General features: G+C 47.3%; 59 protein-coding genes and 1 riboswitch (2 of these 60 running past the window's edge). Of the genes, 44 read left to right on the top strand and 15 right to left on the bottom strand.

Going from position 1 to position 56,967, the window contains the following annotated elements; all coding sequences use genetic code 11:
* On the top strand, window positions 1-522 hold the final stretch of the coding sequence (aspA, locus tag ASG16_RS22580; RefSeq protein WP_056486337.1) for an aspartate ammonia-lyase. Its footprint begins 903 nt before the window's first position; 522 of the gene's 1,425 nt are visible here — the last part of the coding sequence; its start codon lies off the left edge, out of view; it ends in the stop codon at window positions 520-522.
* A 70-nt stretch (window positions 523-592) separates the two neighbouring features.
* Here the strand turns inward: aspA and pdaA are convergent, their stop codons facing one another.
* Entirely contained in the window at window positions 593-1,378 is a 786-nt protein-coding gene (gene pdaA, locus ASG16_RS22585; protein WP_056486340.1) for a delta-lactam-biosynthetic de-N-acetylase, read from the bottom strand.
* Window positions 1,379-1,659: 281 nt separating this feature from the next.
* On the opposite strand from pdaA, the gene ASG16_RS31015 reads away from it, so the two are divergent.
* From ASG16_RS31015 to ASG16_RS22600, 4 genes are all read left to right on the top strand, one after another.
* Window positions 1,660-1,917, top strand: coding sequence for a hypothetical protein (locus ASG16_RS31015; RefSeq protein ID WP_056486343.1), 258 nt, complete (start codon window positions 1,660-1,662; stop codon window positions 1,915-1,917).
* 100 nt (window positions 1,918-2,017) lie between these two features.
* Entirely contained in the window at window positions 2,018-5,290 is a 3,273-nt protein-coding gene (locus tag ASG16_RS22590) for a DEAD/DEAH box helicase (RefSeq protein WP_056486346.1), read from the top strand.
* Between the two features lie 185 nt (window positions 5,291-5,475).
* The gene (locus ASG16_RS22595; RefSeq protein WP_056486349.1) at window positions 5,476-7,332 is read left to right on the top strand and encodes a CotS family spore coat protein; all 1,857 of its coding nucleotides are present in this window, start codon (window positions 5,476-5,478) and stop codon (window positions 7,330-7,332) included.
* 33 nt (window positions 7,333-7,365) lie between these two features.
* Window positions 7,366-8,514, top strand: a complete 1,149-nt coding sequence (locus ASG16_RS22600; RefSeq protein ID WP_056486353.1) for a glycosyltransferase family 4 protein — start codon at window positions 7,366-7,368, stop codon at window positions 8,512-8,514.
* A 240-nt stretch (window positions 8,515-8,754) separates the two neighbouring features.
* Here ASG16_RS22600 and ASG16_RS22605 read toward each other — a convergent pair whose 3' ends face one another.
* Window positions 8,755-9,354, bottom strand: a complete 600-nt coding sequence (locus ASG16_RS22605; protein ID WP_241970812.1) for a hypothetical protein — start codon at window positions 9,352-9,354, stop codon at window positions 8,755-8,757.
* Between the two features lie 175 nt (window positions 9,355-9,529).
* Here ASG16_RS22605 and ASG16_RS22610 point away from each other — a divergent pair, with 175 nt between their 5' ends.
* Genes ASG16_RS22610 through ASG16_RS22630 form a run of 5 tightly spaced genes read left to right on the top strand, consistent with a single transcriptional unit; the run spans window position 9,530 to window position 14,553 of the window.
* On the top strand, window positions 9,530-10,567 hold the full coding sequence (locus ASG16_RS22610) for a DUF7847 domain-containing protein (RefSeq protein ID WP_056486358.1): 1,038 nt from the start codon (window positions 9,530-9,532) through the stop codon (window positions 10,565-10,567).
* Window positions 10,560-11,186, top strand: a complete 627-nt coding sequence (locus ASG16_RS22615; RefSeq protein ID WP_056486360.1) for a DUF4129 domain-containing protein — start codon at window positions 10,560-10,562, stop codon at window positions 11,184-11,186. Before ASG16_RS22610 ends, ASG16_RS22615 begins: the two co-directional genes overlap by 8 nt.
* Window positions 11,179-12,303, top strand: a complete 1,125-nt coding sequence (locus ASG16_RS22620) for a DUF4350 domain-containing protein (protein WP_056486363.1) — start codon at window positions 11,179-11,181, stop codon at window positions 12,301-12,303. Before ASG16_RS22615 ends, ASG16_RS22620 begins: the two co-directional genes overlap by 8 nt.
* An 8-nt stretch (window positions 12,304-12,311) precedes the next feature.
* A complete protein-coding gene (locus ASG16_RS22625; protein ID WP_048033614.1) occupies window positions 12,312-13,232 on the top strand; it encodes an AAA family ATPase in 921 nt (306 codons plus the stop codon).
* Window positions 13,183-14,553, top strand: a complete 1,371-nt coding sequence (locus ASG16_RS22630; protein ID WP_056486366.1) for a DUF58 domain-containing protein — start codon at window positions 13,183-13,185, stop codon at window positions 14,551-14,553. The genes ASG16_RS22625 and ASG16_RS22630 overlap by 50 nt, the downstream gene beginning before the upstream one ends.
* Here ASG16_RS22630 and ASG16_RS22635 read toward each other — a convergent pair.
* Window positions 14,520-15,500: a stage II sporulation protein M gene (locus ASG16_RS22635; RefSeq protein WP_056486369.1), complete on the bottom strand. Its 981-nt coding sequence runs from the start codon at window positions 15,498-15,500 to the stop codon at window positions 14,520-14,522. The genes ASG16_RS22630 and ASG16_RS22635 overlap by 34 nt on opposite strands.
* 78 nt (window positions 15,501-15,578) lie before the next feature.
* Here ASG16_RS22635 and ASG16_RS22640 point away from each other — a divergent pair, with 78 nt between their 5' ends.
* The 6 genes from ASG16_RS22640 (at window position 15,579) to ASG16_RS22665 (ending at window position 22,133) form a co-directional block, all read left to right on the top strand.
* A complete protein-coding gene (locus tag ASG16_RS22640; protein ID WP_056486372.1) occupies window positions 15,579-16,403 on the top strand; it encodes an RDD family protein in 825 nt (274 codons plus the stop codon).
* A 139-nt stretch (window positions 16,404-16,542) separates the two neighbouring features.
* Complete coding sequence (locus ASG16_RS22645) at window positions 16,543-17,049, top strand: coiled-coil domain-containing protein (protein ID WP_056486375.1); 507 nt, start codon at window positions 16,543-16,545, stop codon at window positions 17,047-17,049.
* The gene (locus ASG16_RS22650; RefSeq protein WP_082517153.1) at window positions 17,030-18,109 is read left to right on the top strand and encodes a phosphodiester glycosidase family protein; all 1,080 of its coding nucleotides are present in this window, start codon (window positions 17,030-17,032) and stop codon (window positions 18,107-18,109) included. Before ASG16_RS22645 ends, ASG16_RS22650 begins: the two co-directional genes overlap by 20 nt.
* A 167-nt stretch (window positions 18,110-18,276) precedes the next feature.
* Window positions 18,277-20,310: a gamma-glutamyltransferase gene (ggt, locus tag ASG16_RS22655; protein ID WP_056486381.1), complete on the top strand. Its 2,034-nt coding sequence runs from the start codon at window positions 18,277-18,279 to the stop codon at window positions 20,308-20,310.
* A 28-nt stretch (window positions 20,311-20,338) separates the two neighbouring features.
* Complete coding sequence (locus tag ASG16_RS22660; RefSeq protein WP_056486383.1) at window positions 20,339-21,229, top strand: NAD-dependent epimerase/dehydratase family protein; 891 nt, start codon at window positions 20,339-20,341, stop codon at window positions 21,227-21,229.
* Window positions 21,230-21,311: 82 nt separating this feature from the next.
* Window positions 21,312-22,133: a M15 family metallopeptidase gene (locus ASG16_RS22665; RefSeq protein WP_056486386.1), complete on the top strand. Its 822-nt coding sequence runs from the start codon at window positions 21,312-21,314 to the stop codon at window positions 22,131-22,133.
* 61 nt (window positions 22,134-22,194) lie between these two features.
* On the opposite strand, the gene lepB is transcribed toward ASG16_RS22665, so the two are convergent.
* Window positions 22,195-22,755, bottom strand: coding sequence for a signal peptidase I (gene lepB / locus ASG16_RS22670; RefSeq protein WP_048033605.1), 561 nt, complete (start codon window positions 22,753-22,755; stop codon window positions 22,195-22,197).
* 387 nt (window positions 22,756-23,142) lie between these two features.
* Here lepB and ASG16_RS22675 point away from each other — a divergent pair, with 387 nt between their 5' ends.
* The 4 genes from ASG16_RS22675 to ASG16_RS22690 all read left to right on the top strand — a co-directional run bounded on the left by ASG16_RS22675 (window position 23,143) and on the right by ASG16_RS22690 (window position 25,691).
* Window positions 23,143-23,568, top strand: coding sequence for a MarR family winged helix-turn-helix transcriptional regulator (locus tag ASG16_RS22675; protein ID WP_048033604.1), 426 nt, complete (start codon window positions 23,143-23,145; stop codon window positions 23,566-23,568).
* A gap of 77 nt (window positions 23,569-23,645) precedes the next feature.
* Complete coding sequence (locus ASG16_RS22680) at window positions 23,646-24,128, top strand: hypothetical protein (RefSeq protein WP_056486389.1); 483 nt, start codon at window positions 23,646-23,648, stop codon at window positions 24,126-24,128.
* Window positions 24,129-24,246: 118 nt separating this feature from the next.
* Window positions 24,247-24,429, top strand: coding sequence for a DUF4025 domain-containing protein (locus ASG16_RS22685; RefSeq protein WP_056486392.1), 183 nt, complete (start codon window positions 24,247-24,249; stop codon window positions 24,427-24,429).
* Window positions 24,430-24,575: 146 nt separating this feature from the next.
* Window positions 24,576-25,691: an aminopeptidase gene (locus tag ASG16_RS22690; protein WP_047068072.1), complete on the top strand. Its 1,116-nt coding sequence runs from the start codon at window positions 24,576-24,578 to the stop codon at window positions 25,689-25,691.
* Between the two features lie 17 nt (window positions 25,692-25,708).
* Here the strand turns inward: ASG16_RS22690 and ASG16_RS22695 are convergent, their stop codons facing one another.
* The 3 genes from ASG16_RS22695 to ASG16_RS22705 are packed head-to-tail and all read right to left on the bottom strand — an operon-like array spanning window position 25,709 to window position 27,745.
* Window positions 25,709-26,170 carry a hypothetical protein gene (locus ASG16_RS22695; protein WP_241970813.1) on the bottom strand — a complete coding sequence of 154 codons (462 nt, stop codon included), beginning with the start codon at window positions 26,168-26,170 and terminating at the stop codon, window positions 25,709-25,711.
* Window positions 26,151-26,678, bottom strand: coding sequence for an isoprenylcysteine carboxyl methyltransferase family protein (locus ASG16_RS22700; RefSeq protein ID WP_056486395.1), 528 nt, complete (start codon window positions 26,676-26,678; stop codon window positions 26,151-26,153). The genes ASG16_RS22695 and ASG16_RS22700 overlap by 20 nt, the downstream gene beginning before the upstream one ends.
* 2 nt (window positions 26,679-26,680) lie before the next feature.
* Window positions 26,681-27,745 (bottom strand): type III polyketide synthase, encoded by a 1,065-nt coding sequence (locus tag ASG16_RS22705; RefSeq protein ID WP_056486398.1) that lies wholly within the window; start codon window positions 27,743-27,745, stop codon window positions 26,681-26,683.
* 284 nt (window positions 27,746-28,029) lie between these two features.
* On the opposite strand from ASG16_RS22705, the gene ASG16_RS22710 reads away from it, so the two are divergent.
* The 3 genes from ASG16_RS22710 (at window position 28,030) to ASG16_RS22720 (ending at window position 30,505) form a co-directional block, all read left to right on the top strand.
* Window positions 28,030-28,716: a GGDEF domain-containing protein gene (locus ASG16_RS22710; RefSeq protein WP_056486400.1), complete on the top strand. Its 687-nt coding sequence runs from the start codon at window positions 28,030-28,032 to the stop codon at window positions 28,714-28,716.
* 159 nt (window positions 28,717-28,875) lie between these two features.
* A complete protein-coding gene (locus ASG16_RS22715) occupies window positions 28,876-29,493 on the top strand; it encodes a DUF47 domain-containing protein (protein WP_007728239.1) in 618 nt (205 codons plus the stop codon).
* Complete coding sequence (locus ASG16_RS22720; RefSeq protein ID WP_056486401.1) at window positions 29,486-30,505, top strand: inorganic phosphate transporter; 1,020 nt, start codon at window positions 29,486-29,488, stop codon at window positions 30,503-30,505. Before ASG16_RS22715 ends, ASG16_RS22720 begins: the two co-directional genes overlap by 8 nt.
* A 69-nt stretch (window positions 30,506-30,574) precedes the next feature.
* On the opposite strand, the gene ASG16_RS22725 is transcribed toward ASG16_RS22720, so the two are convergent.
* The 3 genes from ASG16_RS22725 to ligD form a co-directional block, all read right to left on the bottom strand.
* Window positions 30,575-30,814 (bottom strand): hypothetical protein, encoded by a 240-nt coding sequence (locus ASG16_RS22725; protein ID WP_056486402.1) that lies wholly within the window; start codon window positions 30,812-30,814, stop codon window positions 30,575-30,577.
* 124 nt (window positions 30,815-30,938) lie between these two features.
* Entirely contained in the window at window positions 30,939-31,736 is a 798-nt protein-coding gene (gene lgt, locus ASG16_RS22730) for a prolipoprotein diacylglyceryl transferase (RefSeq protein ID WP_048033596.1), read from the bottom strand.
* A gap of 73 nt (window positions 31,737-31,809) precedes the next feature.
* Window positions 31,810-32,712, bottom strand: a complete 903-nt coding sequence (gene ligD, locus ASG16_RS22735; RefSeq protein WP_056486403.1) for a non-homologous end-joining DNA ligase — start codon at window positions 32,710-32,712, stop codon at window positions 31,810-31,812.
* A 169-nt stretch (window positions 32,713-32,881) separates the two neighbouring features.
* Here ligD and ASG16_RS22740 point away from each other — a divergent pair, with 169 nt between their 5' ends.
* Genes ASG16_RS22740 through ASG16_RS22755 form a run of 4 tightly spaced genes read left to right on the top strand, consistent with a single transcriptional unit; the run spans window position 32,882 to window position 37,225 of the window.
* Entirely contained in the window at window positions 32,882-34,462 is a 1,581-nt protein-coding gene (locus ASG16_RS22740) for a spore germination protein (protein WP_370444412.1), read from the top strand.
* A complete protein-coding gene (locus ASG16_RS22745; RefSeq protein ID WP_056486405.1) occupies window positions 34,459-35,625 on the top strand; it encodes a Ger(x)C family spore germination protein in 1,167 nt (388 codons plus the stop codon). Before ASG16_RS22740 ends, ASG16_RS22745 begins: the two co-directional genes overlap by 4 nt.
* Window positions 35,618-35,854 (top strand): hypothetical protein, encoded by a 237-nt coding sequence (locus ASG16_RS22750; protein WP_056486407.1) that lies wholly within the window; start codon window positions 35,618-35,620, stop codon window positions 35,852-35,854. Before ASG16_RS22745 ends, ASG16_RS22750 begins: the two co-directional genes overlap by 8 nt.
* 12 nt (window positions 35,855-35,866) lie before the next feature.
* Window positions 35,867-37,225 carry a GerAB/ArcD/ProY family transporter gene (locus ASG16_RS22755; RefSeq protein ID WP_056486410.1) on the top strand — a complete coding sequence of 453 codons (1,359 nt, stop codon included), beginning with the start codon at window positions 35,867-35,869 and terminating at the stop codon, window positions 37,223-37,225.
* Window positions 37,226-37,246: 21 nt separating this feature from the next.
* On the opposite strand, the gene ASG16_RS22760 is transcribed toward ASG16_RS22755, so the two are convergent.
* Window positions 37,247-38,188, bottom strand: coding sequence for an ATP-dependent DNA ligase (locus ASG16_RS22760; protein WP_056486412.1), 942 nt, complete (start codon window positions 38,186-38,188; stop codon window positions 37,247-37,249).
* Between the two features lie 399 nt (window positions 38,189-38,587).
* Between ASG16_RS22760 and ASG16_RS22765 the strand changes: the two genes are divergently transcribed.
* The gene (locus ASG16_RS22765) at window positions 38,588-38,917 is read left to right on the top strand and encodes a DUF1904 family protein (protein ID WP_056486416.1); all 330 of its coding nucleotides are present in this window, start codon (window positions 38,588-38,590) and stop codon (window positions 38,915-38,917) included.
* A 234-nt stretch (window positions 38,918-39,151) separates the two neighbouring features.
* Here the strand turns inward: ASG16_RS22765 and thiC are convergent, their stop codons facing one another.
* Window positions 39,152-40,906 carry a phosphomethylpyrimidine synthase ThiC gene (thiC, locus tag ASG16_RS22770; RefSeq protein WP_056486420.1) on the bottom strand — a complete coding sequence of 585 codons (1,755 nt, stop codon included), beginning with the start codon at window positions 40,904-40,906 and terminating at the stop codon, window positions 39,152-39,154.
* A gap of 149 nt (window positions 40,907-41,055) precedes the next feature.
* A riboswitch (TPP riboswitch) is annotated at window positions 41,056-41,168 on the bottom strand.
* A 247-nt stretch (window positions 41,169-41,415) separates the two neighbouring features.
* Between thiC and ASG16_RS22775 the strand changes: the two genes are divergently transcribed.
* Complete coding sequence (locus ASG16_RS22775; protein ID WP_048033588.1) at window positions 41,416-42,297, top strand: cation diffusion facilitator family transporter; 882 nt, start codon at window positions 41,416-41,418, stop codon at window positions 42,295-42,297.
* 59 nt (window positions 42,298-42,356) lie between these two features.
* Here ASG16_RS22775 and ku read toward each other — a convergent pair whose 3' ends face one another.
* Together ku and ASG16_RS31020 are read right to left on the bottom strand one after the other, a co-directional pair.
* A complete protein-coding gene (ku, locus tag ASG16_RS22780; RefSeq protein WP_056486422.1) occupies window positions 42,357-43,307 on the bottom strand; it encodes a non-homologous end joining protein Ku in 951 nt (316 codons plus the stop codon).
* Window positions 43,308-43,431: 124 nt separating this feature from the next.
* Window positions 43,432-43,575, bottom strand: coding sequence for a hypothetical protein (locus ASG16_RS31020; RefSeq protein WP_016743266.1), 144 nt, complete (start codon window positions 43,573-43,575; stop codon window positions 43,432-43,434).
* Between the two features lie 465 nt (window positions 43,576-44,040).
* Here ASG16_RS31020 and rsmD point away from each other — a divergent pair, with 465 nt between their 5' ends.
* A complete protein-coding gene (gene rsmD, locus ASG16_RS22790) occupies window positions 44,041-44,607 on the top strand; it encodes a 16S rRNA (guanine(966)-N(2))-methyltransferase RsmD (RefSeq protein WP_048033586.1) in 567 nt (188 codons plus the stop codon).
* Between the two features lie 46 nt (window positions 44,608-44,653).
* Window positions 44,654-45,133, top strand: coding sequence for a pantetheine-phosphate adenylyltransferase (gene coaD, locus ASG16_RS22795; RefSeq protein ID WP_056486425.1), 480 nt, complete (start codon window positions 44,654-44,656; stop codon window positions 45,131-45,133).
* A 1-nt stretch (window position 45,134) separates the two neighbouring features.
* Here coaD and spoVV read toward each other — a convergent pair whose 3' ends face one another.
* Window positions 45,135-46,367 (bottom strand): dipicolinic acid transporter SpoVV, encoded by a 1,233-nt coding sequence (gene spoVV / locus ASG16_RS22800; protein WP_056486428.1) that lies wholly within the window; start codon window positions 46,365-46,367, stop codon window positions 45,135-45,137.
* A 148-nt stretch (window positions 46,368-46,515) separates the two neighbouring features.
* On the opposite strand from spoVV, the gene ASG16_RS22805 reads away from it, so the two are divergent.
* From ASG16_RS22805 to fabG, 13 genes are all read left to right on the top strand, one after another.
* The gene (locus ASG16_RS22805; protein WP_056486434.1) at window positions 46,516-47,310 is read left to right on the top strand and encodes a patatin-like phospholipase family protein; all 795 of its coding nucleotides are present in this window, start codon (window positions 46,516-46,518) and stop codon (window positions 47,308-47,310) included.
* Window positions 47,307-48,374, top strand: coding sequence for a SepM family pheromone-processing serine protease (locus ASG16_RS22810; RefSeq protein ID WP_056486437.1), 1,068 nt, complete (start codon window positions 47,307-47,309; stop codon window positions 48,372-48,374). Before ASG16_RS22805 ends, ASG16_RS22810 begins: the two co-directional genes overlap by 4 nt.
* A gap of 84 nt (window positions 48,375-48,458) precedes the next feature.
* A complete protein-coding gene (locus tag ASG16_RS22815) occupies window positions 48,459-48,977 on the top strand; it encodes a YceD family protein (RefSeq protein ID WP_056486440.1) in 519 nt (172 codons plus the stop codon).
* Window positions 48,978-49,117: 140 nt separating this feature from the next.
* Complete coding sequence (rpmF, locus tag ASG16_RS22820) at window positions 49,118-49,288, top strand: 50S ribosomal protein L32 (RefSeq protein ID WP_005834357.1); 171 nt, start codon at window positions 49,118-49,120, stop codon at window positions 49,286-49,288.
* A 151-nt stretch (window positions 49,289-49,439) separates the two neighbouring features.
* A complete protein-coding gene (locus ASG16_RS22825) occupies window positions 49,440-50,201 on the top strand; it encodes a DeoR/GlpR family DNA-binding transcription regulator (RefSeq protein WP_056486443.1) in 762 nt (253 codons plus the stop codon).
* 183 nt (window positions 50,202-50,384) lie between these two features.
* On the top strand, window positions 50,385-51,164 hold the full coding sequence (locus ASG16_RS22830) for an ABC transporter permease (protein ID WP_056486446.1): 780 nt from the start codon (window positions 50,385-50,387) through the stop codon (window positions 51,162-51,164).
* Window positions 51,165-51,168: 4 nt separating this feature from the next.
* Window positions 51,169-51,957 (top strand): ABC transporter permease, encoded by a 789-nt coding sequence (locus ASG16_RS22835; protein WP_056486449.1) that lies wholly within the window; start codon window positions 51,169-51,171, stop codon window positions 51,955-51,957.
* 11 nt (window positions 51,958-51,968) lie between these two features.
* Complete coding sequence (locus ASG16_RS22840; protein ID WP_056486451.1) at window positions 51,969-52,937, top strand: ABC transporter ATP-binding protein; 969 nt, start codon at window positions 51,969-51,971, stop codon at window positions 52,935-52,937.
* A gap of 127 nt (window positions 52,938-53,064) precedes the next feature.
* Window positions 53,065-53,655 carry a transcription factor FapR gene (gene fapR, locus ASG16_RS22845; protein ID WP_048033577.1) on the top strand — a complete coding sequence of 197 codons (591 nt, stop codon included), beginning with the start codon at window positions 53,065-53,067 and terminating at the stop codon, window positions 53,653-53,655.
* 13 nt (window positions 53,656-53,668) lie between these two features.
* A complete protein-coding gene (gene plsX / locus ASG16_RS22850; RefSeq protein WP_017249375.1) occupies window positions 53,669-54,676 on the top strand; it encodes a phosphate acyltransferase PlsX in 1,008 nt (335 codons plus the stop codon).
* 5 nt (window positions 54,677-54,681) lie between these two features.
* The gene (locus ASG16_RS22855; RefSeq protein WP_056486677.1) at window positions 54,682-55,698 is read left to right on the top strand and encodes a beta-ketoacyl-ACP synthase III; all 1,017 of its coding nucleotides are present in this window, start codon (window positions 54,682-54,684) and stop codon (window positions 55,696-55,698) included.
* A gap of 2 nt (window positions 55,699-55,700) precedes the next feature.
* A complete protein-coding gene (gene fabD / locus ASG16_RS22860) occupies window positions 55,701-56,651 on the top strand; it encodes an ACP S-malonyltransferase (RefSeq protein ID WP_056486454.1) in 951 nt (316 codons plus the stop codon).
* On the top strand, window positions 56,645-56,967 hold the 5' portion of the coding sequence (gene fabG / locus ASG16_RS22865) for a 3-oxoacyl-[acyl-carrier-protein] reductase (protein WP_047068008.1). 418 nt of this gene lie beyond the right edge of the window; the window shows 323 of its 741 coding nt (coding positions 1-323); the start codon lies at window positions 56,645-56,647; its stop codon lies beyond the right edge, outside the window. Before fabD ends, fabG begins: the two co-directional genes overlap by 7 nt.

Raw genomic sequence — 56,967 nt, forward strand, 5'->3', positions numbered from 1 at the left:
GGACCTCGAGCTGGACTGGGTGAAATCTCCTTGCCAGCACGTCAGCCAGGCTCCTCGATCATGCCAGGAAAAGTCAATCCTGTTATGGCAGAGCTCATCAACCAAGTAGCGTTTCAAGTCATCGGAAATGACCATACGATTTGTTTGGCATCCGAGGCAGGTCAGCTAGAACTGAACGTTATGGAGCCAGTGCTTGTCTTCAACTTGCTGCAATCGATCAGCATTATGGACAATGCATTCGATGTCTTTACGCGTCACTGCCTGGAAGGAATCGAAGCAAACCGCGAGCGCATGAAAGAATACGTGGAAAAAAGTGTTGGCGTCATCACTGCGGTGAATCCTCACCTCGGGTATGAGACTGCTGCACGTATTGCCCGCGAAGCCATTTTGACAGGAAAGTCTGTACGTGAGCTGTGCTTGCAACACAATGTACTGACAGAAGAAGAACTGGATCTGATTCTCGATCCATTTGAAATGACTCATCCAGGTATTGCTGGAGCATCCTTGCTGGATCGCAACTAAACCAAAAAACTCCCGCGCTTTGCACATGCGAAGCAGCGGGAGTTTTTGCTTGCAAAAGGAAGAGTTTGTACTACTTTTTCGGAAGCTGATCCAAGTTCTTGAATTCATAACCTTGCTTGCGTGCTTCATCGATTATCGTCCCGAGAGCCTCTGCATTGTCTTTGGAGACAGAATGGAGCAGAATAACAGCACCGGGATGCAATTGGGCCATCACGTTATCATAAGCGTATTTTGCCCCACGCTGGACTTTGGTATCCCAATCCTTATAGGCAACCGACCAAAAGACATTGGTATAGCCCAATTCTTTCGTCACAGCAAGAGTGCGATCGCTGAAAATTCCTCTAGGAGGTCGCAAATAGCGCATGGTAGCTTGTCCGGTCACTTGCTGGACGGCATCACTTACTTTCGTCAATTCATCTCTGATTTTCTGATTCGGTACGGTTGTCATATCAGGATGGCTCCACGAATGGTTGCCGATCAGATGCCCCTCTTTTGCCATTCGCTTTAATAACTCCGGCTGTTCCTTCACAAAATGTCCTGTCACAAAGAAAATAGCGGGGACTTTTTTCGCGAGAAGGGTATCTAAAATCTTTGGTGTAAAGCCATTTTCATAACCGTTATCAAACGTTAAGTAAAGCTCTTTTTTTGTGGTATCTCCTAAAAAAACCGCACCGTGTCGATCCACAATGCCTTTAAAACCTTCTTCATTGATAGAGGGTAATTGTCCATTCTTGCTCTTTTTAAACCCAAAATGGTACGGGTGATCTGGTGAGGCCATAATCAAGTCAACTAGCAAGGCATTTGTAAGCAACAAGCTAATCCCGATCAACAAGCTTTTGATCCATCGTCTTTTCAATAATGAGCTCTCCCTTCTGTAGCGAAGTCATGATGTATTGGAGTCGATTCCCTCAAAAGTTTGTCCAGTCTACTTCCAAATATGTAATCGTTACGTATGCAACAGTAGCTTGTTTGGTGCATGCGTTACTTACAAGGGCAAGTTGTGCAAAAGTCTACTGTGTGGTAGGGGACAACTGTCCATACATGAAAAAGGAACGTTTCATATAGTATCAATGTCGACAGTAAAGCTGTTGGCAAATGCTGCCAAGAGAACATATATACCCAGGAGGTGTGGTTAACATGAACGAATGGTTGGAGCAATTGCGTGAGGCACTTGGTGAAGGTGCAGAAGAAATGGAAGTAAAGATCGAATACGAAGATGGTACTACGAAAAAATTATACTTTGGTACTAATGACGACGATGACGATGACGAAGACGAAGATGAAGAAAATGAAGAAAATGAAGACTATGCTGAAGAAGAATCTGATGCCGAAGATTCCGATGACGAAGATTCTGAAGACGAAGATTCCGAAGACGAAGATTCCGATGACGCCTAATTGATTTTTATAGGTGGGAAAAGATACGCTTTCATGCGTATCTTTTTTCAGTTGCATTCTGTAATATTAAACATATTTCAAGATGAGGATGGAACAGAAAATGAGCTTTCAAGTGAGCCATCAAATAATAAAAGAATGGTGTGGTCGTCTTTCTTATGAGAGAGGAAAGGCTTTTTACCGTTCTGGGAACGTGCTCGTGGAGCATTTTCAACCGGAACCTGCTTGGATCAGAACGACAGTGAACGCAGGAAAAAATAACTATCAAGTCACGATTGAACTGGACGAGTCTGGTATGGCAGCAGTGTGTAGTTGCCCTACTTTGGCGTCGTACGATCACTACTGCCAACATATCGCAGCCTCGTTGTTAACCTTGCGTGATCTGCAAGCAGACGAGCATCCTGGCAGCTATTCCACTTCCTTTACCACGAGACAAGCAGGCGTGACAACACAGCCTGATTCGCAACTAACAGAGGGACTGTTCGGCTTGTTCGTGGACCGGCCGATTCGGACAAGCCATAATCGTGTGTTGCTAGATTCACGAGCAACACTTGGCTTGGAAATCATATGTAAAATCGTACCGTACGGCTTTCGAAAGAGCATGATCGGAATAGAGTTGAAGCTAGGGCCAAAAAGGTTGTACATCGTAAAGGATATTCGTGCGTTTTTAGACCGGATGGATAAGCAGCAAGTGTATCGATTCTCTAGCCAATTTACCTATGATCCGAATTTGCATCGCTTTTTGCCAGAGCACGAAGCCATCCTCCGCGAACTCTTGCAGATTTATCGCACGGAAAAAATATATCGAGAAACTGCAAGCTACCATTATCAAGAACAGAAGCATGTGGGTGGGGAACGGGTTCTTCTTGTTCCACCATTTACCTGGGAGCGGTTATTTGCATTGCTACTTGCCGCACCTTCTGTTCACATTCAGCATCATGACCACATGTATCCAACGTTTGCATGTATAGATGAGCCGCCGCCACTCCACTTCGAATTTGACCAGACAAAAACCGATCAATATCAACTGGAAGTGCAAGGGTTCAGGCAAATCACTGTCTTGGAAGCTTACGGATTGTTGCTCGTAGATGGTATATGGCACAGACTGCCGAAGGAACAATGCCACAGTTTGGCAGAGCTGAAGCACTTGTTAGAATCTCATAGCAGTGAGCGGATTCACATTCCCGCGGAAAAAATCGAACCATTCATGGTGCAGATTGTCCCGGCCCTGATGAAACTGGGGAAGGTGCAAATTGCAAAAGCTGTCTCCGAACGGGTCGTGCAATTCCAGTTAAAAGCCAAGCTTTATCTGGATCGGGTAAGGGACCGACTCCTGGCGGGACTGGAGTTTCAATACGGTGATATCATCATCAATCCGCTGGAAGGACAGGAAGGGGGAGGACAACGTGGCAGTGAGCTGATTTTGATGCGTGACGGGGAGAAGGAGCGGCAGATTTTAGAGCTGATGGAGGAGGGTGCCTTTACCCGCACGGAAGGAGGGTATTTTCTAGATGACGAGGAAGCTGAGTATGACTTCCTTTATCACGTCGTCCCAAAGCTGGAAAGGCTGTTAAAGGTATACGCGACAACTTCCGTAAAAATCAGGATTCAGCCTCTTCACATCCCCCCTAAAGTCAAAGTGGATGTTGATGAGCGAACAAATTGGCTCGATTTTCGCTTTGATATGGATGGGATACCAGAGTCCGAGATCCGAAGTGTTATCCAATCGGTAGAAGAAAAGCGCAGATATCATCGGCTGTCGAATGGAGCGCTTCTGCCGCTTGAGACAAAGGAATTTGAGCAAATCAATCGTTTCCTGGACGAAATGGGCATGCAATATGCTGAGCAAATGGGAAGTGGTTTTCAACTGCCTGTTTTTCGCGGGCTGCGCTTGCTTGATTTACCCATGCAGGGACAGTCTGTTCAGCTAGGGAAATCATTGCGCCAGTTTTTGGAGAATATGCGTAACCCTGATAATCTGGACTTTCCCGTACCCGAATCTTTGCGGGGGACACTTCGCGATTATCAGAAGTATGGCTATCAATGGATGAAAACATTGGCACACTACGGCTTTGGGGGAATTCTCGCTGACGATATGGGCTTGGGGAAGACATTGCAAAGTATTACCTTTCTGCTCTCTGTTCTGCCCGAAATCCGAGATCAAAAGCTCCCAGCGATTATCGTGGCTCCTGCCTCTCTTTTATACAATTGGCATAATGAAATCAAAAAGTTCGCGCCAAATATCCGTAGCGTGATTGTGGATGGCACGAAGGAAGAGCGGAATCAAATCGTAAACGAGCTGTCGCAAATCGATGTGCTCATTACCTCGTATCCGCTCTTGCGTCGTGATCATGCCCAGTTCGAGGAGCATTCCTTCCACACCTTGATCTTGGATGAAGCGCAAACCTTTAAAAACTATGTCACGCAAACAGCTCAGACCGTTAAACGAATAAAAGCCAAACATCGCTTTGCCCTGACAGGAACACCTGTGGAAAACAGGGTAGAGGAGCTGTGGTCCATCTACGATGCTGTTTTCCCTGAGCTATTTCCGGCACGAAAGGAATTCCTTGACTTGCCGCGAGATACGATTGCGAAGCGGACGCGTCCCTTTTTATTACGCAGGCTCAAGACTGAGGTACTGAAGGAATTGCCGGCCAAAATTGAAACACTGCAAAGCGCGAGACTGTTGCCAGAACAGAAAAAGCTGTATGTCGCCTATTTGGCGCAGCTCCAACAGGAAACAGTGAAGCATTTGTACAATAAAGGCTTTCAAAAAAATCGGATCAGAATTCTCGCAGGCTTGACGAGACTGCGCCAAATTTGTTGTCATCCAGCGCTGTTCGTCAAAGAGTATGATGGAGGGTCAGCCAAGCTCGAACAGCTATTCGAGATTATCGGTGAATGCAAAAACGCTGGGAAGCGCGTTTTACTCTTTTCTCAATTTACGGAGATGCTAGGGATAATCGGACGCGAGCTGGGGTATCACGGTGTCCCGTTTTTCTATCTGGATGGACAGACGCCAGTGGCAGAGAGACTAGATTTGTGCAACCGATTTAACGAGGGAGAGCGGGGTTTGTTTCTCATGTCATTGAAAGCTGGGGGAACAGGATTGAATGTGACGGGTGCGGACACCGTAATCTTGTATGATCTGTGGTGGAATCCCGCCGTCGAACAACAGGCGGCTGATCGTGCCCATCGTATCGGACAAAAGAACGTCGTTCAAGTGATCAGGCTTGTTGCGGAGGGAACGGTCGAAGAGAAGATGTACGAGCTGCAACAAAAAAAGAAAAACTTGATCGAGGAAATCATTACACCGGGACAAGAGGCAATCTCTTCTTTAACCGAGCAAGAAATACGTGAATTACTGATGATTTAATATGAACAGCTTGACAGTCGCTACCATGCGAGGGGTCAAGCTGCTTTTTTTTGCGAGACTATATCCCTGTGCGAATAACGATTTGGCTGACTCCCAATGATATTTGTCCGGTTCGAGAAAAGGACAGAGCGAATAGCTTATGGAGAAGGACGAAGGCATCACCACAGAAGTGTGGGGGGAATGGAATGGAACAATATGTGATTAAGCCATGGGATACCCGAGAAGGGAATGTGGAAACGCCGGCTAACTGGGATTTGACAGTGCCACCGGAAGTAGATGCGATCGCAGATCAAGTGATCAAAGAGTATGACATGTCAGTGAAGAGTCGTACGCTCATTACTTCCAAGCCAGACAAAGGCGGGGCGATTTGGCGCATCGAGACAGATAAAGGTCCGCGCAGCCTAAAGGTACTGCACCGTACGCCTGAACGCAGTCTCTATAGTGTGGCTTTCCAAGAATACGTCGTCAAACAGGGGGCAAGGGTACCAGCACTGATTCCTGCCCGAAATGGTAGTCTTTATGTGGAAAAGGGTGGGAAACTCTGGATTGTTACCGATTGGATTGCCTTGCAACCGGCAACAAAAGTAGATTTGGTAGGCGCGCAAGAGCTTTGCTACGGTCTTGGTGAATTCCATCGTCATTCGAAAGGCTATGTTCCGCCCGCAGGAGCCAAAAACTCTTCCCGTTTATATCGCTGGCCCAATCATTATCAAAAGATTGCCAAAAAAATCGGATGGATGCGGGAAGTAGCGAAAGCCTACAGTGAAGCTCCAGCAAGTAAATCCATTTTGGCGGTCGTCGATCACTATGAACAGCAAGCATGGGCAGCCTTAGAGAAATTAAAATCATCTGCCTATCCGAAAATGATCAAAATGGGAGAGGCGCACTGGGGATTGGTGCACCAAGATTACGGCTGGTCAAATGGTCAAAATGGTCCCGGAGGGCTTTGGGTCATTGACCTGGATGGCGTGTCGTACGATTTGCCGTTTCGGGATTTGCGCAAGCTCATCACAAGTACGATGGATGATATGGGCGTCTGGGATGTTACCTGGATGCGCGGCATGATCGAAGCCTATCATAAGGCAAATCCACTGGATCGCGAATCGTTTGAGGTGCTCTTAAATGATATGGCAGTGCCAAACGAATTTTACAAGCACCTCAAAGAGATGTTTTATGATCCCGAAATCTTTCTGTCTACGGAAGCGGAAGGCATTCTGCAACGAGTTTTGACGGGGGATAAAACGAAAGATGCGGCATTGGCAGAACTCGCAAAAGACATCAGCAAATACCAACCGGGCAATTATGACCAAATAACGGAAGTAGTTGAACCGCAAAGGTTGGCCTCAGGTATCCAGGAATTCATACCTGTCGCGGTATCCACTCCAACAACGGAGTCTGTTGTCGAGGAACCGAAAGTCAAAAAGTCTACTAAGATCAAGGTGTCTAAAGATAAAGAGTCTAAGAACAAAGAGACTAAGGATAAAGAGTCTAAGAACAAAGAATCTAAGAACAAAGAGACTAAGGATAAAGAGTCTAAGGTGAAGGGATCCAAAGACAAAGAGTCCCAAATCAAGAAGTCGAAATCCGAGCAAACGGCCATTCTGCCAAAAGAAAGCAAAAAGGAAGGGGCAGAGGCAGAACAAAGTAGCACTACCCGCAGAACTCGAATCGCATTTTCGGGAAATGTTCCTTTTACGCCATCAGCGCCATTCGTTGTAAGTGAACCACGAAAACTCGTTCGTCAAAACAAAAAGCGGGGAATGAGCACTGCCGTCTCAAAAAACAACAGCAAAAAGTCGAGTAAGCTTCAAAGCAAAGTAAAGATCTCTGTCGAGGTAAAGGCCAAATCATCACAAGCAAAATCTGCAAGTCAAGCAGAGAAAAACAAAAAAGGAACTGTATGGACATCTAAACAGCAGTCCCGGACCGTCACTTCCAACAAGAACAAGAAGGTTGCCAAGGCGGCGAAACTAAGCCGTAACCTCATCAACAATCAGTTGAAGAAGCAGCGTCCAAAATCGAAGAAGACGAGAGGCAACTAATGTAAGAAGTCGGAACGGGAAAGGAGAATACGGATGAAAGTTATCATGATCTGTACAGAAAAATTGCCAGTCCCTCCTATACGAGGGGGAGCGATTCAGACTTATATTGCAGGGATTGCAGATATTCTGGGGAGGCATCACGAGCTGACTATCCTGGGAACGTCGGATCCCACGCTACCGAAGGATGAACAAGTTCGCAATGCGCGTTATGTGCGAGTAGATGGGCAAGGTGTGTTCGAGATTTATGCACGCGAAGTAGCCGCTTTCCTGAGTGTGAACAACTATGATGTCATCCATGTTTTTAACCGACCGCGGATGGTTCCCATCATTCGTGAAGTATGCCCGAACGCACGTATCATTCTAAGTATGCACAATGATATGTTTGATCCGGTAAAAATAGGGCAGGCAGAAGCTGCTAGAGCTGTTGCCGAAACAGAACGCATCATCACCATCAGTGATTATGTCGGCCGAGTCATTGCCTCGCTATATCCCGAAGCCGCAAACAAGCTTCGTACGATTTATTCAGGAGTGAATTTGGAAACATTCGTTCCAGTAGAAGGCTCCAAAACAGCGCAAAAGATTCGTCAGGAACTTCGGGCGACGCACAATCTGGGCAACAAACAAGTGATCTTGTTTGTAGGACGATTGACGCCGAAAAAAGGGGCCGATATTCTGGTTCGTGCGATGAATGAACTCCGCTCCTACCATTCCAACATCGCTCTCGTTTTGGTTGGAGGGTCCTGGTACGGTGAAAATAAAATCAGTGACTATGCAGCGTATGTACGCTCATTAGCGAATCGTTCGCCGGTTCCGGTTATTACAACGGGATTTGTTCCAGCGGATCAGATTCACCACTGGTTCTGGGCGGGGGACGTTTTTGTCTGTCCTTCGCAATGGGAGGAACCACTGGCACGTGTCCATTATGAAGCGATGGCTGCCGGTCTGCCTTTTGTCACGACAAAACGGGGTGGAAATGCTGAGGTGATCATCGGAGGCAATGGACTGTTGGTCGAACAGCCGGAGGACCCTCAAGCGTTTGCTGTACAGTTGAAACAATTATTGTCCAGTCGCGATCTCCAACGTCAAATGGGGAGAAGCGGACGCCAGCTTGCCGAACAAAGATTTACATGGGATCGAGTCGCAAGAGATGTGCTGGACGTATGGAATAACAGGGGTATGTAAAACCAAAAGGTGAATGCTAGCAGCCCACTTCCCAGAAAGAAAGCGGAGAAGTGGGCGTTTATTCATACCTTAGGGACGAAAGAGTCATGCAATGTCCTGCAAGAATGGACAGGCCTGTCTGAGCAAAAGGGCTAGTCCCACAAGCGTATGCACGAAATTGGGGATGATGCGGGGAATCTACTACTTACAGACTCCCCGCATCTTTAGACAATCCTAAAGCCTCGCAGAATATCAGCTTTTTCAATAAGGTTCTGCATTTGGAATAATCGCGACGATGTGGGTGATAGGAATAAGGATAGAGGCCCCGTTTGTTCGCGATGAGGTTAAGGTTTGTAATTCAATGATTCCTTCGTCCACTCTAAGAAGCTTGCCGACTCGGTAAGAACGACTCTCAGATCCCCAATCGTTCGTCAGTAAGATCTCCACTAGTTGATCGTTTCTCATGCATTGGCTGAGTTCTTGACGAAGCCCTTCTATACAGACTTGATCCGCTGATTCTTCCGATTCGACATCTACCTTCACTAATGGTGCCGGGATGACAATTGGCTTCGGAGCTTCTACTTGTACATATGGTGCCTCTACTTTTACAACAGGCGGTTCTACTTGTACAACGGGCGCTTCTACTTGTACAACAGGAGCTTCTACTTGTACAACAGGTGCCTCTACTTGTGGAATGGGGGTGGTCACATTCACTCGAGGTGCGCGAACGTTGATACGGACAAAACGGCGTAATTGCCTGAGCAGACTATTGGATTTGCGTTTGGTAGATCGCTTCTTGCAGCGGCAGCGGGCTTGGTTTGCTTTTAGCTTCTTCTTTCTAAATGCTTTCAAAGGCAACACCTCCTTACTATCAATGCAATATCATATTCAGCAGGGGGACGACCGTATTGGACTAACACCTGATTTGACAAAATCAGGCAGGAAAACATTAGCAAAATTAGATGATTTTTTTAAAAAACCAGGAAAATCGTGTATACTTATCAGGTAATCTCAAAAAGAAAGATGGAGGTTTCTCATGAATCGTACGCCGATTGCCCCCATGGGAGTGGGGAAGCTGTTGGACAAGAGCTTTTCTGTGTATCGCCAGCATTTTGGAGCATTCTTTTTGTTGGCTTTAATTTGGTTCGGTCCATTGTTACTCCTGCAGCAACTACTTTTGGTTGATCTGACCAGGGTGCCTTTGCTTGCACAAGATACAGAAGGTATGGATTTTGCAGAATCGTTAGGCGCAAGATTTGCTGGACAAGAAGAATTTATGACACAAAGCCTTCCGATGCTGCTCATATTCATATTCCTTGTCGCGCCAATCCTGTTGATCATCGCCTATCCGCAAATGATTTCCGGTTCGATTTTACTGACGAAGGCTGCTCTCGAGGGAGAGACCTTGAGCTTAAAAGATGCTTTGAAGGGGGCACTTCGCAGATTTTGGCCGCTCGCGGGCAGTACGTTCCTATATGGAGTAATCGCGTTTGCAGTGTCGACAGCATTTGTCATCGTATATGGATTAATTTTCGTTATGTTCGCCTTCGCCGGTGGAATGACATTAGAAACCCTGTTTGATCCGTCAGATGAAGGCAGCATTGTGCTTATGATCGTTCTGGTTTTATTTGGCTATTTATTCTTAATTGCTGGGATGATGCTCGTACCGGGCTATTTCTTAATTCGTTGGGGTTTTTATATGCCGCTCGTTCTGTTCGAACGCGATGGTGTCGGAATCGGCCAGAGCTGGAATATGACAAAAGGAAACTTTTGGCGTTTATTCGGTCTTTTTGTTGTTCTCAGTGTGATCTACTCGATGTTCTCTAGCGGTATGCAATTAGTGCTCACTGGTGTCTTAGGTACCTCTATCCTCGCGCAATTGATTCTGGTTGCACTTACCTGCCTCTTGACCCCTTGGATGGCCATTGTTTACGCTTTGGCTTACTTTGATCTGCGCGTGAGAAAAGAAGGAACAGATTTACAAGAGCTAGTAAGCCGTCAGCTTGCCACATCTGCACCAGTAGAACCAGCAACTCCTACTCCTGCACAAGAGCCGGGAGTTACACATGATTAGCACGAGTCCTTGGGTAGATGACAAGGAGCATTTACAAGAGATTCTAGCCAGAGACGAGTTCAATTTGCCACAAGGTAGTGGAGAGAACTGGATTCAAAGAGCGATGGAGTTTGTGATCGAGTTGCTTGCCGATCTTTTTGAGTGGACCCATATTCCAACTGGTGCGGCTAATACCGTATCTACTCTCGTGCTCATTATGGCTGTACTGGGACTGGTCGGCATCATTTACTGGTTATTCCGCAGAATGATTTGGGTACAGAAGAAGCATCGACCGCTGTTTATGGACGGTGAAAAAATACGTTCTCATGCAGATTATTTGCGTGATGCGAAAGAAAAAGCAGCGCGAGGAGAATGGCGGGAAGGAGAACGCTCGTTGTTTTTGGCGTTGTTGGTATATTTGCAAATGAAGTCATGGATTCGTGTGGAGAAATGGAAAACGAATTGGGAATACGCAGAAGAAATTGAGGCAAATCAACCGAGCTTACGCGATGTATTCGGCAGCTTCGCACGAGAATTCGACGCTGTTTGGTACGGGCAATCACTTGTTGACGAAGGGTCGTTCTGGAAGCGTGTAAACGAACTGGAAGGCATCTGGCGCGAGGAGGGACAGCATGGATAGTTTGCGCACCTATCGTGTCGGAATCGTTGTGGCTACCTTGCTGCTCGTCATCGTGGGCTGGTTGATCGTGAAGCCTACTGCTGAACCTCTCCCACCGTACTTGGCCTCGTCTGCACAGCCGAGCGGAATCAAGGCTGTGCTCGTACTACTGGAGGAAAAAGGCAAGCAGGTCAAGGAATGGCGGCAGCCTATGCGTTTTTTACCAACAGCAACTGGGCAGGCCATGCTCATAGTAGAGCCGGAAAGACTGATGCCAGAGGAACAGATAGATATTCTGGATTGGGTCAGTGAAGGCAATGACCTAATTCTCTTTGACTCGAGACCAGAGTGGGAAGACCTTCCCTTTTATACGGAGTACATCCGGGAAAAAGAAAATCAGGAGCGAAACATTCAGGGACCTCTCGTCCAGGGCAGGTACATGGGCAAAGCAGAGACCTCGTTGAGATTTTTAGAAGATGACGACATGGAGCCACTTCTCTACGACGATCAGGGGATACTCGGAGGAAGAACAGAAGTGGGAGATGGCAGTGTCACGTTTTTTCTCGTACCGGAATGGCTAACCAATCAAAAAATTGATCGACTTTCCCACTTTGAAGCGATCTGGCCGTATGTACAAGGAGATTGGTCGGTCCTTTGGGTAGACGAATACCATCACGGCTTGCAGGAAAAACCAGGTTTTCTGGCAATCTACCCGGGCTGGCTCATAGCTGCCTGCATTCAACTCGGTATTCTGCTTTTGCTATATGTGTGGTGGAGAGGAAAACGTTTCGGACCGGTCTATACGCTTAGGGAATGGACGGTGCGCCGTGGTGATGAGACGTTGCTCGCCGTGTCTAGCTGGTATGAGCGAAGAGGGCTGGCACAGGATGCGTTGCGCCATCGAGAAGCGTACATGCGACAACTGTTGCATGATCGGTGGGGAGTGCACCAGCGAGCTGATCGTGTGGAAATCATGCGATATGCCAAAACAAGATGGACAAATCAAGAGGTAGAGAAATTCGCTCATCTGCTGGAACGACTGGAACAGGCAAAAAACGAAGGGCGATACTCGCCGAAGAGCTTGCTTGCAGACAGTCTTTTGTTGGATGAGATTACGAAGCGTCTGGAGAAGGAGTGACAACGACCGTGGAGCAATTGTTGCAACAAATGGAAAAAGAGCTGGTTGGTCAGCGGCAAAATGTTCGACTACTGTTAACAGCTTTGGTTGCCGGTGGACACGTTTTGCTAGAAGGTGTACCTGGTATCGGAAAGACGAAAATGGTAAGGACTTTATCGGAATTGATGGGGGGCGTGAGCAAGCGCGTCCAGTTTACGCCTGACATGATGCCATCGGACATTATTGGTCATGTGGTGTTCAATATGCAGCAGAACCAGTTTGAGACAATCAAAGGTCCTGTTTTCGCTAACTTATTGCTGGCAGACGAGATCAACCGGACTCCCCCGAAAACCCAAGCGGCTCTTTTAGAAGCCATGGAGGAAGGGCAAGTGACGATTCATGGTGTCACCTATCCTTTGCCAGATCCGTTTTTCGTCGTCGCCACGCAAAACCCGGTGGAGTACGAAGGAACGTACGTGTTGCCGGAGGCTCAGCTTGATCGCTTTTTGTTCAAGCTAACAATGTCGTATCCTTCGCATGAAAATGAAAAACAAATCCTCGCCAAACATATTCCCTACAAGCGCAGCCACGAGCGTAATCAAGAGCCGCTCTTTACATGGGAGGATATTTTGGAGAAACGACGCCAATTAGAAGAAGTGGTTGTAGATGATTCGATTTTGGAGTACATTACGACACTGATTCGCAATACACGCGAAACGAAACGCTTGCTCTTAGGTGCCAGCTCTCGTGCTGGAATCGCTGTGTTGATGGCGAGCAAAGCCTGGGCACTTTTGGACAATCGCAAGTTTGTGACGCCTGATGACGTGAAGATGGTGGCCCGACCTGCATTGCGGCACCGACTCATACTGTCACCGCAGGTAGAATTGGAGGGGGGTACCAGTGACCACATCATCGAAGAGACGCTGGCGGCTATTCCAGTTCCTCGCTGATTTTTTGGCAGACCGTTTTGTCTTGCCATCCAAGCGACTGCTTGTGGCAGTTTTGCTAGGCACACCCATCGCGATCGTCGGATTTCTATTGGAGATTGGCTATTCGACATTCTTTTTGTACAACGGTTTACTCGTGATTGCTAGCATCTTGGATTGGGTTACCATCCCTAAAAGGAAAGACTTGTCGATCCGACGAATCTTGCCTGAGCAGACAGATATCGGACAATCGTTCTCGATTGAGCTTGAGCTTGCGAACAGAAGCGGGCAAACCGTTGCATACTCCATCGTGGATGATCTTCCGCGGTCATTTGAAGAAGCAGGACCGGTCACGGGTGTGATGGAGCAACCCTTCACCAACATAAGTTTTGAAACAAGAGGAAAAGAACGCGGAGAGTACTTGTTCCGCTGGCTTTACATGCGGTGGCATGGCAAGCTCGGCTTGTGGTATCGCCAAAGCCGCTTTGCGTGTGAACAAACGATCAAAGTATACCCCGACCTTTCAGCCGTTCGTGGCTATTTGGCTTCGTTGCAGGAAAGCCTGATCGTCGACGGGAAAAAAATCATGCGCAGGGCGAAAGCGGGTACGGAATTCCATGCAATCCGAGATTACGTGCCTGATGATGATCCTCGGATGATTAACTGGTCTGCTTCAGCACGTTCCCGACGTCTGATGACGAACCAATATCGACCAGAGCATGGCAAGGTGATCACCATTCTGATCGATTGCGGCAGGCTGATGGGCGTCGAGCTGGATAACCAGACGAGACTGGATCGATCGCTGGAGTCTGCGCTCACGTTAGCGGCAGTGGCATTGCGCCAAGGAGATCAGGTAGCGCTACTGGCCTATTCACATGAGATCAAGACGTACATACCTCCAGGCAGAGGGCTGCACCACTTGCACACCCTTTTGGAGGCCACCTACAACCTGACGAGTGATTTTGTAGAGGCTGATCCGGCGAAGGCGCTTGAATTTTTGAATCGCCAGCAGAAGAGAAGGAGCTTGGTGGTTCTTTTTTCAGATATGGAAAACTATCTCGTCGAAGATCAGTTGAGCAATTATTTGTGGCGGATGCGCCGTTCACATTTGCTCTTGCTGCTGTCTTTGGCAGATCCGCTTCTGCATGAATGGAGTCATATAGACACGAGTAACAGTAGCTTGGCATTTACGAAGGCGGTAGCTCAAAGGTTCCAGCTCGATCGCAGGGCATTTCAACAAAAAATGATCGGCGCGGGTATCCAGGTACTGGACGTTCCGGCCGATCAATTGACGCTGACGGTTATCAATACTTATTTGGACATCAAATCAAGAGAAGCTTTGTGAGAATCGGGTCTGTATCCGATAAGGTACCAGGCAATCAGCAAAAGTAACGTGCCGACAGCTACGATGTACTTGGCCTCGAGAGAGAGACTCGATGGAGTAATATAGCCCTCGATGATTCCCGCGATGAACAAGAGTGGGATAGTAGCCAAAAGTAGGTGCGCAGACTCTTTTGCCGCCTCCAAAAATTGATGTCTTCGTGCGTAGCGTCCGGGAACAAGCAGGCGGTACCCCATGTGAAGACCTGCTCCGCCAGCAATAAAGATGGCTGTCAGCTCGATCACGCCGTGTGGCAAAATGTAGGCCCAAAACGCATAGCTGCTATCTGCCTGATAGTAGACGGCTGCCAAAGCTCCAACCAGAAGGCCATTGAACAAGAGAAGGTAGATAGGGACGATTCCGAATGTTATTCCACTGACAAAGGCCAGCATCGCAACTTTGATGTTGTTGGTCATAATCATCGTGGAGATGACCGGATTGTCGAGTGAGTCGTGCCCTTCTCCCAGCCTGGATGGATCGATCTGCTCAGCCATCCCTTGTGGCAAGACATAATACAGATTGAGTGGATCGACCATAACAGCGGCAAAGCCAGAAATACCACCGATGATGAAGAGAAGCGCTGCCACACCAATGAAGCTCATTCGCTTATGTACGAGACCCATCAGGTAGCTACCAAAGAAATGCTTGAGCTGCTGCCAACTGCCTGTTCGCTGCTTGTAAGCCAAATTATGTGCACGTAAAACGAGTTGATTTAAGTAGAGTGTGATCTCGTCTGCAGGATGGTAGGAGCGTACATAGGCCAAATGAGCAGACGTTTTCTTGTACAGTTGAGTCAGGCGATCAATATCGGTAGCACTGATGTGCCGAGGTTGTCGGGTAAAACGCTCCACTAATTGTTCCAGTTCGGCCCAAGAGGCTTTATGCTTGTGCCAAAACGAGGTAATATCCATGTATAATGCCTCCTTGCATTAGCGTGTGTTTAAAACTCGAAAAAACCTCAAAGTTTCGAGGGGGGGAAGAAAAACATCATGAATGAACCGACATACGTCAGTGGGGCTAATCGAGAAGCGTCTGTCGTGACGCCCGAGCATGTGATGCTGCGATTTCAGACGGCAGGTCTAGGCAGCCGTGCCACTGCGATGCTGATTGATACAGGAATTTTGCTCCTGGTTAATCTTACTGTATTTATTTTGTTTGGTATAGTTTTATTTGGAAAGGAAGATGATTTTTTCCTGGATTCTGGCAACTACGCGTTGGCCATCGTCCTCCTGGTAATCTTCGTAGTGAATTTTGGCTACTATTGGTTACAGGAAGCATTCTGGGGCGGTCAGACTGTTGGCAAAAGGCTGGTGGGAATACGGGTCATCCGTGATAACGGACAGCCTGCGACGTTTGTTTCCTCGACGATCCGGAATTTGTTTCGGATCATTGACGCAATGCCAACAGGTTATTTTCTCGGGGCGCTCGTATGCTTTTTCCACCCCCGTGATAAGCGAATTGGCGATATGGTAGCGGGCACAATTGTCGTGGTGGAGTCAGGACAGCGATCGGCTCTTTTTCAGAAAAAGAAAGACAAACAGCCAAACGGCTTTGATTTGAATCATGCGCTGCTCGTACTTGACGAGCGCCAAAAACAGGCGATTACCCGAGAGGACTGGCAGTTGCTTTCCTCCTTCATCAGCAGACTAACTTCTTTATCTCACGCGAAAAAATATGAACTCGGGAATCAAATTGCCAGCATCATGCGCAAAAAATTAGAGCTTGTCGACGAACAGAATACAAAGGAAGACCCGATCCTGTTTTTGCAAAGACTGCACAATCAGCTGCAACACGAATTTCAACTCCGAAAATAAAGCGAAGTACCGCCAAAAAATATTGGCGGTATTTTCTTTTCTCGACGTATTTTTCCATTATTCAGCAAAATGCTGCTTCAAAAACTTTCTATGTTATAATGAAACCTCACTCTATGCCACAGAAAGGAGGAGGGAGCCGATGGACGACAAATACATGGGAACGTCATCGACTTCGTCACCCACACTGCCACTCCCGGCAAACGGGAAGCAGAAAGGAAGACGCAGAAGAGGCAGCCTTTTTCAGGCATTGATTCCCTCCCAGACAGAAGGTAAGCGCCCTTTACTACCAATCGTTTTGGCCGTTCTGGTCTGGGTGGGACTTGCCTATGCTGGATATGCCTTTGCTGTTTATACGTTGGACAAGCAGCAGCAATTTGTGAACCAACGAATTGATCAAATGCAAGAAGATAATCAAAAGCAGATGAAGGCATTGGGAGATCAATTGACTCTGGTGCAGGAAGAAATGCAAAATGTCCAGAAGGGTCTGGGAAATCTGGAAGAAGATTTGGCATTGACTGGTGAAACCATTGGTGGCACTAACAAGACCAAAGAAGCTCTGCAGGATCGGGTTGACCAGCTCAACAAACAGCTGGTTGATTTGAAAGCATCTCTGAAAAAATTGGAGGATGCTGCCCGTGCTTGGTAAGATAAACCGTTTCTTTCTCTTTCTGTTGGCGCCTGCTCTCGGTTTTTTGGTCGCTTTTGCGCTGGACAATCCAGTGGACAAGCTCCAGACAGAAGGCCTAAAGCTCCCTTCTGCCGTAGCGAAGAGCCAGGCAGATGAGCTGGGGGAACGGCTCAACGACACCAAGGAGCAGCTTCGAAATGTAGAATTCGTCATCGAAGATATCCGTGATCGCTCGAAAAAGGAACAGAAAGAATACGAGCAACAAAACAAGAAGATCAGCAGCGCACTTGAAGCGAGCAAATCCCAGACACAAAAATCTGCGGATGTATTGGACACGATCTTGTCCAACATGCTAGGCAAGCCGATCGGTCAACACTTCGGGAAAAACTCGACAGTGAAAGTCTATTCCCTGCAAGAAGGCGGATACCGTGGCTATATGGCCAAAGTTCGCCTCAATAATCCGAACGCGTTGAAAATGGTGCTGGCCAACAACTCTGTAAAAAGTAAGGGAGAAACGACGAGCCAAGCTGGTAAGCGTACAGGAGCCATTCTTGCGATCAATGCAGGCGGCTTTATGTCGGACAAGCAGGGCAATCTGACTCCGTTAGGTATTACGGTTGTTGACGGCAAGATTCGTACCTTTTCCAATAATGCGAAGCTGAGCTTTGTCGGTTTCAACAACAAAGGTCATCTGGTCGGAACAAACATCAAGACGCAGGCGCAAATTACGCAACAAGGGATATTGCAGGGAGCGAGCTTTTTGCCGCGTCTCTTGCAAGACGGAAAGCGATTGCCTATTCCTCGTGATTGGGCGAATGCGCGTCAACCGCGAACGCTAATCGGCCATTTTGACAACGGCGATTTGCTGCTGATTGTCATTGATGGAAGACGAGATGGCTGGAGTAATGGCGTTACGCTGGAGGAAGCGCAAAGAAAGCTGCAAGAGTGGCATGTCGTGGATGCGTATAACCTCGACGGCGGCGGCTCCAGTGCGTTTTATTACAATGGCAAGCTGTTGAACAAGCCTTCTGGCGGCAAAGAACGACGCGTGGTGAGCAATTTGGTCGTCATGCCATAAGCAAAAATCGCAACACTCTTCTGTGAAGACGACAAGTCTTGCTGCAGAAGAGTGTTTTTTTCTGTAGAGAAAAGTTTGCCTAGGCAACTGTGAATGTGGGTTGACCTTAAAAAATGCTGAAAATTATAATAATAGAAGAAGTAATGAAATGGAATAGGAGGGATCGCATGAAAAAAGGGATGTTGGTTGCCCTCTCGATTGTTTCCGTGCTTTCGTTTCCTCATTTTGCGATGGGAAAAGTCCCAGGTGTGCCAGCAGGTGTGCAAGGAGCTACAAAGGGAATTGTCGCGGTCTCTCATCCAGCAGCGGCGCAGGTCGGTAGAGATATCTTGGCAAAGGGTGGCAATGCGATTGACGCTGCCGCTGGGATCCAATTTGCTCTGAATGTGGCAGAACCGTATATGTCCGGTATCGGCGGTGGTGGCTTCATGATGATTTACGTGAAGGATCAGAACAAAGTGACCGTGATAGATAGTCGGGAAGTGGCGCCTGCCCAAGTGACTCCCGATATGTTTTTGCGGGCAGATGGTACGCCGATCCCATTTGAGGAGAGACATACAAGCGGTCAGGCCGTAGGTATCCCGGGGACATTGCTGGGTGTAGAACAGGCGTTGAAATCGTATGGGACATGGAATCTGGGAAAAGTGATAGAACCGTCGATTGAACTGGCGGAAAAAGGAGTACGCGTCAACTGGGTGTCTGCTCAATTTATTGCCAATTCCATGGAAAAGCTGAAGAAGCACGGGACGGCCGCACAGGTGTTTGCGCCAAACGGCGTTCCACTCAAAGAAGGTGAGATGCTGATTCAACCCCAATTGGCGAAAACGTTGAAGATCATCCGCGACAAAGGCTCGGATGCCTTGTATGAAGGGGAAATTGGCAAGGCTCTCGTCGAGGAGGTACAAAGGACGGGTGGCTCCATGACACTCGATGATTTGCAGGCGTATCAAGTAAAAGAGCGTGAACCAGTCCGTGGCATGTATCGCGGATATGAAGTGATTTCGATGGCACCCCCCAGCTCTGGCGGCTTGACACTGATTCAGATTTTGAAGCTGATGGAAGGCTACGAAAACAAAAAGGACGGAATCGGGTCGGTAGCCTATTTGCATCATCTGATTGAAGCCAACCACCTCGCTTACGCAGATCGGGCGGCGTATATGGCGGACGAGGACGTTTATCCGGTACCGAAAAAGGGGCTGATTGCAGACGAATACATCAAGGAACGGCGTCAGCTCATTCGTGAAGAGACAGCGAATGCCAATGTAGTGGCAGGAGACCCTTGGAAGTACGATCCTGGCAAAAAGCCAGAGGTGTCCATAAAACTGAGAGATCAATCTCCGGTCAAGCAGACTACGCACTTCTCTGTGATGGACAAATGGGGGAATATTGTCTCGTATACGACGACCATTGAAGATATTTTTGGAAGCGGTGTGATGGTTCCGGGTTACGGCTTCATGCTCAATAATGAGCTTACGGATTTTGACGCGATTCCTGGCGGTGTCAATCAGGTCGAGCCCGGCAAGCGCCCACGTTCGAGCATGACGCCAACTATGGTGCTAAAAGACGGGAAGCCTTTTTTAGCAATTGGCTCACCTGGTGGCTCCACGATTATCGCCTCCGTATCGCAGACGATTCTCAATGTGATCGATCATGGAATGGAAATTGAGGATGCCATCCGTGCACCACGCATTTTTTCTAGCAGCTATCCAAATGTGACGTGGGAGGCGGGCATTGACCAAGATGTCATCCTGCAATTGATGGCAAAAGGTCACGTCTTTGCCGAGGAACCGACGAACATTGGTAACGTCCAAGCGATTGTGTACGATTATGAAACGGGAAAAATGTACGGCGGAGCGGATAACACACGCGAGGGTACTGTTCTCGGGGTCGATGCCATCGCGTATACGGCTGCTCAGCCAATCCAGTCGCCAAAAGAAAAAGAAGGCCCCTTTGATTTACGAGTAAACGGCAATGTGTACCCATATACAGCAGAGCAAAAAGCGATGATAGATGGAGTCGCGTATGTTCACGCCAACAAGTTGCTGTTAGGGTTGGGACAAAAAGTGACGTCCTTCCAGTCTGATGTGGTCATGGTGAAGGGAATTCCTTACCTGCCTGTCAAAAAAGTTGGCGAGAAGCTGGGCTATACGGTCATATGGAAGGAAGGAGAGCGGTCCATCGAGTTGAATCGCAAAAAGTAGACTGATCACGGAAAGGATGTAGCAAAAAATGAAGAAGGTACTTGTACTCGGAGGAACGCGATTTTTTGGAAAGCGATTGGTCCAGCTTCTTGTTGAAGCTGGGGCGGACGTAACGGTGGCAACAAGGGGGCTTACCCAAGTGGAGTTGCCTGCCTCTGTCAAAAGAATGACGCTTGATCGCGATGACGTCCATTCACTGGCAGTTGCGGGAGAAGAGCAGTGGGACGTAGTATACGATAACATCTGTTATTCCTCTCAAAATGCAATGGATGCGTGTAAGGTTTTTCGGGGGAAAGTGGGTAAGTACGTTTTGACCTCTACCCTGTCCGTCTACGATTATGCAGAGGAACCACTACAGGAAGAAGCGTTTGATCCATTCTCGTATGAAATCAACCGGAAAACAAGAGACGAGACGACCTATCAAGAAGGCAAACGTCAAGCAGAAGCCGTCTTTTTTGAGGAGAAGGCCTTCCCTGTTGTAGCTGTTCGTTTTCCGATTGTGCTAGCCGAAGACGATTACACCCGTCGGCTATGGTTTCATATTGAGCATGTGCAAGAGGAACGACCGATTGGTCTCACGAATCCCGCTGCCAAGATGTGCTTCATACATGCACAGGAAGCAGCTCAATTTTTGGCATGGGTGGCGACAACGTCCATAACAGGGCCAGTGAATGCGTGCTCCGATGGGACTGTTTCGCTTGCTGAGTTGATGGAGATGATTGGGCAAACAGTCGGAAAACCCGCCCGAATGGAGCCAACGACAGATGCTTCTGATGCATCTCCCTTTGGATTTGTAGCATCCTTTTACATGGATAACGGTAAGGCTAAAGCCGCGGGCTTCCCATTTTGGTCGCTGGATGAATGGTTACCGGTGCTTGTCAAAAACCTAAACGAGGAATATATCACCGAAAAAGCGTGACCTATCTACCTTTTCTTTCGTATAACTCCATGGTAAGGTAGAGCAGAACATATGTGTCTGTAAGGAACCAGGAGGATCGATCATGAACAAAAATCGCACCAGCAGCCTTGCGATCGTCGCAGCACTATCAGTAGCACTTCTCAGTGGATGTGAACCTCCCTCATTAAGTGGATTGTTATCCAGCGAGTCGAATGGACAGTCCGCGGGAGAGGGAACGCAGTCAACGACAGTTGAGCCAAATAACGAGGAGACAGCACGTCCCCAACGGGCATCTCTTGCAGAGACGATAAAAGATGTGGATGGAGTGCCAACCGTTACGAATGAAACAGATCTCTCGGTTGTCGTAAATAAACAGCGGGCATTGCCAGCCGATTATATTCCACCGGATTTGGTAGAGCCGAATGTGCCGTTTCCTTTTGATGAAAAAGTTGAGAAGCGATTGCTGAGAGCAGAAGCCGCACAAGCATTAGAAGAACTGTTTGCCAAAGCAAAGACAGAAGGTATTGAACTGTATGCCGTTTCTGGCTATCGCTCGTATAAGACCCAAAAATCGCTGTACGAAACGTATGTAAGGACGCAAGGTGCTGAACATGCCGCTGCCTACAGTGCCGTACCTGGAAAGAGCGAGCATCAGACCGGCTTGGCTATGGATGTGTCCGGATATGATGCAAATACACGCTTGGAAGAATCATTCGCTGAGACACCTGAAGGAACATGGCTGGCAGCCAACTGTGCAGACTTTGGGTTCGTCATTCGTTACTTGAAAGGCAAGGAAGATACGACTGGATATGCGTATGAGCCTTGGCATTTACGTTATGTAGGGAAAGAAATGGCGAAAGAAATTATGGCAGGTGGCCTTACTTTGGAGGATTATTTTTCTGAAGCGGCAGTTGCTCACAAATAACGTCATCGAAACGCAAAGAGCCGCCCCGTTAAGGAGCGGCTTTTTACTGTCTCAATAAATGTTAACGTGGGAGGCGAATCTGGGACAGCGGCCAATATACGACCTCTGCACGACCAACTACATGATCCAGTTGAACAGGGCCAATGACGCGGCTGTCCATACTGTTGTTACGATTATCCCCCATGACAAACACGCTGCCCTCAGGAATTTTCACAGGATCAAAATCTTCGGTTAACGTCACACCTGCTGTAGAAGCTTTTAGCTTGTTTTCGACCAAATACTCTTCACTGAGAGGTTGGCCATTGACATACACTTGATCATTTTTGGCTTCAACGGTGTCACCAGCTACTGCGACCACGCGCTTGATCCAGTTGTCCCCAGTTGCATCTGGATGAATGATGACGATATCGCCAGGTTGCGGTTCTTTGAGGTAATAAATCGCTTTGTTGACGATGACGCGCTCGCGGTCATGCAACGTACTTTCCATGGAACGCCCTTGGACGACGTAGGGGGCCATGACAAATACGTAGATAAAGGCAGTCAATCCGCCAATCAAGACAAAAGATTTTAACCAATCGAGCAATTCCACTTTCCATTTTGGTGTAGGGTTGGTTTGTTCCATTGAAATTCTCCTATGTATGTGGTTTCTGTGGCAAATATGCCTGAGTCAAATGCCTCGTGTGTGTAAGGCTGTCTTCCCATTATACATGCTTTACGAATAGATACGAAAGATGATTCAAGGAAATAATTGGCTACTTGGGTGAAACGGAAAAAGTCGTAACATTATTTTGCAAGCTTACCTATTGTCAGTTTTTCCTGTTTGAGTTAAGATGTTCTTGAAATAAGTTTTACAATAAAAATATTAAGTGGTAAACACTTTGTCTGGCTCATACATATCTTTCGTGAAAAGAAATAATTTTGGGAGTTCTCTTGATCTTCCGGTACTTAGGCTATATAGTTTTATAGTAAAAGTACTTATATTATTAATTTTCCGAAAATAGGTGATGTCGTGAGCAATATGTCCCGTGCCAGTAAACTTGAGGAACTGGATCGAGTATTTGTCGAAATTGCTCGTTTCTTTATTAACAATTGGCTAGAAGAGGAGTCAATCAGTCCAAAGCAGTTTATCTTGCTACGAGTGCTACATCAAAAAGGACGAAGCACAGTTTCTGAGCTGGCGACCATTTTGAAACTGTCCAATAGTGCCACCACCATTGCGCTTAATCGGTTAGTGAAGGCTGGTTTTATCGACCGTGTCCGAGACGAACAGGATCGACGTGTAGTGTGGGTCACATTATCACAACAAGCGATTCCGACTCTGGAAGGACTTTTGTGCGACAGGAGAGCACTAGTAGGAAAGCTGCTGGAGAATCTGAATGACGACGAGTTAGAGCAGTTTACGTATTTCCTCAGGAAAATGCAGCAGTCCATATAGACATGGCCATCAAGTTCGGGTCTGGGGACATTCTTGCAAGACAAAAGTGTGTACCGCGGGAATGGGAGTGTACACATATGAAAAAGAAAAGCACACTGATCATGAGTTCTTGTATCTTAGGAGCAGCTCTGTTTACACAAGCTGCATTTGCTGAAGAGGCAGTAAAAGCTACTGAAACGACTACTGCAACAGAAGCAACTACAACGACTACTGAAGAAAAACCTGCAACTGACGAAAAGCCAGCTACTGAAGCACCTGCAACAGAAGAAAAGCCTGCAACTGAAACAACACCTGCACCTACAACAGAAGTAAAACCAGTAGCTCCACAAACTGAAAACCCTATTCAAGGGCTGACTCAACAAGGTGGCTGGATGATGATGCCAGGTAAAGATGAGTTCGTAATGGTGAGTGGCCAATACGTACCAGTAATCTCTACTGTAGCTGGATGGACATTGATGCCAGGAACAGATCAATTTGTTACCACGAATCGCATCACTCCTGTAAATGCTCCAGCTGCTGGTTGGACAATGAGTGCACCTGAATCTGATAACAATAAATAAGTTCCTTTACAAAAGACGCGTTGTCCCTCGATTGGGCAAGGCGTCTTTTTTTCGGGTAAATCTGGAGATTCCTGTACAAACTATAGCGAATAGAAACCAAAAGAAAGGAGGAACGAAAATGGCAGGTGATGATAAGGATCAGGCTCGAGCCAGAGCAAGAGAGCTGGGCACGGAGGATGCAGGCGGAGCTGTTTATTATCAAGAGGCAGACGAATATACGGCTGGTCTTGCTACGACGCAGGAGTTGGTCAGTGACATCTACAAGATGGGAACCATTGAGGACAGGGAACAGACGATGTAAAAACATAGGAAAAGAGCAAGGCCAGCCTGGATGCAAGGAGGCTGGCCGCTTTTGATTACGTTGATAAAAAATTTTTTATTGACTTAGTAGATTGTATCGGTAAAAATACAAGAGGAATCAGAAAATTTAAAAAGGGTGTGCCACGAATGAGAGACTCACGATTAGATCAATTAGCGTACAATCTGGTTAACTATTCTGTACGAGTACAGCCAGGGGAAAACATTTTGATCAACGCGAAAGGGGACACACCGGATTTGGTGCAAGCCCTCGTGCGTGAGATTTACAAAGCAGGCGGCAGTCCTTATGTTCAATTGATTGATCCCGCCGTAAGCCGAGAAATCGCAATGAATTGCAATGAAGAGCAGTTGAAGACCATGGCTCAACATGAAGTTGAACTCATGGAGAAAATGCAAGGTTACATCGGAATTCGTGCAGCAAACAACATCAATGAGATGGCGGATGTTCCAAGTGACAAGCTCAGCATCTACTCTCGCCTGTATGAGCTGCCAGTGATGAACGTGCGCGTACCGAAAACGAAGTGGGTTGTTCTTCGTTACCCGAATCCTTCCATGGCACAGCTTGCGAATATGTCTACAGCAGCTTTTGAAGATTTTTACTTCCAAGTATGTAACCTGGATTACGCAAAAATGGACAAAGCAATGGATAGTCTGGTTGACTTGATGAATCGCACAGACAAGGTACGCCTGGTAGGGCCTGAAACGGATCTCACCTTCTCAATCAAGGACATTCCTGCTGTGAAATGTGCTGGCCTGCGCAATATTCCAGATGGTGAAGTGTATACAGCACCTGTGAAGGATTCCGTAAATGGTGTTATCACTCATAATGCGCCAACTCCATACCACGGCTTCACTTTCGAAAATGTTCGCTTGACCTTCAAGGATGGCAAAATTGTGGAAGCAACAGCGAACGATACCGAACGCTTGAATCAAATTTTGGATACGGACGAGGGAGCGCGATTTGTTGGGGAATTCGCTATTGGTGTGAATCCTTACATTCGCAACCCGATGAAAGATATCTTGTTTGACGAAAAAATAGACGGAAGCTTCCACTTCACGCCTGGTCAATGCTATGACGAAGCATACAATGGGAACAAATCGTCTGTGCACTGGGACATGGTTTCCATCCAACGTCCGGATTGGGGCGGAGGGGAAATCTGGTTTGACGACGTCCTGATTCGCAAAGATGGTCGTTTTGTCATTGCAGAGCTTGAATGTTTGAATCCAGAAAACTTGAAAGGGTAAGGCAAAGCCTACCCAAATCATTTGTCGTACTGACGGAGCCTTTCGTGGGCAAGCATAATATCCATTTCTAGCTGAAATAGCATGTGTAGATTGCTTGAAGGAAGAGTAATTCTGCGTGCCGCGTGGTAGAGAAGTGGCTTGTTTTGTTTGATGACCGTCATGATTTCCACAACCGGAGGAACGACTTGCTTGATTCTTAGCAGACTTTGCAAATAGCGAAGAAAGGTTTGAATACTAGCCTGGTCGTCCTTGTTCGGTACCGTTTCAATCAAAGCGAAAAAGTCTCGGATGATGATACGTTTCGTCTCCTGAGGCTCCACTATGGTTGTACGATTCACTTGATCCACCTCACGGGAAAGAGTAACAGCTTCTTTTCTTTTCCCGCAGAATGACAAGTGATAAACCTTTTGCTCGATAAAAAAGTCTTTGGCATGTGCGTGTGCCAAAGGCTTTTCGGTTTTATGACTCGCTATGACCATTGTAGATGCTTGCTTCTTCCAAGGGAATCCGTATACGCAAAAGCAGCCAGGCATTCAAGAGTGAAAACGTCAAGGCAGTTGTCACAGCGGAAAATGTCAGGGGGAGTAGGAGCAGCTCAAGCGATACGACCAAGTAGTTGGGGTGACGAATGAACCGATAAGGACCTCGCTTGATCGGAGCCTCGCCTGGGAGTATGAAGATGCGGGTATTCCACCTTTTTCCCAAGCTGCGAATACACCAGTAACGAAGCCCTTGCGCGATCAAAAACAGGCTGAACGGAACCGCCCACCAAGAGGGCAGAACCATGGCGCTACCTTTGCCCACCACTTCGAAAATAAGCGAGAGAAGAAAGAGAAGATGAAGAAGGACAATGTATTTGTAATGACTCGCCCCAACCTCGTAGCCCCCTTTCGAGCGGATATAGCGGGCATTCCTCACGGCAACAAGAAGCTCAACCAGCCGCTGCAACACGACTACACACATAACGAATCCAAAGAAGAGCAACATGACTATCTCGCCTCCAGAAGTAACAGCTCGGAGCTAAATCCAGGTCCAAGCGCAGCGACTAAACCACGATCTCCTGGCTCCCACGCCCTCTCCATACTTTTTTCCAAGACGAACAGAACCGTAGGGGAAGACATGTTTCCAAAATGGGTTAAGACATCTTCAGAAAAACGAGTGGCTTCTGTGCCAATACCCAGAGACCGTTGGTAAGCCGTTAATACCTTGGCTCCACCTGGATGGAAAATGAAATGACGCAGATGATCAATAGACATGCCATGCGGTGACAAAAAGCTCTCGACGTTTTCTCGCATCGAAGAACGAATGAGAGTAGGGATGTCGCGAGAGAAAATGACTTTTAACCCCGGATCGGTCAATTTCCATCCCATGACATCTACGGTATCGGGCCATGTTGTCGTTCGTGCATCACAAAATTGGACCTTGGGTGCGTCAGAAGAGGACGAGACTTGGTCTCCTTCTATTAATACGGCTGCAGCTCCATCTCCAAATAGGCACGTTGCGACCAAATTGCTTTTGGACAAATCTTGTCGGATGAAGGTCAAGCCGCACAGTTCTACGCTCACAAGCAATACTCGCCGCGAGGGATAAGCCCGGGTGTACTCACATGCTCGCGACAATCCCATCGCTCCACCGGCACAGCCCAGGCCCCACAACGGAACACGGGTTGCTTGCGGACGGAGTCCTAAACGGTGGAGCAAGCGAGAATCAAGGCTTGGGGTCGCAATTCCCGTGCTGGATACAAACATCAGACAATCGATGGATGACGGCTCGACACCAGCTTTTGTCAAACACTTTCGGGCTGCTTCCTCTGCCAAGGCTTCCGCATGCTCGATATACAATTGATTTTTCTCTGCAAATGGTCGGTCCTCCAAAAACCAATCCATTGGCATGCTAAAATGTCGCTTTTGAATGTGACTGTGTGCAAATACGTGTAACAAGCGGTCTATGTCGGGAAAAGCATCTTGAAAGAATAAGCGTGCCAGCTTCATGGAATCCTCTTGTGTAATCTCGTGGGGAGGTACTGCTGTAGCTACTGCTTCAATACGGGGCATACATTCATTCACTCCCGTCTGTTTTTATTAGCCATTAGCTTGTCCCTTCCAATTGGTTCCAATTCATCTTGCCCCATGTGTAGACCACAGGCTGGTTGTCAGGATTTTTCCAAGATTCGTTTGAATGAATAAGTGACAGTTTCGTGGTTTTGCTTGAACTTACAAAAAAAGATAGGTAAAATATTCCTGATTATACGAAAAAAGACCTACTAAAAACTTTGATAGATAGGTCTAATGTCCGAATGGAAAGAGGTTTACATCGGATAGATTGGGGGTAGTGTACTTTGGGCTCACGCTGGATTAGCTTGGGTGTGTCCTGTGTGATCATCTCGGTTTGGTTAGTCGGATACGGATTGCCGACGGATGAGAGTATGATTGTCTTTCTTTTACTTGTGTCTGTCATTCAGACACTTGCTGCCTATCAAATAGGAAAATATGTAGATCAGTTGCGGCAGATGGCTTATCACGATTCACTTACAGGCGTTCTCGTCAATCGGAGATTTCTGGACAAGTTGGTTGAAGAAGTGGAGTTGGCAAAAAGCAATCATCAATCTGTTACTTTATTGTTTATTGATTTGGATAATTTCAAAATATTCAATGATTCATATGGCCATTTGGAAGGCGACCGACTCCTTTGCCAATTTGCAAGACTCCTGCAAGCAAGTGTTCGTAAACAAGATACGGTTGGAAGATGGGGTGGGGAAGAATTCGTCGTACTGTTAACGCATACGGACACATTAAGAGGGCTGGCAATCGGAGAACGTATTCAAAACCAAGTGAGGCACGCTCTTTCAGGTGTCACGGTAAGCATCGGAGTGGCCTCGTATCCACACCATGCTTCAACAGCGGAAGAGTTAGCGAAAAAAGCAGATATGCTTATGTATGAAGCGAAAAAAAGGAAAGATTGCATGATGGTTGCATCGAATGAAAAGATAAATATTGGCAAGACTAACACTCGTCATCCCTCTTGACACGAGTGTTTTTTTAAATTGTAAAGGGCATTTACAAAAACTTAATAATTCCTTAAAGAAAAATATACACACTTGACCTTGATTTTAAATTTACGGAAACAATAACTTTCGATATAATCTGTTAGGTGTCATCTATTCAAAGGAGTGAAGAAGTCCCGTATGTTGAAATCTAACAAGTATATCTTCTTTGATCTGTTCGAGCAGCAGATTGCCACTGTGCACAAAGGAACGCATCTTTTCTATGAAATGATAGGTAACTATCAAGATCTAGAAACAAAGGTTAAGGCAATCAAGGCTGTTGAGAAAGAAGGAGACGAGATTGTTCGTCGCATCATGAACGAGTTAAACTCTACTTTTATCACTCCGCTTGAGCGTGAAGACATTCACCAACTCGCTCATACGATGGACTCGATGATCGACTACATTGACGGTGTCGCTGATCGCATGTATCTGTACCAAGTGACTCAACCAGATCCACGTGTACTGGCACAAGCCAATATTTTGGTGAAATGCTCGGCTAAGTTGATCGAGCTGATTCGCACACTGCGCAAGCTGGATCATAAAGTCGTGACACAAATCGCTGGGGAAATCAAAGATTTGGAGCATGAATCTGACTCCAACTACCGCAAAATGGTATCTGATTTGTTGAATTCTCCTGATACCAACCCTATGGAAGCGATCAAGCTCAAAGAGATTTACGATAAGCTCGAAGACTGTGCTGACTTCGCTGAGGACGTCTCCAACCTGGTAGAAGGGATCGTGTTAAAGAATGCCTGATCTTTCGCCAGAGTTGCTTATTCTGGTACTCGTCGTCATCATGGCGCTAGCTTTTGACTTTATCAATGGTTTTCACGATACAGCGAATGCAATTGCGACTTCTGTTTCGACGCGTGCATTAAGTCCGAAAACCGCGATTATTATTGCATCCTTGTGTAACTTGATTGGTGCACTCTCGTATACAGGTGTAGCGAAGACAATCGGGGGAGGCATTACCGATCCATTCAAGTTGGAAAATGGACTGGTCGTCGTTTTGGCTGCGTTGACATCTGCGATTTTGTGGAACCTAATCACCTGGTGGTTCGGAATTCCTAGCTCGTCCTCGCACGCGATTATCGGCGGCGTTGCAGGTGCTGCTTTTGGTGCCGCAGGAAGTGGTGCTATTAACTGGGCAGGCTTCATTAGCATTATCCAAGCGTTGATCGTATCACCGCTTGTTGCCTTTGCTGTAGGTTTTGTCGTGATCAAGCTGGTGTCTTGGTTTGTTCGTAACTCAGCGTACCACAAAACCAATCGAAATTTCCGTTCGATGCAAGTCGTGTCAGCAGCTTGGCAGGCCTTCAGCCATGGCGCCAACGATGCGCAAAAAACAATGGGCGTAATCACCCTTGCTCTGATTTCTGGTAATTTCTTGGTACAAGAACCAGGCGAATTCACTATTCCACTGTGGGTAAAACTCTCAGCCGCTATTGCAATGGCTTTAGGTACAGCCTTTGGTGGATGGCGTATCATCAAGACTTTGGGTGGTAAGATTATGAAAATCAAGCCAATTTCCGGTTTCTCAGCAGACCTGTCTTCTGCCTTGATTATCACAATCTTTACAGCTTTGAAACTGCCAGTGAGCACAACGCATGTAATCACATCCGCCATCTTGGGGGTTGGGGCATCGCAAAAGCTGAACGCAGTAAAATGGGGCTTGGCTGGCCGGATTTTGGTCACTTGGGTCATTACCCTTCCGATTACCGGACTTTTGGCTGCTGCATGCTACGTCGTGTTTGACGTATTCCTGTAGAGCTACAGCTTTATCCAACAGATAACAGACACCTTTCCGTGTAGAGTACGCGGGAAGGTGTCTTTTTCATTAACTTGATCCAGTTAAACGCTCCCATATTCCGGGCTTGGGTTTAATTTGCACGAGGCGTACAGCGGAGAATGGGATATAATCCAGTGAGCCATCCCGCTCTTCAATTAATATGCCATTTGGGCTGTAATCATACAATTTGCCTTCTGCATATGCGGATAATCCTTGGCCGATCATACCTGGAGCAAAATGAATACGTACGTAGCGATCGAGATACTCTTCCAAAATTCCATCATCCATCTTATTCCTCTCCTTTTTCATTCTTTCTCCTAGTTATTTCCTGCATTGCGACAATTCAGACAAGGCAAAGAAAAAACCACCCAGTCGGACTGACCTGAGTGGCAATGGATATGGCATGTTGACGTTATTCGATCGAGTTTTGGGAATGTCCTGTCTGCTTGCTTTTACGTGCAAACACGAGCAACAAGATGACACCGGCAGCAATTAAGCACAGGCTGACTAATTGAGCGACACGTAGGGTATCGGCTATTAACAGACTGTCTGTACGCATTCCCTCAATGTAGAAGCGACCGATTGAATACAGAATCATGTAGCTGAACAAGACCTGTCCATCGAATTTTTTGAATCGGTACAGCATGAACATGAGAATGGCGAAAACGAGGAGGTTCCATAGCGATTCGTACAAGAACGTAGGGTGGTAGTATTGTCCGCCGATAAACATTTGCTCGCGGATGAATGCAGGGAACTTCTCCATGAATTCAGCAGAAACAACATCACCATGTGCTTCCTGGTTAATAAAGTTACCCCAACGTCCGATAGCCTGCCCCAGAATAACGCTGGGCATAAAAATGTCAGCCAAACGAAGGAACGGCAGATTATGTTTTCGAATATACCAGCTTCCTGCCAGAACACCACCGATTAATCCACCGTGAATAGCCAAACCGCCTTGCCAAACTGCAAAGATGTCCAGTGGATTGTCTTTGTACTGCTCCCATTCAAACGTTACATAATACAATCTTGCACAAACGATGGCTGCTGGAATGATCAGAACCACCATGTTCAAGACGTGATCAGGATCAATGCCAGAACGTTTGGAATTGTAGCGTGCGAGATAAGTACCCAAGAAAAACGCCAGCCCCATAATAATGCCATACCAGTGAATCTTTAAGGGGCCGATTGCAATTGCGATCGGATCAATCATGAATGTGCCTCCTTGCCTCAAAACATCTGTGCCAAGTATAGCACAAATACGCTGCTGGATTCCAACTAATGGCTTACTGGGACTGCAAAAAGCCGAGGATGGCATCAAGGGAGGCTCGTTTCGTCGGAGCAGATACGGATGAGAATAAATCTCCGAACGTTTCCAGCCGTTTGGGCACCGAATAAACGGTGAAGTCTGTGGGATGACAATGGGGAACCTCCTCCCACAGGAGTGGTGTTGATACGGTTGCCTGTTCTTTTGCACGGGTAGAATAAGGTACTGGCAATGTTTTCCCCCGCCAGTGTTGCAAATAGTCAATGTACAGCTTATCTCCCCGATTTTTCACCAAGCGCTCGATAGTTAATAGGGAGGGATGCTTGCTGACTAAATAGGATGCGATGAAATGTCCGACCTGGCGTGTCTGTTCAAACGTATAGCGGAGTTCAATCGGAATGTATATTTGCAAGCCGCTGGAACCAGATGTTTTGACCCATGAAGGAAGCTGTAATTCATCGAGCAACTGTTTCAGCAAGAGGGCAGACTCTATCACGACGGCAAAATCATCTGTGGAAGGGTCGAGGTCAAAAACGAGCTCTGTCGGAGTCTCATCCTTGGCGAGGTGAAAGGAGACGTGCCACTCCAAGGCCGCTTGATTTGCCATCCACACGAGTGTCGCCCGGTCATTGCACAGGACATAACGAACATTTTCCCACGTATGCGTTTGTATCCAGTCAGGCGCATAGTCAGGGGCGTTTTTTTGATAGAAGTGCTTGTCACCAATTCCGTGAGGGTAGCGAATGACGGTTAAGAGTCGATCTTTGCTATACCGTAGGAGTGGGGCTGCGACAACCAGCAAATAGCGCAAGTAATCTAGCTTGGTTACCTTGGCCTGTGGCCATAGAGGCTTGTCAGGATTTGTAATCGACAATGTATGATGGTCAATCTTCAGCTCGTACTCTTTTGTTGCAGGACACAATGATGTTTTCACCTTCTTTTTAAAAGGTAGTAGGTGTTCCTACTATCTCCCATCCGTGGTTCTCTATGTAAAAGGAATACCTCTTTGCATATATTTCCTGCCGATCAACCATAATACGGGTAGATTTCCAGTGGTTGGTGATGAAATGAAATTCAAGAAGAAAGATAAAATGAAAGAACTGATTGAGACAATGAATGCCTGTAGCTTGATTGAGCTGGAGGGTATACCGATTTCGCCTCGATTGGAAGAGAACATTGAACTGTTGAAAAAAATGTTCGCGGATTGCTCCGATTTTGTCATACGAGAATTCTGCCAAAAAAACAGTGTCCGAGCGATTGCTGTCTTCGTAGATGGGCTAATTGATACCAAAGAGGTCAATTCTGCACTGAAATCGTTAATGGTACTTGAAGACGGCGATGAAGATATAAAAGTGATAGAAGAGTCACTTTTGCCCGTTTCGCAGATGGGAAGAGTAAACGATTATAAAAAGCTGCTACAAGCAGTGCTCTCAGGTGATACAGGCATTCTTGTAGAGGGAAATACAGAGGCGCTGACGCTCGGCATTCGTGGAGCAGAAAAACGCTCAGTTAACGAACCAGAAGGAGAAGCGGTCGTACGGGGGCCGCGTGAGGGCTTTATCGAAAATATTCGCACGAACACGTCGATGCTGCGGCGCAAATTGCGAACACCTCGATTGAAAATGAAGTCCTTGGTAGTTGGACGTGAGACGAACACCAATCTGGTGGTTGCCTTTCTGGATGGGATTGCTGATCCAGAGATCGTACAGGAGGTCACTGGTCGAATCAGTAAGATCAATTTAGATGCTGTGCTGGAAAGTGGATACATCGAAGAGATGATCCAGGATAACACGTACTCGCCTTTCCCTCAGGTTATGTATTCCGAGCGCCCAGACACCGTTGCTGCGGCATTGCTGGAGGGACGTATCGCGATATTTGTAGATGGGACACCGATGGTTTTGATCGTGCCTGTTACGTTTTGGATGATGATGCAGGCCAGTGAGGATTATTACGAACGCTTTCAAATGGCTACCCTTGTTCGACTGCTGCGTTATGTATTTCTCATCATTTCGCTCATTACCCCTGCCTTATACGTGGCCATTACGACTTATCACCAACAGATGCTACCAACCACGCTCCTATTAAGTGTTGCTGCTGCGCGCGAGTCCATTCCATTTCCTGCGATCGTGGAGGCTTTTATCATGGAAATTTCTTTTGAAGCCTTGCGAGAAGCGGGAATTCGTCTTCCGAAAACGGTCGGGCAAGCTGTCAGTATTTTAGGTGCGCTGGTCGTTGGTCAGGCAGCCGTGCAGGCAGGGATTGTTTCTGCCCCCATGGTTATCGTTGTATCGCTTACAGGGATTGCCTCGTTTACGATCCCACATTTTAATGCATCGATTTCACTCCGAATGCTGCGTTTTCCGATCATGATAGCGGCTTCGATCCTCGGCATCTATGGAATGCTGGTAGCATTATTGCTGATCCTCGGGCATATGGCTAATCTGCGCTCTTTTGGTGTCCCTTATTTATCGCCGCTAGGACCGATGTCGGTCGGCGATCTCAAAGACGTACTGATTAGAGCTCCATGGTCGATGATGGAAAAACGCCCGAGCTTTTTGGGCGTACAAAATGCAAGGCGTATGAACAATGGTTTTGCTAATTCTATTCAGCAAAGAGGAGGGCAATCAGGGGTGACAGGCAACCGTCATTCAAATGAGGAGGGGCAATCGTGAAGGCTGTGACCCGCATTTTGGTGGTGTCGCTCTGTATGTTCCTGGTATCTGGTTGTTGGGATCGCCGTGAAGTAAATGATATGGCTATCGTCATTGCAATGGCGATGGATAAGGAACCAGACGGCAGGTATCGGTTATCCATTCAGGTCCCTCTGGTCAGTAGCCTGGGCGCCCAGTCCGGAGGTGGTGGGGGGACGAGTGGTGATAAGAGTTATTACGTTGATTCCGCAGTAGGCAGGACAATTCGGGAAGCGAATGGATTGATCCAAGCAAGAATGTCTCGAGAAATTTATTACTCCCATCACCGGATGATCGTCATAGGCGAAGAACTGGCGAAGGACGGAATGTCAGATGTGCTGGATATTGTGGCGCGCTTTCCGGAAAACAGATTAACAGCTTACATTGTCATGACAAAAGGCAAAGCAATTGAATTACTAACCGCACAGCCGCAATTTGAACGCTTTTCAGGAGAAGCGATGCGTGAGTTGGTCAAGATGGGGGGCATTACGGTAACGTTGAAGGATGTGGCTCAGATGCTCGGTACACCAGGGGTTGATGCCATTTTACCCGTTCTGGCAGCTGTGAATTCCCATCCGAAAGGCAAGTCAAAAGAAGTAGAGGCGACGGGGGTAGGCTTATTTCGACACGATAAGCTCGTAACCATTGCGAAGCCTAAAGAACTGCTCGGCTTGCGATTGTTCCAACGGGATTACACACCGTTTTCTGTTGTGCTGTCTCTTAACAAGCATGAACGGCTTACGATAAGTCTTTCGAAAGGGAGGGCGAATATCAAGCCCGTGATAAGGAAAGGCCACATCCATTTCAAAATTGATCTATACGCTGCTGCCGTTGTGGTAGAGAATTTGTCAAACCTCGATCTCGAGGAAGAGAAAAATATTAGAATCCTGCAATCGAAGCTCGTCGAGCAAATCAATCACGGTGTGAAACATATGATGCAAACGATCCAACAGAAACGAACAGACTTCATTGGGTTAGGAATAGCATTGTCAAGGAATTATCCGCGAGAGTGGCGAGACCGATATCGGAACAGGTGGAATGAGGAGCTTCCGAAAATCACATATGAAATCCGATCCAAAGTGAACATGACTAATTTCGGGCAGACAACGAAAAATATTACCAAAGGTGAAGATGATTATGAATAGAATATTTCTGCTCTTTTTTGTCCTCATGTTGGTACTTTCCTTTGGAGAATTTATCCTGAAGCGAAAAGGTATGGATGGGAGACAGCAGCGAGTCATTGTTATTTTCTACACCCTAACCATTGTTTTTCTGATTGCATTGCAATTCCAGTATTATCAAGTGCTACCCACGAGTAATTTGATGAACTTTCTATCTCCTCATGTGAAGTGGTGGGTGGATCAGTTCGTATAAGGAGGCCCACGTATGATTCACAAGCAAGTTGTCAATCATCGACAAATTGCCTGGCTGGTCGGCAGTGTCTTGATGACAGGAATGATGATCAGTTTCTTGCGGTCTGTTGTTCAGGTAGCAAGGATGGATGCTTGGTTCTCTCAAATTTTACCCATCTTTTATGCGATTTTTATTGCCTACGTTTTGAGTGGACTGGTTGAGGCCTACCCTGGGAAAAATATCTTTGAAATCTTGTTTATTATTGGCGGGAAGTGGATTGGTGGAGCTATCAATCTCCTCATTTTGTTTTACGTTTGGATCATCCTGGCGGTCGATATTAAAGGGGCTGCTGATTTTTTACATATCTCGTTATTGCCAAACACGCCATTGGAGGTCATCTTACTCGTCTTCGTCTTACTGATGATGTACTATGGCAAAACGAGTCTTGAGGTGGCGGCTCGGGTAAATGAGTTTTATTTTCCTATTTATTTCATCATGTGCATTTCGCTCTATTTCCTGCTGATTAATGAATACAACATAGAGCGATTGGAACCAATCTTAACCAGTAACCTGGATCGGATCGTGGTCAGCAACCTTTTACCAGTGGGTATATATGGTGATATTTTTCTCATTGGGGCATTCTTACATGCCATTGTAGAGCCGCGGCTATTTTATGCTGCGATGAAGCACGGAGTCATCATTGTCGGCTTTGGGACGACGATTATGTTGCTCGTTTTGCTCGGGGTAATGGGCTTCATTATCGCTGGTAGACTGAATTTCCCCATCTATATTCTCGTCCAACAAATCCACGTCACAGATTTTCTGGACAGGGTCGAAATGATCCTTTTTAGTGTTTGGTTCCCGGCTTTCACAATCAAAGTCATAGTCGCTTACTTGGCATTTTTAGTGGGGGTGGGATCATTTGGGGGACAGCGGCATTACAATACATTCAATGCTCCGTGTGGATGGTTTATCGTTGTATCGTCCATATTTGCGTTTCCAAATGTAGCCAATATCGATCAATTTATAAGTTATAGCTTGCCGTTGTTCGTGTTCGTCTTTCAATTCCCGTTGGCGATCTTTTTGCTCATTCACGTAAGAAGAAGGAACAAAGGAAGAGAGCAAAGCCTCATTCCCGAAGGAACGAAGCTTTATCGATTTTACCGGTCGATGGTGTGGATCACGACAGTCTGTTTGAGTGGTTGTGTGATCGTGATTTTGATTGGGGACTTTTTCAAGGATAAATCAGCGGTTGGAGGGGTGACGACAGCTGTTGTGTATATTGCCCTCTTACTAGTAGCCCTGCTGACGAGCTACGGGGAAATGCAGGCTCTTAATCATGGCAAACAAAAGCTGGGGAGAGCAAAACAGTCTGGTTCGTTTCGACAATGAGGTCGAAAGCCAAGGGGTTCCTTACTCGAAAACACACTGGTGTGGAGGGACATCCACAAAGCCTTGTATGCTTGGCTGTCGCAAGGAATGCCCTTCCTTCCACTCTGCAAATTTGATTTTGACGGTAATTTCCGGCTGTATCCATAAAGTATTGGCTGCGCGTGGTGGCTTGTTAACAAAAGACATCTTCTGTTGGACGAGGGGCTGTATTCGCTCCGTTAAAGCGCGCCAGTCCGTTTGCGTCAATTTTCCAGTACCTGCATGACCGATGTACCAAAAAGAACCTTGTTGATCAAACAGGCCCAGAAGCAACGAATTGACAATCTGATTCCGAAGCGTAACCCCGCCTACCACAGCGATGAGATCCCGGTAATACTTTTTCTTTCTCCAGCGTTGATCTTTCCCATTGACCAAGTAGCTGCTCGACGCATCCTTCATCATGATTCCTTCCATGCCTTGAGCTTCTATGACGCGGTAAAGAGCGTCTCCATCAGCAAAATTTTCAACGAGCTGGACATGAGTAGTAGGAGTGATGATTTTTGCGAGTATTTGTTGTCGCTCTGAGAGTGGGTAGGAAGTTACCCATTCATCATTCCAGTACAGGACATCGAAGACCATGTATGTGACAGGGACAAGCTTTTGTATCTGGGAGACCTTCTCTAAACGGCGCAGCCCGTCTCTTTTCATGACCTCGTAAAAAGAAGGCTTTCCATCCGGGCCGAGAGCGATTATTTCCCCATCCAAAATCACAGAATCAGCATGACAATACGACCGAAGATCGGTTACTTCTGGATAATGGAAAGTCCGTTCATTTAATTTTCTGTTGAACAGTTTGACTTCTTGTCCATCGTAGTAGGTAAGAATGCGAACACCATCCCATTTCACTTGGCCTATCCATTGTGGTCCTACAGGTATAGCTTCCGTGCTGATAGGCTCAAAAGGAAAAAGCGGAGTTAGTTCCATAGCTGCCACCTTTATGTTTAGTTGGGACTTGCCCGGTTTTCTAATACAGTTTCACGGATAGGCATGATCTATACGAGTGGGGCTGGCGGATGAACTCCTGTTAGAATTTTACGAAACTTTTTCATTGATTAAGTATTGAATTCGAGCTATACTACCTGTATAAAGTAACCAATGGGTCAGCGGATTGGGCTGTATCTGGTTGAGCTGCTTCCTCCTTCCGTGGTACGTCCACCACACCTCATGGGAAGGGAGCTGCTCTCTGATATGGCCCTCTTTGTGTCTCTTGTTCCAATTGGGAATGTTTGTTGTTCACTTTCTTTAATCCTTTTTTCATTGATATACAATTAGAGACTTGTTTATAATGACTGTGCGAACTCATTTACGAAAGAAGGAATTGACTTGCCGTTTCTTCGGTTTAAAGGCTTTGCGAAGCAAGACATAGAGCCCGTTTCTCAGATTCTCATAGAAGAGTTTTCCAAAATTGCTGAAGTAGCTCAGGAAAAGGTGAAATTAGAGCTGCTTCAGGTAGAGCAATTGACGAACAGTCCTTTGTCTGTAGAGATCATGATGTTTCCCCGTGAACAAAAGCAGCATGACGCGATTGCTAGTGCCATACACGGCATTTTGAAGAAGCAAGGCTTTCTGCATATCCATATTTTCTTCATTCTGCTATCGCCCTCTCTCTATTATAAAGAAGGACTTCCGTTGCAAGTTGGAATGACGAAATAAGCAAGAAAAAAGGTCGAGATCCACCAAAGGGATTTCGACCTTTTTCTATTAATAATAAAGGCTTTCGGTTTGCAGGCACTTCGAGCAGGTTCGCGTAAGTGGAGTTTCGATATAGACGTGGCTGCAGTCCTGTTGAATCAGCCGCAATTGTTGTTTAAATTGTTCTAGCTCAGCTTCTAATCGACTGATCTTTTCGCGTAAAAGACTAGCTTCCTCCATAGGCTTCCTCCTTCATTACGGCTGGTACAAACGGCTTCCTTGTTCGCGGAACTCACGCGATTTTTCCTGCATCCCTGCAAGAATGGCGGGGTCTTGGGCACCCCCTTGTTCATTGGCAATGTGACGAATGTCGTGCGATATTTTCATGCTGCAAAATTTAGGTCCGCACATGGAACAAAAATGGGCTGACTTGGCGGCTTCTGCTGGCAATGTTTCGTCGTGATATTCGCGGGCGCGCTCCGGGTCCAGAGACAAATTGAATTGATCGTTCCAGCGAAAATCAAAACGAGCTTTGGACAAGGCGTCGTCACGCTGTTTTGCTCGGGGATGTCCTTTTGCGAGATCAGCGGCATGCGCTGCGATTTTGTATGCGATTAAACCGTTGCGGACATCCTCTTTATTGGGTAGACCGAGGTGCTCCTTAGGTGTTACGTAGCAGAGCATCGCTGTTCCGAACCATCCGATCATGGCGGCCCCAATCGCTGAAGTGATGTGATCATAGCCGGGAGCAATATCTGTCGTGAGTGGCCCCAGTGTGTAAAAAGGAGCCTCATGGCAAATGGATAACTGTTTATCCATATTTTCGCGAATGAGATGCATGGGGACGTGACCAGGGCCTTCAATCATGACTTGTACGTCGTGTTCCCACGCAATTTTTGTGAGTTCTCCTAATGTTTCAAGCTCCGCGAACTGCGCCTCGTCATTCGCATCCGCGATAGAGCCAGGACGTAGTCCATCTCCGAGGGATACACAAATGTCGTAGGCCTTCAGAATTTCGCAAATTTCAGCGAAATGCGTATACAAAAAGTTTTCCTCATGATGGGCCAGGCACCATGCAGCCAAAATCGATCCGCCGCGAGAGACGATACCAGTAACACGGTTAGCTGTCATAGGAATGTAGCGCAAGAGAACACCAGCATGAATGGTGAAGTAATCGACGCCTTGTTCTGCTTGCTCAATCAAGGTGTCTCGGTAAACCTCCCATGTCAAATCCTCAGCTTTCCCATTTACTTTTTCAAGTGCTTGATAAATCGGGACAGTACCGACTGGAACGGGACTGTTGCGGATAATCCACTCCCGCGTGGTGTGTATATGTTTTCCCGTCGAGAGGTCCATTATAGTGTCGGCACCCCACCGAACCGACCAAATCATTTTTTCGACTTCTTCTTCCATCGATGAGCTGACAGCTGACGTTCCGATGTTGGCATTGATTTTGACATGAAAGTTGCGGCCAATGATCATCGGCTCGCTTTCCGGATGATTGACGTTAGAAGGGAGAATCGCACGTCCAGCGGCAATTTCTGCCCGTACAAATTCAGGGGAGACACCCTCGCGAATGGCAACGTATTCCATTTCCGGTGTGATGATATTTTTTCGGGCATAATGAAGCTGGGTAACATTTTTCCCTGGCTTTGCCCGTTTTGGTTTGTAGCCCTCTCGAGGGAAAGTGGGGAGGGTGGTTGCCTTTTCTTCATTTCGGATGCCGTCGTCAACTAGTTGTGGTTCGCGACCGACATACGTTTCCGCATCATTTCGCTCATCGATCCACATGTGGCGGATGGAGGGCAGTCCTGCTTGAATGTCAGGAACGTACCCGGTTGCGGTATATTCGCCACTCGTATCGTACACGCGAAGAGGAGGATTGGATGTGGAGCCAGACAATCCTTCGGTAGGATGAAGAGAAATCTCGCGCATCGGGACACGAATGTCCGCACGACTACCTATTTCGTATACTTTGTGACTGCCTGGAAAAGATGACACCAATGACATAAGAAAAACCTCCTTGTTTTGGTTGCACGAAAGCGAGAACCGTTTAGGGAGGCGAAAGAAACATCCCGCGAAAAAGCGCCGCATAAACAACATGCGACGCCAACGCGAGAGTAGAGAAGAAACGGGTATCCTAAAAATACACGCATCTTTTCGTGTCGTATATGACATTCCTCCGCTGGCATTACCCAGTTCAGGTTCAACGGTCGATGGCACAGTACCATCCTCTCAGCCTGGTGAATTCCAAGCTCCCGTGCTTTTTTATTTTGGATTGCAAGAATAGGATAACGGGAAGTCCAATGAATTTCAAGGAAAATTTTCCAATGAAAATATTGCGGGTGTGCAACACATTTTCCTCCCCCCTATTCTCATGAATCGGACTAAAACTGTTTCTGTAGACCCACATGAATCCTATCTGATACGATGAAGTTCGAAAAAAAGCAACTGCTTCCAGCGCTTTGATTTTTCTCGTTGTCGAAGCAGGATGGAGAAGTATTTTGAGGTGATGAGGTATGGATGTTTATTCGGATCTAAAACAAGGAGAACGTGGAGCGTGGGTGAGTATTTTCGCCTACATATTCTGCTCTGTATTAAAAATAGGAGTTGCGTATGTCACTGCGTCGGAAGCTTTAATGGCTGATGGTCTTAACAACTCAACGGATGTCGTCGCATCGATTGCTGTTTTAATCGGGCTGCGTATTGCAAGGAAACCACCTGATAAAGATCACCCGTATGGCCATTTTCGGGCGGAGACGATTTCAGCACTTGTTGCATCATTTATTATGCTATTTGTCGGAGTTCAAGTCGTTACAAATGCCGTACCATCCTTATTAGACCCACAGCATGCGGCACCTGACCTGTTGGCAGGGTGGACAGCACTTGCAACCGCAGTCATCATGCTTTTCGTCTATCGCTACAATAAAAAGCTCGCCATTAAAACAAACAGCCAAGCACTAGATGCAGCAGCCGCTGACAACCGTTCAGACGCATTCGTCAGTATCGGGACATTTATCGGGGTAGCTGGCGCACAATTCCAATTGCACTGGCTTGATCCTTTAGCTGCTTTTGTTGTTGGTCTCATCATCTTGAAGACTGCTTGGGACATTTTCAGGGAAGCAACCCACCGTTTGACAGATGGCTTTGACGAGAGCAAGCTTGCTGACCTGCGAACTACCATTTCCTCAATTTCGGGAGTGAAGGATATCAGTGACATCAAAGCCCGCTACCATGGAAGCAGCGTGCTGGTTGATGTTGTGATCCATGTAGATCCAGGTCTGAATGTGGTGGAGAGCCACACCATCACTGAGAAAATTGAAGAACAGATGCGCAAGATTCATCGGATTAACGCCGTTCATATCCATATTGAACCATGTAGGAAGATGGCGCCAAACTAGATGTCTTGATGTGAATACAAAAAAACCTGTCCAGAGTGGGCAGGTTTTTTAGTTGCAAATTAAACAGAGGTAGCTTTCTTTTTGCGTAGTGTTTTGGTTGTAGAAGTAGTCGTAGTCTTTGCTGCGCTCGCCTTTTTCGATGCTTGCTCTTTTTCGGATGAGGAGGCAGCAGTGGTGCGTTTTCGCGCAGGCTTTGACGGAGTCGGTTCAGGCTCGATTTTGATTGGGACGGCGGCTTGACCGGCTGTAGACTCCAAGCTTTCTTTGAGAGCTTGCATGAGATCAATAACATTGGTTCTTGCCACGGTAGGTGCAGTGGCGATCTCCTGACCCTCCAGTTTTTTCTCAATCAATTTTTGCAGGTCAGTTCGATACTCATCTGTATATTTTTCAGGATCAAAAGGGATTGTCATATTACTAATGAGCTCAGTTGCCATCTTCAGCTCGTTTTCGGCTAAGGGTACCGTGGCTTCTGGCAAGGCAGGTACTTGACTGACGGGACGTACCTCATCTGGATAGAAGATCGTCTCCAGCATGATGCAGTGCTCATACAGTCGAATAACGGCCAGGCTTTGCCGATTGCGCATCGTCACCTGTGCAACGCCGATCTTTCCTGTCTGTTCCATAGCGGATCGCAGCAAGGCGTAAGCTTTTTCGCCAGTGTCCTGTGGGGATAGGAAATAGCTTTTATGAAAATAAACCGGATCGATCTCTGACAAGTCTACGAAGTCGATAATTTCAATGGCTCTGCGTGTTTCTGGCGTAATGGCTTCCAGATCTTCATCGTCAATCATGACAAAATGTCCTTTTTCATATTCGAAGCCACGGACGATTTCACTCGTATCAACCTCGCGCTGGCAGTGGGGACACATTTTCGTGTACTTGATCGGGGTATTGCACTCTTTATGCAGTTGGCGAAAGCGAATATCGCGCTCTTCCGTTGCGGTAAACATGCGAACAGGTATATTGACGAGGCCGAAGCTGATCGAGCCCTTCCACACCGTATGCATGGCGGATACCTCCTTCACAGCTATTTTTGTATAGTATTTGTAACCGCATAGAAGAAATGCCGAGGGAATTGAAGGTGGAAAAGTAAAAAGCCAGCCGATTCGATGTGGCTGGCCTCTTGTATAGCTACTGCCCATGTTTGACGATGTCCGATTGATCTGCACGTGATTGCATGTCTCGCGCCAGCTCGACATCTTTGCCAGTACGGTCAGCAATGGATTGGGCTTTGGACGCCTTCAGCTTTTGTGCAGACGGTCGCTTTTCTGCCATGAACGACTCACTCCTTTCAGGCACTATACATGTAGGGGGTGTTGCAGGTACATGTAGTATGCGCTGCACACAAAAAAATACCCCATCGCCAAATGACGAGGGGCAGCCGTTCAACTCCTCCCGATGAAGGGAGCGATGGCACGAAATGCTCCTATCAGACACGTCGTGCGCCAAAGTGAACAGCCTTTCAATTATGGGAGAGGAGAAACCGGAGGAAGAGCTTATGGGGAAACGTAAGTCTTCTCCGCGGTTGTCAGCGACACCGTTGCGTCGCTATTCATCATCTTTTCCAATCGAAATGGGTTGTATACCTTTCTTGCACATAAATTTTTCCAGTTGCTAATTTTACGGGTGTATGCAGTTGTGATAGTATGATATCATTCTCAGTCTTAAAAATTGCGTTTAATAATACGCGTTGAATAACCTCTTACAACATACATAGGAAAGCAGACAGGTGAAAAAAGTATGCGAGTCATCGCTGGAGAGCACAGAGGAAGACGGTTGGCAGCAGTTCCGGGCAAAGGAACCAGACCGACAACCGATAAAGTCAAAGAATCGATTTTTAATATGATTGGTCCGTATTTCGATGGCGGGTGGGCATTGGACCTATACGCAGGAACAGGTGGTCTCGGGATCGAGGCATTGAGTAGGGGAGCGGACCGAGCTGTTTTCGTGGAGCGAGATCACAAAGCATTTGCCGTGGTAAAACAAAACGTCAGCACTTGCAGGCTAGACGATTATGCAGAACTATATCGGATGGATGCGGACCGTGCCATTCGCACACTAAGTACGCGCAATCAAAAATTTGATCTCGTCTTTTTGGATCCGCCGTACGCCCAGCAAAAAATTGTCGAAGAAATAGAGATGTTGCAGGAGCTGGGAATGTTGGCGGACGGAGCGTGGATCGTGGCTGAGCATGATATCGCAGACTCCTTTCCAGATACGATTGGTCATTGTGTGAAAGAGCGAGCGGCTAAGTATGGGGATACGGCCGTTACCGTGTATTATTGCGATTTGGAGCCACAAGCCTAACTTTCAAATCAAGGTGCAAAAGAGCACCAAGGGAGGATAACTCGCTATGGCAATCGCCGTATGTTCAGGAAGCTTCGACCCTGTTACTTATGGGCATCTCGACATTATTGCGCGGGGTGCCAACGTTTTTGATAAGGTCATTGTTGCCGTCTTGATCAATTCTAAGAAAAACTCATTGTTCAGCGTAGAAGAGCGTGTCGATTTGCTTCGTCAGGCAACCGCCGACATGAAAAATGTAGAAGTGGACTCATTTGACGGCTTGTTGATTGACTATATGAACAAAAAGGGCGCGCAGGTGATCATTCGTGGCCTTCGCGCTGTTTCAGATTTTGAATATGAGATGCAAGTCGCCTCGATTAATAAAAAGCTCGATGAAAATATCGAAACGTTTTTCATGATGACGAACAATCAATATTCATACTTGAGTTCAAGTATTGTAAAGGAAGTTGCGAAATACAAGGCGAGTGTCGCCGATTTGGTGCCCCCATTCGTCGAAGAGGCACTGAAGCGAAAAATGGCGGAGTAGATTATCGCGTCTTGCTGCGGCTTATGCGCGAAAGAGTCAGGCTGGTACACAACAGGATCGCACTGACGCCGATGGCGATTCCCCCTGATAAGAGCAAGGTCTCCCACCAAGTCGTCGCCGGAATCTCAGATTTCACCTGCGTAAATACGGGGACGGCTTTCTCCACGAACCAGGAGCTGACTGTGGCAAGAGGACCCCAAAAGACAAAGGTCAGAACCCCAGCTAGAAACGCGTGCAGCGCTCTGGCAATCAAGTAGGGGGCGACACGAATATCCGTTTCACTCAAGATACTCGCGACCTGTGCGTGAACACTCAAGCCGCCCCAGGACAATATCGCGCTGGCAATGGCCGCTTTCCAGACCAAGGAAACATTGTCAGGCACAATGCTCGCTGCTTGTGCGCCGAGGGTTACTTCGAACAATCCAGCCACGATTGCTTGGGAAAAAGTTGGTGGAAAACCAAAGGGACCGAGAATGATCGAGAGAAGCGTACTGATGATCTGTGTCAGATGAATCGTGGAGAATAGTTGAATTAATACCGAGAAAACAATGATGAAGCCTCCGATCATGAGCAATGTATTCAGGGCGGATTGCACCGCTTCTCCCATTAATCTTCCGAACGGACGTCCATCGCGGACGCGTGCCCGATGCATCGCTTGCAAAGCGCGTAAAGGAAGAGGAAGTGAATTTTTCTCCAATGGGGCTGAAGTAATGGCAAAAGGCGCATGAAAACGATAGAGTACGCCCATGAGTATAGCTGACAAATAATGAGTCACAGCTAGCGTGATGCCCATTTGCTCACTGTGAAAAAATCCGATTGCCACTGCTCCCATGACGAATAAGGGGTCTCCCGTCGTTGTAAAAGAGACGAGACGTTCACCCTCAGCCTTCGTCACATTGCCTTGCAGACGCAGGCGCGTTGTCAGCTTTGCGGCTACCGGATAGCCGGACGAAAAGCCCATAGCCAATACGAACCCGCCCGTGCCTGGAACGTTAAACAGTGGGCGCATTAATGGCTCCAGTAACACGCCGACGAAATGTACGACGCCCAGACCCATCAACACCTCAGACAGCACAATAAAGGGAAGGGTAGAGGGGAAAACTACCTCCCACCATATTTTCAGACCGCGTACGGCAGCTTCAAAAGAAATCTGCGAGTAAGCAATCAACGAAATAACAATAAAAACTGTCGAGATGGCGAGCAACAAAGTAAGTACGGGTGAATGGCGTGACATGGATTCCTCCTGAATCGAAGAAAAGTAGTAGTACATGTCTACGTGGCAGGCGGGAGAACTATGCGTAAGCTTGGTTGACGAATATCTCCCAAGTGTGAAAGGTACAGCGATTTACCACATAGGCTGGTTACGGGGGAGGGGTTTTTCCATGGAGATAAAGCGTAAACCAATCGTGGGTGTAGCCCTGGGTTCTGGGGGCGCTCGCGGTTTTGCGCATATTGGTGTATTGAATGCGCTAGAAGCACATGGCATCCAGATTGATATGCTGGCTGGCTCCAGTATGGGTAGTCTGATTGGAGCCGTCTATGCCAACGGAATTGAACCGCACATGATGGGAAAGCTTGCCCTTAATTTAAAACGCAAGCATTGGCTCGATTTGACTGTACCCAGCATGGGGTTTGTTACGGGGGAGAAGATTAAGCAATTAATTCGTCTGTTAACGCACGGAAAGCGCTTGGAAGAGCTGAACAAGCCGCTGGCTATTGTGGCAACGGATATTGAATCAGGGGAGCGAGTCGTTTTTCGTGAAGGCCCGATTGATCAAGCGGTGAGGGCGAGCATATCCATTCCAGGCATCTTCGTACCTGAAAAAGTAGGGGGGCGGCTTTTAGTCGACGGAGGAGTCATTGATCGTGTGCCTGTGACGGTGCTGCGTGAAATGGGTGCCGATATCGTAATTGCGGTAGATGTCGCCCAATTCGATACACGGATGGAGGTCAAAAGTATTTTTGATGTCATCGCCCAGACGATTGATGTGATGGAAAGGGAGATTCTGCGACATCGAATCATTGCAGCAGACATCGTAATCAGGCCGGATGTTGGACACTATAGCAGTATCGCGTACACGGGTGTCGAAGAAATTATTGAGCTAGGCGAACGTGCGGGTACTGAATATATCGAACGCATTCGGGAACTAATTGCAAATTGGGAGGCGCAAGAATGAGTGAGGAACAGCTTTATGCCAACAGACGCAGATCTACAGGAACCAGAGGCTTTAGCTGGATACTTGCCTTGGTTTTTGTCTTGTTGGGTATTTCTTTTTTTGTACCAACGAATTATTACGTGAGTCGTCCAGGTTCAGCGATTGAGTTGGGGCCGATGATTCAAGTGGAAGGCGGCAAAAAAGACGAGACCGGCGCCTTCATGCTCACGACGGTTCGAATGGGCGAAGCGAATTTGCCATGGTATTGGTATGCAAAAATGGCGCAGGATGTTGAGTTGATGCCCAAGGAACTCGTTGTCAGTAAGGGCGAGAACAGCGAAGATTTTATCCGCCGAGAACAAGCAGTCATGGACAATTCACAAAAAATCGCGGAGGCAGTCGCATTCCGTCTTGCCGGTTTCGAAGTGAAAATTGAGAAGCAGGGCGTATGGGTGATGGGCACCTTGGAAGGGTTCCCTGCCCATAAAAAATTGCAAATAGGTGATATCATTACGTTTGTAGACGGAGTTCGCACGTCTGAGGCAAAAGATTTGCTGACAGCCCTCTCTGCAAAAAAAGCAGGCGATCAGGTCGAAATTACGTACACAAGAGATGGACAAGAGGCCAAAACGATGTTAACCTTGGAACCACTACCTGAATCCAAGTCAGTTGGAATTGGTGTACGCCCTGACAACAAACAGGAAATCATTATTCCGAAAGAAGTAACCATTGCCTCGCAAGGGATTGGTGGACCTTCTGCTGGATTGATGATGACGCTGGAGATTTATGACCAGTTAAATACGGAGACGGATTTGACTAAAGGCTATAAAATTGCAGGAACAGGCACGATTTCGTTAGACGGAAAAGTAGGCAGGATCGGTGGCATTAATCAAAAGGTAATCGCAGCGGACAAAGCGGGCGCAGAGATCTTCTTTGCTCCGCAGGATACGCCAGATACGAACTCCAATTATGAGGAGGCGTTAGCGACTGCCAAGCGGATTGGAACTTCAATGAAAGTGGTTCCGGTCAAGACGGTGGAAGAAGCGATTACGTACTTGAATGGACAAAAACCGAAATCTACCTGAGCGAACTAGCTGTCAAGCAAAAATGGTTGACAAAGCTTTGGGCAGGGTCTATAATCATCTTTGTTGTGCATGAGGTGAAATGCTATGAACATTAAGTTAGCAGAGTTAGAGCACCGAAAAGGAGAGCCATTGCCATTCCAGGTAAGCTTGGATGCAGATGAGCTGAAGAAGCGCCACCATGAGATTCGCGGAATGACTCCTGTGACTGCGAGTGGTGAAGCTGTACAGCTAGGCAATCTCTATTACGTAAAAGGAAGCATGAAGGCAGATGTGAATTTTGTCTGCGCGAGATGCTTGAATCCTTTTGTCGATCAGGCAACAGTAGATTTCTCTGAGACATTTGCGCTTGCGGATGATCCAATTCTGCAAGATGACGAGGACAGCGATATTCTTCCTCTGGAAGGCGATGAAATCGAGCTGGACTCGCTGTTGCAAGAGGATTTCTTACTGGCAATGCCGACCTTCCCGCTTTGCGAGGAGGATTGCAAAGGTCTGTGCCCGACTTGCGGTGTGAACCGTAATGAAGTGGCATGCAGCTGCAAGAATGAGCGTGTTGACCCGCGATTGGCTGGGTTGGCTGACTTTTTCAAAGACAGCAAATAAGTATTCCTACTGTATTCAAGATGATTCGCCGACCATTCGTGGCAGCGTCTCATTTTTGAAGGATGGCATAAGCATTTTGCCTATACTGTCCACCCAATAGAGCTTCTTAGCATTTGTCAGTTGAAGGAGGTGTAAGGAAGATGGCAGTACCTCAACGGAGAACTTCCAAAACCCGTAAAAGAATGCGTCGTACGCACTTCAAATTAGAGATTCCAGGCATGATCAAATGCGATAATTGCAGCGAATACAAGCTTGCGCATCGTGTTTGCCCAAGCTGCGGTCACTACAAAGGCGTGAAAGTAGCGAAGTAATATTCGCTGCTAAGAAAGCAAGGTGAGAAATCGCCTTGCTTTTTTTGTTCTTTTCTATTGCTTATGATTACTTACAAACACTTATTGTTGCTTGCGTAAATTACTTAAATGACTTATAATGAAGTCATGATAAGGATGGGGTTGAGGCTTCGTGTTCCAAGAGGAGAGGCTCGCTGCGATTCTTGCGTATTTGCAGGAGTACCAGCGAATCAGCGTGCAAGAGGTAGTTGAGCAGTTTGGCGTTTCCCGTGACACAGCGAGGCGTGATATCGTCAAGCTGGAGGAGCAGGGTCAAATCCTGCGAACCAGGGGAGGAGCAGTATTACCCAGCCTCAACAAAAAGAACTACTCCCATCAGGAACGTATGCAGCTTGATTTGACAGGAAAGCGCAGTATTGCAGCAGCGGCGGCTCGTCTGATCAAAGATGGCGATTACTTGTTGCTCGATGCGTCCACAACTGTTCAGCTCACCGTGGAATCCTTGCAGACCCGCGACCATGTCATTATCACGAATTCATTAGCGACTGCCGCCAGTATGTCCCGAAAAGAAGGCGTTCTTGTCAAGCTTTTGGGCGGAGACGTACATGCAGAGGATCAATGTGTACTCGGTACACGCGTGATTCAAAACCTCGCTGATTTTCATGTGGATAAGGTACTGGTTGGTGCATGCGGTCTTACGAAGGAAGGGCTTATGTCTACGCAGGAAGATCACGGCTTTCTGATCAAAGAAATGATCAAACGAGCCGATCAAGTAATCATACTCACAGACCATACCAAGTTTGGAAAAAGTATGCTGTATCGCGTTGCCGGTTTTGACCAGATCGATATTATTGTGACCGATAAGCTGCCTGAAAAGGAAATAGCTGAGGTCCTGCACGCCAACGATGTAGAGGTGATTGTAGCTTCCACATGAAGCTATTGATCCATAAAAAAGAGGATAAGTTCCATTTGGCTGGCGTGAATGGGTGACCAGCGTGACAGCAAATGGATTTATCAGGAAGAGTCCTTCAAATGGGAAGGGCTCTTTCTTTTTTCTTGCATTTGTGTACGGCCCCTGCTATTCTAGTAATCCTGACTTTTCCAAGAGGAGGGTTCTATGGTCTATTGGCGGATTATTCGCATGAGCTATCGTCGAAATCTTCAGTATCGTTTATCGCATGTCATCAACAATGTCGCAAGCTCGATTTTTGGGCTTGTTTTTATTGCCATTTGGACGGGTGTCCTTTCTGGAAAGCAAGTATACGGCCCCTATGATGTCAAAACGATGGGGTATTACATCGCGATTTGCCAAAGTGTTCTCTGGATGACGACATTTATCTCGCCGGGTCTGAATGTGCAAATAGCGGTAAGAAGCGGGGCTGTCAGTCTGGATATGATCAAGCCTGTTCATTATCTTTGGTACATGCTCAGTCAGGAGTTTGGGCGACTTTTGTACAACGCTTGTTACAGAAGTGTTCCGATCGGCTTGCTGCTAGGATTAGCGGTAGGCTTCTTTTTTCCCTCCGATCCGTTCACTTATTTCTCGTTTATCCTCTCGCTTCTGCTAGGAATTTACGTAGGCATGCTGCTCTTTTATCTCGCGGGCATTTCCTCCTTCTGGACGACAGAAATTCGCTGGGTTCACCTCATCCTTTTGTCATTGATCTTCGGGTTAGGTGGACAAATGATTCCGATAGACTTGATGCCCGGGATGATTGGAAAGGTAGCCCCTTATTTACCCTTTTCCGCGATGATTTATTATCCGGTCATGACCATGCTAGAGCTTGCTCCTCCTTATGCCATGCTTGTCCAAGCTGGCTGGGCGCTCGTTTTAACGGCAGTTGCTTTATTGGTGACGAACATGGCAAGAAGAAAGCTAGAAATTCAAGGAGGATAACCACATGTTTGCCCTCTACCGCAAACTGATTGCGGCCAGCATTCGTTCGCAAATGCAATACAAGATAAATTTTGTCACGAGCGCTGCCACGACCGGAATGATTATGGTGCTTGATTTTATTATTCTTTCTGCGATTTTGTACCGATTTCACGATGTGGTCGGGTGGAATATTTACGAGGTTGGGATGCTTTACGGAATTTCCTCGGCATCTGTTTCCTTGTATCGACTATTTGCCCCGGAAATCAACGACTTTGAGAAGTACATTGTACAAGGGGAGCTCGATCAATTGCTCATCCGTCCTGTTTCACCTTTGCTTCTGCTATTGACACGCAATCTTGATTTGTCGAGAGTGGGAGGGTTGGTGCAAGGGGTGTCTGTTTTAGTCATCTCATTGTTGGGTCTTGCGGTGGAAGGGAAAGCGATCATGGGACTGGTGCTATTTTCACCAGTTGCCATTTTGTCTGGCGGAGTGATTTATTTCTCCATTGGCCTTGCTACGGCTGGGGTCGCCTTTTGGACGCATCAGATGAAAGACATGCTGACCTTTACCATCTATGCGCCAGCCAATGCTTCCAATTATCCGATCGGGCTATATCCAAACTGGCTCAAATGGCTGTTTTTCTCAGCGATACCGATCGCGTACATGAATTATTTGCCAATGTTGACGTTGTTGGGTAAAGGGGGCGAATGGTTTTATCCGTTACTCACCCCGGTCGCCGCAGCGGTTGCTTTTTATTTCGCTCGTATGCTGTGGAATGTCGGGATTCGACATTATCATAGTACCGGGAGCTAAGGAGGGGTAACATGATTGAAGCAAAGCACATCGAAAAATCATTTTTCCTGAATCAAGCGAAAGAGGGGCGCTTTGCTTCTCTACGAACACTCTTTTCTCGTGAACGAAGGGAAGTCAAAGCGGTCCACAATATCTCCTTTTCCATTGACAGAGGCGAGTTCGTGGGATATATCGGGCCGAATGGCGCAGGAAAATCGACGACAATCAAAATGCTCGCAGGAATTCTTCATCCCAGTCAGGGGGAAATACGAATCGGCGGCTATAGTCCACAGCGGGAAAGAATGCAAGTAGCTTCACAAATCGGTGTGGTGTTCGGGCAGCGAACACAGCTATGGTGGGATCTGCCAGTCAAAGACTCCTTCGAAATTTTGCAAGCGATGTACAAGATTGAAGAAAAGGCATATCGGCGATCGATGGAGGCGTATCAGGAACTGCTGGATCTACATGAATTCCTGGATACGCCAGTACGTAAGCTGTCATTGGGTCAAAGAATGAGAGCAGATTTAGCAGCGGCCCTGCTGCATGATCCGCCGGTCCTATTTTTAGATGAGCCTACGATTGGGTTGGATGTCGTCGCGAAGACGCGCATCAGAGCGTTTTTGAAAGAAGTGAATCAATCCCAGAAGAAGACCATTCTATTGACGACTCATGATATGGACGATATCGAGCAACTCTGCAACCGAATCATCGTGATCAACCATGGCAAAAAGATGATGGATACGAGCTTGACCGATTTGCGACGCCAGATAGGGCTGCCAAGCCTCATTCGAATCGAATTTCGACAACCGCCCGAAAAGCTTTACGACCTAGAGGGGATCGAGCGGATGGAGCTATCAGAGAATGTACTTTCGATTTACTTCGACAAGGGAAAAATTTCTTCTCCGCGCATTCTTGCCGAAGTGGCGGGGTGGGGTGAGCCTCTGGACATTCAGATGAAAGAACCCGGGATTGAGGAGATCATTCGGCTCATTTATCGTTAGGGACGGTTACCTAAATTCGTGAACGATACTTGTAATTCCAGATCTTCTCCCTTATACTGTGTTTTGGTACCAGGTATTAAAAACAGCTCGCAATCATACATAGTACAATTGAATCCTGCTTAAGGGGGTGTTCGGCATCGCCCGCTTGCCAAAAAAAGATCGCCAGTCCCGCTTAGTGCAGTATCTGGCGGATAATCCATTTGCGACGGACGAAGATCTGGCTGAGTTATTTCATGTCAGTATTCAAACCATACGTTTAGACCGACTGGAATTAGGGATACCGGAGTTGCGTGAACGCATTAAGACAGTTGCAGAGAAAAGTCTTGATCCTGTAAAATCATTGGGCATTGATGAAGTCATCGGTGAAATGGTTGATCTACAGCTCGATTCACAGGCTATTTCCGTATTGGAAATAAAAGAAGAACACGTTTTTTCGAAAACACAAATTGCCAGAGGGCATTATATATTTGCTCAGGCCAACTCATTGGCAGTAGCAGTAATTAACGCAGACGTAGCGTTGACAGCTACGGCGAGAATCCGCTTTGTCCGTCCTGTACGAGCAGGGGAGAAGCTGGTTGCTAAAGCAGTGGTGAGAAGCCGTAACGGCGACGAATGCAAGGTACGTGTAGAGACGAAGGTCCAAGGTGAATTGGTCTTTACCGCAACCTTCCGTGTAGTTGAGATGTCGAGCTACCATAACAGCATGGATGAGGAGTAAGGAGGAGTCACGGTTGCGAATTGCAGTGGATGCGATGGGCGGCGATCACGCACCGAAGAGTACCGTTTTAGGGGCGCTTGCTGCCATCAAGGAAAACCCGGCCATTACAGTTGTATTGGTGGGAGATGAACAGGCTATTCGGAACCACTTGCCGCAGGATATTCCGGCAAACATTGAAATCGTTCCTGCAGCGGAAGTGATTTTGCCAGATGATGAACCGGTTCGAGCTGTTCGGCGTAAGAAAAATTCTTCGCTGGTTGTAGCAGTTGAGATGGCGCGCGAGAAAAAAGTTGACGCGATGATCTCGGCTGGGAATACGGGTGCATTAATGACAGCAGGCTTGTTGTACGCAGGTCGCATGGATGGAATCGAGCGTCCTGCGCTATGTGCCTATATCCCGAATACAAAAGGCCGAGTAACGCTGACGCTGGACGTCGGAGCCAATATGGATGCCAAGCCGCATCAGCTTGTACAATACGCGGTGATGGGGAGCTTATATGCTGAAAAAGTGTTGGGCTTCGAGCGGCCGACAGTAGGCTTGCTGAATGTCGGGACTGAAGAAGGAAAAGGGAACGAATTGACGAAAGCGGTTTTTCCTCTCCTTCAAGAAGCCGACTTGAACTTTGTAGGAAACGTGGAAGCACGCGATGTTATGCAAGGAGCCTGTGATGTGCTCGTATGCGACGGCTTTGTAGGGAACGTTTTGTTAAAGGCCGTAGAGGGTGCTGCTTCCACTATCTTTTCGCAGTTGAAGCAGGAATTTACTTCCAGCCTGATTAATAAGCTAGGTGCGGCCATTCTGAAACCTGGATTGGTTCGCTTTAAAAAGAAAATGGATTATGCGGAATACGGCGGTGCTCCCTTGCTGGGATTGAAATCCCCAGTGATCAAGGCCCACGGTTCCTCAAATGAGCGTGCGATGAAAAACGCGATCGTCAGTGCTACGCGGTTTATTCAGCAAGACGTGAACGAGGTTATCCAGCAATCATTACAGAAAAATACTTTGGGAGAAAGCGAGTGAAGCAGATGAGTGCAAAGCGTTCAGTAGGGATTTTGTCTACAGGCTCTTATACCCCGGAGCGGGTGTTGACGAACTTTGATCTGGAGAAAATGGTGGAAACCTCTGATGAGTGGATTGTTTCCCGTACCGGGATCAGAGAACGCCGCATTAGCTCACCGGAGCAAGCTTCCTCCGACTTGGCTTACGAGGCTGCCAAAGAAGCGCTCGAAAAAGCAAACATCAGCGCGGAACAGCTGGATATGATCATTGTCGCTACCGTAACGCCTGACATGTCTTTCCCGTCTACTGCTTGCTTGCTGCAAGAAAAGCTGGGTGCTACACGCGCCGCTGCGATGGATCTTTCCGCGGCTTGCACAGGCTTTTTGTACGGAATTACAACAGCGACTCAGTTCATCCAAAACGGTTTGTATAAAAAAGTATTGGTCGTAGGCGTTGAGACCTTGTCCAAAATTACGAATTACAAAGATCGAAATACATGTGTGTTGTTCGGAGATGGTGCGGGTGCGGCTGTTATCGGGGAAGTTACCGAGGGCTACGGCTTCCAGTCCTTTGAGCTCGGCGCAGATGGGTCAGGCGGGTCCCTCTTGTGCTTGCCGGCAGGTGGTTCCAGAACGCCTGCATCTGTTGAGTCTGTGGAACAAGGACTGCATTATCTCTACATGACAGGCGGAGAAGTTTTCAAATTCGCTGTTCGCGTCATGAATTCAGCAACAGAGGCTGTCTTGTCCAAAGCAGGCGTATCGAAGGATGAGATCGACCTGTTGGTACCGCATCAGGCAAACAAACGCATCATCGACTCTGCTGTACAGCGTTTCGGTCTGTCTGAGGATAAAGTTGCGATCAATCTGGATCGCTATGGAAACATGTCTTCTGCTTCCATTCCAGTAGCGTTGGATGAAGCAGTAAAGGCTGGTCGCGTAAAAGAAGGCGATAACCTGATTCTGGTTGGGTTTGGTGGCGGCTTGACTTGGGGAGCGACGCACTTGAAGTGGTGCACGACTCCGGCAGAAGGGAGCAAGTAAGAATGGGAAAAATAGCCTTTGTTTTTCCGGGGCAAGGTTCACAATTTGTAGGAATGGGACAAGCTCTCTGTGAACAATCGGAAGCGGCCCGTCACATATTTGAGCAGGCTGATGAAGCGCTCGGCTTTTCCTTGTCGGGCCTTTGTTTTGAAGGACCAGAAGAGGAATTGAAGCTGACCGCAAACACACAGCCAGCTATTTTGACAGCAAGCATCGCTGTTATGGCAGCTTTGAACGAAAAGTTGCCTAATTATAAGCCTGCGTTCGTAGCGGGCCACAGTTTGGGTGAGTATTCTGCTTTGGTTGCAGCTGGGGCCTTGTCCTTTGCAGATGCAGTCAAAACAGTGCGAGCTCGTGGTCAGTTCATGGAAGAGGCTGTTCCTGCTGGACAAGGTGCAATGGCCGCAGTCTTGAACCTGGATCGCGCGGCACTACATGCGGTTTGTGAAGAAGTAACAGCATCTGGACATCCTGTTCAATTAGCGAACATTAACTGCCCAGGGCAAATTGTCATCTCTGGTTCTGCTGAAGGTGTGAAGCTGGCCGGTGAAAAAGCGAAGGAAGCGGGCGCAAAGCGTGTCCTTCCATTGAATGTAAGCGGTCCGTTCCACTCGAGCTTGATGCAGCCAGCAGCAGATAAACTGCAAGCAGTTTTAGCTGGCGTTACCGTACAAGAAGCGGCCGTGCCTGTTGTGGCAAATGTAACGGCTAGACCGGTGTCTGAGGCTACAATCATTGTAGATCAATTGGTTCAACAAGTTTCCGCTCCAGTTTTGTGGGAGGATTCTGTGCAATGGATGGTCGAAGCAGGCGTGACCACTTTTGTAGAAATCGGTCCAGGAAAAGTTTTGGCTGGATTGATCAAGAAAATCGCACCAGCGGATACCACAATTATCTCTGTGCAGGATATGGATTCGCTTACTGAGCTTTTGAACGGAGGGATACTATGTTAACAGGAAAGACAGCACTGGTCACAGGGGCTTCCCGTGGTATTGGGCGTGCGATTGCATTGAAGCTGGCAGAAGCTGGCGCGAATGTAGTTGTCAATTACGCAGGTAGTGAAGCGGCAGCGAGCGAGACTGTTGCGCTTATTAAGGAAATGGGCCGCGATGCCATCATGATTCGCGCGAACGTTTCTTCTACGGAAGATGTCAACGACATGTTCAAAGCAGCTCTGGATCATTTTGGTGCGATTGATATTCTCGTGAACAATGCGGGAATTACTCGCGACAACCTGATCATGCGCATGAAAGAAGATGAGTGGGACGA

It is taken from the genome of Brevibacillus sp. Leaf182 (assembly GCF_001423865.2).
In the GTDB taxonomy this organism is placed as follows: domain Bacteria; phylum Bacillota; class Bacilli; order Brevibacillales; family Brevibacillaceae; genus Brevibacillus; species Brevibacillus brevis_C.

Excerpts from the sequence above, each read along its gene's own strand:
- ASG16_RS31015 (WP_056486343.1), top strand. The coding sequence starts at position 1,660 with ATGAACGAATGGTTGGAGCAATTGCGTGAGGCACTTGGTGAAGGTGCA.
- ASG16_RS22590 (WP_056486346.1), top strand. The coding sequence starts at position 2,018 with ATGAGCTTTCAAGTGAGCCATCAAATAATAAAAGAATGGTGTGGTCGT.
- ASG16_RS22595 (WP_056486349.1), top strand. The coding sequence starts at position 5,476 with ATGGAACAATATGTGATTAAGCCATGGGATACCCGAGAAGGGAATGTG.
- ASG16_RS22600 (WP_056486353.1), top strand. The coding sequence starts at position 7,366 with ATGAAAGTTATCATGATCTGTACAGAAAAATTGCCAGTCCCTCCTATA.
- ASG16_RS22610 (WP_056486358.1), top strand. The coding sequence starts at position 9,530 with ATGAATCGTACGCCGATTGCCCCCATGGGAGTGGGGAAGCTGTTGGAC.
- ASG16_RS22615 (WP_056486360.1), top strand. The coding sequence starts at position 10,560 with ATGATTAGCACGAGTCCTTGGGTAGATGACAAGGAGCATTTACAAGAG.
- ASG16_RS22620 (WP_056486363.1), top strand. The coding sequence starts at position 11,179 with ATGGATAGTTTGCGCACCTATCGTGTCGGAATCGTTGTGGCTACCTTG.
- ASG16_RS22635 (WP_056486369.1), bottom strand. The coding sequence starts at position 15,500 with ATGGATATTACCTCGTTTTGGCACAAGCATAAAGCCTCTTGGGCCGAA.
- ASG16_RS22640 (WP_056486372.1), top strand. The coding sequence starts at position 15,579 with ATGAATGAACCGACATACGTCAGTGGGGCTAATCGAGAAGCGTCTGTC.
- ASG16_RS22645 (WP_056486375.1), top strand. The coding sequence starts at position 16,543 with ATGGACGACAAATACATGGGAACGTCATCGACTTCGTCACCCACACTG.
- ASG16_RS22650 (WP_082517153.1), top strand. The coding sequence starts at position 17,030 with ATGCTGCCCGTGCTTGGTAAGATAAACCGTTTCTTTCTCTTTCTGTTG.
- ggt (WP_056486381.1), top strand. The coding sequence starts at position 18,277 with ATGAAAAAAGGGATGTTGGTTGCCCTCTCGATTGTTTCCGTGCTTTCG.
- ASG16_RS22660 (WP_056486383.1), top strand. The coding sequence starts at position 20,339 with ATGAAGAAGGTACTTGTACTCGGAGGAACGCGATTTTTTGGAAAGCGA.
- ASG16_RS22665 (WP_056486386.1), top strand. The coding sequence starts at position 21,312 with ATGAACAAAAATCGCACCAGCAGCCTTGCGATCGTCGCAGCACTATCA.
- lepB (WP_048033605.1), bottom strand. The coding sequence starts at position 22,755 with ATGGAACAAACCAACCCTACACCAAAATGGAAAGTGGAATTGCTCGAT.
- ASG16_RS22680 (WP_056486389.1), top strand. The coding sequence starts at position 23,646 with ATGAAAAAGAAAAGCACACTGATCATGAGTTCTTGTATCTTAGGAGCA.
- ASG16_RS22685 (WP_056486392.1), top strand. The coding sequence starts at position 24,247 with ATGGCAGGTGATGATAAGGATCAGGCTCGAGCCAGAGCAAGAGAGCTG.
- ASG16_RS22690 (WP_047068072.1), top strand. The coding sequence starts at position 24,576 with ATGAGAGACTCACGATTAGATCAATTAGCGTACAATCTGGTTAACTAT.
- ASG16_RS22695 (WP_241970813.1), bottom strand. The coding sequence starts at position 26,170 with ATGGTCATAGCGAGTCATAAAACCGAAAAGCCTTTGGCACACGCACAT.
- ASG16_RS22700 (WP_056486395.1), bottom strand. The coding sequence starts at position 26,678 with ATGTTGCTCTTCTTTGGATTCGTTATGTGTGTAGTCGTGTTGCAGCGG.
- ASG16_RS22705 (WP_056486398.1), bottom strand. The coding sequence starts at position 27,745 with ATGCCCCGTATTGAAGCAGTAGCTACAGCAGTACCTCCCCACGAGATT.
- ASG16_RS22715 (WP_007728239.1), top strand. The coding sequence starts at position 28,876 with ATGTTGAAATCTAACAAGTATATCTTCTTTGATCTGTTCGAGCAGCAG.
- ASG16_RS22720 (WP_056486401.1), top strand. The coding sequence starts at position 29,486 with ATGCCTGATCTTTCGCCAGAGTTGCTTATTCTGGTACTCGTCGTCATC.
- ASG16_RS22725 (WP_056486402.1), bottom strand. The coding sequence starts at position 30,814 with ATGGATGATGGAATTTTGGAAGAGTATCTCGATCGCTACGTACGTATT.
- lgt (WP_048033596.1), bottom strand. The coding sequence starts at position 31,736 with ATGATTGATCCGATCGCAATTGCAATCGGCCCCTTAAAGATTCACTGG.
- ASG16_RS22740 (WP_370444412.1), top strand. The coding sequence starts at position 32,882 with ATGAAAGAACTGATTGAGACAATGAATGCCTGTAGCTTGATTGAGCTG.
- ASG16_RS22750 (WP_056486407.1), top strand. The coding sequence starts at position 35,618 with ATGAATAGAATATTTCTGCTCTTTTTTGTCCTCATGTTGGTACTTTCC.
- ASG16_RS22755 (WP_056486410.1), top strand. The coding sequence starts at position 35,867 with ATGATTCACAAGCAAGTTGTCAATCATCGACAAATTGCCTGGCTGGTC.
- ASG16_RS22760 (WP_056486412.1), bottom strand. The coding sequence starts at position 38,188 with ATGGAACTAACTCCGCTTTTTCCTTTTGAGCCTATCAGCACGGAAGCT.
- thiC (WP_056486420.1), bottom strand. The coding sequence starts at position 40,906 with ATGTCATTGGTGTCATCTTTTCCAGGCAGTCACAAAGTATACGAAATA.
- ASG16_RS22775 (WP_048033588.1), top strand. The coding sequence starts at position 41,416 with ATGGATGTTTATTCGGATCTAAAACAAGGAGAACGTGGAGCGTGGGTG.
- ku (WP_056486422.1), bottom strand. The coding sequence starts at position 43,307 with ATGCATACGGTGTGGAAGGGCTCGATCAGCTTCGGCCTCGTCAATATA.
- ASG16_RS31020 (WP_016743266.1), bottom strand. The coding sequence starts at position 43,575 with ATGGCAGAAAAGCGACCGTCTGCACAAAAGCTGAAGGCGTCCAAAGCC.
- rsmD (WP_048033586.1), top strand. The coding sequence starts at position 44,041 with ATGCGAGTCATCGCTGGAGAGCACAGAGGAAGACGGTTGGCAGCAGTT.
- coaD (WP_056486425.1), top strand. The coding sequence starts at position 44,654 with ATGGCAATCGCCGTATGTTCAGGAAGCTTCGACCCTGTTACTTATGGG.
- spoVV (WP_056486428.1), bottom strand. The coding sequence starts at position 46,367 with ATGTCACGCCATTCACCCGTACTTACTTTGTTGCTCGCCATCTCGACA.
- ASG16_RS22805 (WP_056486434.1), top strand. The coding sequence starts at position 46,516 with ATGGAGATAAAGCGTAAACCAATCGTGGGTGTAGCCCTGGGTTCTGGG.
- ASG16_RS22810 (WP_056486437.1), top strand. The coding sequence starts at position 47,307 with ATGAGTGAGGAACAGCTTTATGCCAACAGACGCAGATCTACAGGAACC.
- ASG16_RS22815 (WP_056486440.1), top strand. The coding sequence starts at position 48,459 with ATGAACATTAAGTTAGCAGAGTTAGAGCACCGAAAAGGAGAGCCATTG.
- rpmF (WP_005834357.1), top strand. The coding sequence starts at position 49,118 with ATGGCAGTACCTCAACGGAGAACTTCCAAAACCCGTAAAAGAATGCGT.
- ASG16_RS22830 (WP_056486446.1), top strand. The coding sequence starts at position 50,385 with ATGGTCTATTGGCGGATTATTCGCATGAGCTATCGTCGAAATCTTCAG.
- ASG16_RS22835 (WP_056486449.1), top strand. The coding sequence starts at position 51,169 with ATGTTTGCCCTCTACCGCAAACTGATTGCGGCCAGCATTCGTTCGCAA.
- ASG16_RS22840 (WP_056486451.1), top strand. The coding sequence starts at position 51,969 with ATGATTGAAGCAAAGCACATCGAAAAATCATTTTTCCTGAATCAAGCG.
- ASG16_RS22855 (WP_056486677.1), top strand. The coding sequence starts at position 54,682 with ATGAGTGCAAAGCGTTCAGTAGGGATTTTGTCTACAGGCTCTTATACC.
- fabD (WP_056486454.1), top strand. The coding sequence starts at position 55,701 with ATGGGAAAAATAGCCTTTGTTTTTCCGGGGCAAGGTTCACAATTTGTA.